Origin of the sequence: Streptomyces sp. NPDC126499 (genome assembly GCF_040302485.1) — a bacterium.
In the GTDB taxonomy this organism is placed as follows: Bacteria; Actinomycetota; Actinomycetes; order Streptomycetales; family Streptomycetaceae; genus Streptomyces.
Genome location: NZ_JBEOUO010000035.1, coordinates 1 through 45,232, shown reverse-complemented (window position 1 = coordinate 45,232; position 45,232 = coordinate 1). Strand labels below are relative to the sequence as shown.

Annotated in this window: 47 protein-coding genes and 2 pseudogenes; 26 read left to right on the top strand and 23 right to left on the bottom strand. The window is 73.9% G+C overall.

The features are described from left to right. Positions 1-147: 147 nt before the first annotated feature. Both ABTZ91_RS32725 and ABTZ91_RS32720 read right to left on the bottom strand, forming a co-directional pair. The gene (locus tag ABTZ91_RS32725) at positions 148-567 is read right to left on the bottom strand and encodes a CBS domain-containing protein (protein WP_352080863.1); all 420 of its coding nucleotides are present in this window, start codon (positions 565-567) and stop codon (positions 148-150) included. 115 nt (positions 568-682) lie between these two features. After that, positions 683-1,228 carry a type 1 glutamine amidotransferase domain-containing protein gene (locus ABTZ91_RS32720; protein WP_407078079.1) on the bottom strand — a complete coding sequence of 182 codons (546 nt, stop codon included), beginning with the start codon at positions 1,226-1,228 and terminating at the stop codon, positions 683-685. 324 nt (positions 1,229-1,552) lie between these two features. Here ABTZ91_RS32720 and ABTZ91_RS32715 point away from each other — a divergent pair, with 324 nt between their 5' ends. From ABTZ91_RS32715 to ABTZ91_RS32705, 3 genes are all read left to right on the top strand, one after another. Further along, positions 1,553-2,476: a SigB/SigF/SigG family RNA polymerase sigma factor gene (locus ABTZ91_RS32715; protein WP_352080861.1), complete on the top strand. Its 924-nt coding sequence runs from the start codon at positions 1,553-1,555 to the stop codon at positions 2,474-2,476. 350 nt (positions 2,477-2,826) lie between these two features. Continuing rightward, on the top strand, positions 2,827-3,867 hold the full coding sequence (locus tag ABTZ91_RS32710) for an LLM class F420-dependent oxidoreductase (RefSeq protein ID WP_352080860.1): 1,041 nt from the start codon (positions 2,827-2,829) through the stop codon (positions 3,865-3,867). Then, a complete protein-coding gene (locus ABTZ91_RS32705) occupies positions 3,864-5,666 on the top strand; it encodes a thiamine pyrophosphate-requiring protein (RefSeq protein WP_352080859.1) in 1,803 nt (600 codons plus the stop codon). Before ABTZ91_RS32710 ends, ABTZ91_RS32705 begins: the two co-directional genes overlap by 4 nt. A 62-nt stretch (positions 5,667-5,728) precedes the next feature. Here the strand turns inward: ABTZ91_RS32705 and ABTZ91_RS32700 are convergent, their stop codons facing one another. After that, complete coding sequence (locus ABTZ91_RS32700; RefSeq protein WP_352080858.1) at positions 5,729-6,235, bottom strand: hypothetical protein; 507 nt, start codon at positions 6,233-6,235, stop codon at positions 5,729-5,731. 334 nt (positions 6,236-6,569) lie between these two features. On the opposite strand from ABTZ91_RS32700, the gene ABTZ91_RS32695 reads away from it, so the two are divergent. Next, positions 6,570-6,893, top strand: a complete 324-nt coding sequence (locus tag ABTZ91_RS32695; RefSeq protein WP_352080857.1) for a DUF3040 domain-containing protein — start codon at positions 6,570-6,572, stop codon at positions 6,891-6,893. A 152-nt stretch (positions 6,894-7,045) separates the two neighbouring features. On the opposite strand, the gene ABTZ91_RS32690 is transcribed toward ABTZ91_RS32695, so the two are convergent. Continuing rightward, entirely contained in the window at positions 7,046-7,201 is a 156-nt protein-coding gene (locus ABTZ91_RS32690) for a hydrophobic protein (protein WP_352080856.1), read from the bottom strand. Between the two features lie 71 nt (positions 7,202-7,272). Then, complete coding sequence (locus tag ABTZ91_RS32685; protein ID WP_352080855.1) at positions 7,273-7,755, bottom strand: SRPBCC family protein; 483 nt, start codon at positions 7,753-7,755, stop codon at positions 7,273-7,275. A gap of 135 nt (positions 7,756-7,890) precedes the next feature. Between ABTZ91_RS32685 and ABTZ91_RS32680 the strand changes: the two genes are divergently transcribed. The 3 genes from ABTZ91_RS32680 (at position 7,891) to ABTZ91_RS32670 (ending at position 10,043) form a co-directional block, all read left to right on the top strand. Then, positions 7,891-8,709, top strand: a complete 819-nt coding sequence (locus ABTZ91_RS32680) for a HemK2/MTQ2 family protein methyltransferase (protein ID WP_352080854.1) — start codon at positions 7,891-7,893, stop codon at positions 8,707-8,709. Positions 8,710-8,769: 60 nt separating this feature from the next. Next, a complete protein-coding gene (locus ABTZ91_RS32675) occupies positions 8,770-9,462 on the top strand; it encodes an HAD family hydrolase (protein ID WP_352080853.1) in 693 nt (230 codons plus the stop codon). A gap of 170 nt (positions 9,463-9,632) precedes the next feature. Next, positions 9,633-10,043: a Rid family hydrolase gene (locus tag ABTZ91_RS32670; RefSeq protein WP_352080852.1), complete on the top strand. Its 411-nt coding sequence runs from the start codon at positions 9,633-9,635 to the stop codon at positions 10,041-10,043. A 161-nt stretch (positions 10,044-10,204) separates the two neighbouring features. Here the strand turns inward: ABTZ91_RS32670 and ABTZ91_RS32665 are convergent, their stop codons facing one another. From ABTZ91_RS32665 to ABTZ91_RS32655, 3 genes and pseudogenes are all read right to left on the bottom strand, one after another. Continuing rightward, complete coding sequence (locus tag ABTZ91_RS32665; protein ID WP_352080851.1) at positions 10,205-10,942, bottom strand: UdgX family uracil-DNA binding protein; 738 nt, start codon at positions 10,940-10,942, stop codon at positions 10,205-10,207. Next, positions 10,939-12,228, bottom strand: coding sequence for a cytochrome P450 (locus ABTZ91_RS32660; protein ID WP_352080850.1), 1,290 nt, complete (start codon positions 12,226-12,228; stop codon positions 10,939-10,941). The genes ABTZ91_RS32665 and ABTZ91_RS32660 overlap by 4 nt, the downstream gene beginning before the upstream one ends. A gap of 292 nt (positions 12,229-12,520) precedes the next feature. Continuing rightward, positions 12,521-12,979: pseudogene (locus tag ABTZ91_RS32655) on the bottom strand (SRPBCC family protein); the annotation flags it as partial. Between the two features lie 160 nt (positions 12,980-13,139). On the opposite strand from ABTZ91_RS32655, the gene ABTZ91_RS34210 reads away from it, so the two are divergent. From ABTZ91_RS34210 to ABTZ91_RS32630, 5 genes are all read left to right on the top strand, one after another. Then, positions 13,140-13,649 (top strand): CDGSH iron-sulfur domain-containing protein, encoded by a 510-nt coding sequence (locus ABTZ91_RS34210; protein ID WP_407078076.1) that lies wholly within the window; start codon positions 13,140-13,142, stop codon positions 13,647-13,649. 133 nt (positions 13,650-13,782) lie between these two features. Continuing rightward, the gene (locus ABTZ91_RS32645) at positions 13,783-14,904 is read left to right on the top strand and encodes an iron-containing redox enzyme family protein (protein ID WP_352080849.1); all 1,122 of its coding nucleotides are present in this window, start codon (positions 13,783-13,785) and stop codon (positions 14,902-14,904) included. Between the two features lie 69 nt (positions 14,905-14,973). Beyond that, on the top strand, positions 14,974-15,729 hold the full coding sequence (locus ABTZ91_RS32640; RefSeq protein ID WP_352080848.1) for a nucleotidyltransferase family protein: 756 nt from the start codon (positions 14,974-14,976) through the stop codon (positions 15,727-15,729). Continuing rightward, a complete protein-coding gene (locus ABTZ91_RS32635; RefSeq protein ID WP_352080847.1) occupies positions 15,722-15,994 on the top strand; it encodes a hypothetical protein in 273 nt (90 codons plus the stop codon). The genes ABTZ91_RS32640 and ABTZ91_RS32635 overlap by 8 nt, the downstream gene beginning before the upstream one ends. Continuing rightward, a complete protein-coding gene (locus tag ABTZ91_RS32630; protein WP_352080846.1) occupies positions 15,991-16,797 on the top strand; it encodes a metallophosphoesterase in 807 nt (268 codons plus the stop codon). Before ABTZ91_RS32635 ends, ABTZ91_RS32630 begins: the two co-directional genes overlap by 4 nt. Positions 16,798-16,958: 161 nt before the next feature. Here ABTZ91_RS32630 and ABTZ91_RS32625 read toward each other — a convergent pair whose 3' ends face one another. Both ABTZ91_RS32625 and ABTZ91_RS32620 read right to left on the bottom strand, forming a co-directional pair. Further along, the gene (locus ABTZ91_RS32625; protein ID WP_352080845.1) at positions 16,959-17,195 is read right to left on the bottom strand and encodes a DUF6480 family protein; all 237 of its coding nucleotides are present in this window, start codon (positions 17,193-17,195) and stop codon (positions 16,959-16,961) included. A 348-nt stretch (positions 17,196-17,543) separates the two neighbouring features. Further along, a complete protein-coding gene (locus ABTZ91_RS32620) occupies positions 17,544-17,744 on the bottom strand; it encodes a hypothetical protein (protein ID WP_352080844.1) in 201 nt (66 codons plus the stop codon). 229 nt (positions 17,745-17,973) lie between these two features. Between ABTZ91_RS32620 and ABTZ91_RS32615 the strand changes: the two genes are divergently transcribed. The 4 genes from ABTZ91_RS32615 (at position 17,974) to ABTZ91_RS32600 (ending at position 20,938) form a co-directional block, all read left to right on the top strand. Next, the gene (locus tag ABTZ91_RS32615) at positions 17,974-18,213 is read left to right on the top strand and encodes a hypothetical protein (protein WP_352080843.1); all 240 of its coding nucleotides are present in this window, start codon (positions 17,974-17,976) and stop codon (positions 18,211-18,213) included. A 240-nt stretch (positions 18,214-18,453) separates the two neighbouring features. After that, positions 18,454-18,927 (top strand): DUF5709 domain-containing protein, encoded by a 474-nt coding sequence (locus tag ABTZ91_RS32610; protein ID WP_352080842.1) that lies wholly within the window; start codon positions 18,454-18,456, stop codon positions 18,925-18,927. A gap of 156 nt (positions 18,928-19,083) precedes the next feature. Next, positions 19,084-20,232 carry a Vms1/Ankzf1 family peptidyl-tRNA hydrolase gene (locus tag ABTZ91_RS32605; protein WP_352080841.1) on the top strand — a complete coding sequence of 383 codons (1,149 nt, stop codon included), beginning with the start codon at positions 19,084-19,086 and terminating at the stop codon, positions 20,230-20,232. 424 nt (positions 20,233-20,656) lie between these two features. Continuing rightward, positions 20,657-20,938, top strand: a complete 282-nt coding sequence (locus ABTZ91_RS32600) for a hypothetical protein (protein ID WP_352080840.1) — start codon at positions 20,657-20,659, stop codon at positions 20,936-20,938. Between the two features lie 55 nt (positions 20,939-20,993). On the opposite strand, the gene ABTZ91_RS32595 is transcribed toward ABTZ91_RS32600, so the two are convergent. The 6 genes from ABTZ91_RS32595 to ABTZ91_RS32570 form a co-directional block, all read right to left on the bottom strand. Then, positions 20,994-22,331 carry an amidohydrolase family protein gene (locus ABTZ91_RS32595; protein WP_352080839.1) on the bottom strand — a complete coding sequence of 446 codons (1,338 nt, stop codon included), beginning with the start codon at positions 22,329-22,331 and terminating at the stop codon, positions 20,994-20,996. A gap of 147 nt (positions 22,332-22,478) precedes the next feature. Then, positions 22,479-23,180: a GntR family transcriptional regulator gene (locus ABTZ91_RS32590; RefSeq protein ID WP_407078078.1), complete on the bottom strand. Its 702-nt coding sequence runs from the start codon at positions 23,178-23,180 to the stop codon at positions 22,479-22,481. A gap of 79 nt (positions 23,181-23,259) precedes the next feature. After that, the gene (locus ABTZ91_RS32585) at positions 23,260-23,511 is read right to left on the bottom strand and encodes an EF-hand domain-containing protein (RefSeq protein ID WP_352080838.1); all 252 of its coding nucleotides are present in this window, start codon (positions 23,509-23,511) and stop codon (positions 23,260-23,262) included. A 196-nt stretch (positions 23,512-23,707) separates the two neighbouring features. Continuing rightward, the gene (locus ABTZ91_RS32580; RefSeq protein ID WP_407078077.1) at positions 23,708-26,536 is read right to left on the bottom strand and encodes a hypothetical protein; all 2,829 of its coding nucleotides are present in this window, start codon (positions 26,534-26,536) and stop codon (positions 23,708-23,710) included. Positions 26,537-26,762: 226 nt separating this feature from the next. After that, on the bottom strand, positions 26,763-27,317 hold the full coding sequence (locus tag ABTZ91_RS32575; RefSeq protein WP_352080836.1) for an NUDIX hydrolase: 555 nt from the start codon (positions 27,315-27,317) through the stop codon (positions 26,763-26,765). Between the two features lie 488 nt (positions 27,318-27,805). Continuing rightward, complete coding sequence (locus ABTZ91_RS32570) at positions 27,806-28,225, bottom strand: DUF2690 domain-containing protein (RefSeq protein WP_352080835.1); 420 nt, start codon at positions 28,223-28,225, stop codon at positions 27,806-27,808. A 221-nt stretch (positions 28,226-28,446) separates the two neighbouring features. Between ABTZ91_RS32570 and ABTZ91_RS32565 the strand changes: the two genes are divergently transcribed. The 3 genes from ABTZ91_RS32565 (at position 28,447) to ABTZ91_RS32555 (ending at position 31,200) form a co-directional block, all read left to right on the top strand. Further along, positions 28,447-29,703, top strand: coding sequence for a sensor histidine kinase (locus ABTZ91_RS32565; protein ID WP_352080834.1), 1,257 nt, complete (start codon positions 28,447-28,449; stop codon positions 29,701-29,703). Continuing rightward, on the top strand, positions 29,700-30,389 hold the full coding sequence (locus ABTZ91_RS32560) for a response regulator transcription factor (protein WP_352080833.1): 690 nt from the start codon (positions 29,700-29,702) through the stop codon (positions 30,387-30,389). Before ABTZ91_RS32565 ends, ABTZ91_RS32560 begins: the two co-directional genes overlap by 4 nt. 73 nt (positions 30,390-30,462) lie before the next feature. Beyond that, positions 30,463-31,200, top strand: a complete 738-nt coding sequence (locus ABTZ91_RS32555) for a hypothetical protein (RefSeq protein WP_352080832.1) — start codon at positions 30,463-30,465, stop codon at positions 31,198-31,200. Positions 31,201-31,224: 24 nt separating this feature from the next. Here the strand turns inward: ABTZ91_RS32555 and ABTZ91_RS32550 are convergent, their stop codons facing one another. Together ABTZ91_RS32550 and ABTZ91_RS32545 are read right to left on the bottom strand one after the other, a co-directional pair. Continuing rightward, the gene (locus tag ABTZ91_RS32550) at positions 31,225-32,136 is read right to left on the bottom strand and encodes an ADP-ribosylglycohydrolase family protein (RefSeq protein WP_352080831.1); all 912 of its coding nucleotides are present in this window, start codon (positions 32,134-32,136) and stop codon (positions 31,225-31,227) included. A gap of 10 nt (positions 32,137-32,146) precedes the next feature. Then, on the bottom strand, positions 32,147-33,034 hold the full coding sequence (locus ABTZ91_RS32545; protein WP_352080830.1) for an SDR family NAD(P)-dependent oxidoreductase: 888 nt from the start codon (positions 33,032-33,034) through the stop codon (positions 32,147-32,149). Positions 33,035-33,174: 140 nt separating this feature from the next. Here ABTZ91_RS32545 and ABTZ91_RS32540 point away from each other — a divergent pair, with 140 nt between their 5' ends. From ABTZ91_RS32540 to ABTZ91_RS32525, 4 genes are all read left to right on the top strand, one after another. Continuing rightward, entirely contained in the window at positions 33,175-33,735 is a 561-nt protein-coding gene (locus ABTZ91_RS32540; RefSeq protein WP_352080829.1) for a hypothetical protein, read from the top strand. A gap of 34 nt (positions 33,736-33,769) precedes the next feature. Beyond that, positions 33,770-34,363, top strand: a complete 594-nt coding sequence (locus tag ABTZ91_RS32535) for a hypothetical protein (protein WP_352080828.1) — start codon at positions 33,770-33,772, stop codon at positions 34,361-34,363. A gap of 85 nt (positions 34,364-34,448) precedes the next feature. Continuing rightward, a complete protein-coding gene (locus ABTZ91_RS32530) occupies positions 34,449-34,886 on the top strand; it encodes a hypothetical protein (RefSeq protein WP_352080827.1) in 438 nt (145 codons plus the stop codon). 119 nt (positions 34,887-35,005) lie between these two features. After that, positions 35,006-35,677, top strand: coding sequence for a DUF6766 family protein (locus ABTZ91_RS32525; RefSeq protein WP_352080864.1), 672 nt, complete (start codon positions 35,006-35,008; stop codon positions 35,675-35,677). A gap of 32 nt (positions 35,678-35,709) precedes the next feature. On the opposite strand, the gene ABTZ91_RS32520 is transcribed toward ABTZ91_RS32525, so the two are convergent. Continuing rightward, on the bottom strand, positions 35,710-36,738 hold the full coding sequence (locus tag ABTZ91_RS32520; protein WP_352080826.1) for a DNA topoisomerase IB: 1,029 nt from the start codon (positions 36,736-36,738) through the stop codon (positions 35,710-35,712). Positions 36,739-36,909: 171 nt separating this feature from the next. Here ABTZ91_RS32520 and ABTZ91_RS32515 point away from each other — a divergent pair, with 171 nt between their 5' ends. Continuing rightward, positions 36,910-37,383, top strand: a complete 474-nt coding sequence (locus ABTZ91_RS32515) for a hemerythrin domain-containing protein (RefSeq protein ID WP_352080825.1) — start codon at positions 36,910-36,912, stop codon at positions 37,381-37,383. A gap of 67 nt (positions 37,384-37,450) precedes the next feature. Here ABTZ91_RS32515 and ABTZ91_RS32510 read toward each other — a convergent pair whose 3' ends face one another. Beyond that, positions 37,451-37,987 (bottom strand): isochorismatase family cysteine hydrolase, encoded by a 537-nt coding sequence (locus ABTZ91_RS32510; RefSeq protein ID WP_352080824.1) that lies wholly within the window; start codon positions 37,985-37,987, stop codon positions 37,451-37,453. A 189-nt stretch (positions 37,988-38,176) separates the two neighbouring features. On the opposite strand from ABTZ91_RS32510, the gene ABTZ91_RS32505 reads away from it, so the two are divergent. Next, on the top strand, positions 38,177-39,142 hold the full coding sequence (locus ABTZ91_RS32505) for an LLM class F420-dependent oxidoreductase (RefSeq protein WP_352080823.1): 966 nt from the start codon (positions 38,177-38,179) through the stop codon (positions 39,140-39,142). A gap of 69 nt (positions 39,143-39,211) precedes the next feature. Here the strand turns inward: ABTZ91_RS32505 and katG are convergent, their stop codons facing one another. After that, positions 39,212-41,407 carry a catalase/peroxidase HPI gene (gene katG, locus ABTZ91_RS32500; protein ID WP_352080822.1) on the bottom strand — a complete coding sequence of 732 codons (2,196 nt, stop codon included), beginning with the start codon at positions 41,405-41,407 and terminating at the stop codon, positions 39,212-39,214. 255 nt (positions 41,408-41,662) lie between these two features. On the opposite strand from katG, the gene ABTZ91_RS32495 reads away from it, so the two are divergent. Next, positions 41,663-42,382 carry a hypothetical protein gene (locus ABTZ91_RS32495; protein ID WP_352080821.1) on the top strand — a complete coding sequence of 240 codons (720 nt, stop codon included), beginning with the start codon at positions 41,663-41,665 and terminating at the stop codon, positions 42,380-42,382. Positions 42,383-42,519: 137 nt separating this feature from the next. Here the strand turns inward: ABTZ91_RS32495 and ABTZ91_RS32490 are convergent. Beyond that, positions 42,520-44,221: pseudogene (locus ABTZ91_RS32490) on the bottom strand (DUF4139 domain-containing protein). Between the two features lie 8 nt (positions 44,222-44,229). Further along, positions 44,230-45,232 (bottom strand): DUF4139 domain-containing protein (locus ABTZ91_RS32485; RefSeq protein ID WP_352080820.1); only part of this gene is annotated, 1,003 nt, incomplete at its 5' end.

Genomic DNA, 45,232 nt, shown 5'->3' with positions numbered 1-45,232 from the left:
ATCCAGCTCCACAATTTTTTTGTCGTTTTTTTCTGCGGGTTCCCCCCCCCCCCCCCCCCCCCGGGGGTGTCGGGGCCGGGGCGCGCCGGGGCGCCCCCCCCCCCCCGCCCCGTTCCGTCCGCCGCGCCCGCCGCCGGGCGGGGGCTCTCAGGAGTCCTCGGAGACGCTCTCCACGAGGTCGCCCACCTGGGTGTCCGGGAGCGCCCGCGCGATGTCCGCCTGGGCGATGATGCCGACCAGGATGTGACCGTCGATGACGGGCACGCGGCGGATCTTGTGCTCGCTCATGACGCGGAGCACCTCGCTCGCGTCGTCGTCGACGGAGACCGTGACGATCTCGCCCTGGGCGAGATCGCCGGCCGTGCACTGCGCGGGGTCCTTCCCCTGGGCGACGACCTTCACGACGATGTCACGGTCGGTGAGCATGCCTTTCAGCCGCTCGTCGGGCCCGCAGATGGGCAGTGCGCCCACGTCGAGCTCGACCATCTTCCGGGCCGCGTCGACGACGGTCTCGCTCGCCTTCACGCAGGTCGCGTCCGCGGTCATGATGTCGCGTGCGGTGGTCATGGGTCCTGCCTGTCCTCGTGTCGTGGTGGGCGGGTGTCGGGGCGGCGCCCGGGTCATGGTCGGTTCCGGTTCCTGTTCCGGTTCCGGGAAGTGCGCCGCCGTGCGGGCCGTACCGTCATCCGGCGCGGTCCTCCAGGGCGCGGACGATCGCCGCCGAGAAGGCGTCCAGATCGCCGGGCCTGCGGGACGTGATCAACGGGTGGCCGCCGGAGGTGTCCACGACGACCTCCTGGTCGCGCCAGCTGGCCCCCGCGTTCTCGAGGTCCGAGCGGAGCGAGGGGTACGAGGTGATCTCGCGGTCCCGGACCACCCCGCTGTCCACCAGGAGCCACGGGCCGTGACAGACCGCCGCCACCGGCTTGCCCGCCTCGGCGAAGGCCGAGACCAGCCGCTGCGCCTGCTCGTCGACGCGCAGCCGGTCGGCGTTGAGCGTGCCGCCCGGCACGACGACGGCGTCGTACTCCTGCGCGGAGGCGTCCGCGAGGGTCGTGTCCGGTTCGACGACCGTCCCCGGCCGGCGGTCGGACACCACCGTCAGGACCGGCTCCTTGCGCTGCGCGGCGACCGTGACCCGGGCGCCCGCCTCGCGCAGCGCCGCCACGGGCTTGTTCAGTTCGTCCTGCTCGGTGCCGTAGTTCGTGGTGAGGACGAGCACGTTCATTCCGTCGAGCGTCACGGTCGACAACTCCTCATCTCCGGCGGCCTTCCCCCGCGCGGGGGTCTCTCCACCGCCGCTGCCCCCTCGGGCGGGCTTCATGCGCGGGTGGTGACCGGCCGGACGTCCGTCGTCGTCGGCCCCTCCGGGGGCCCGCGCAGCGGTTCGCAGCGGGAGCTCGCGCAGGCGAGCCCTCGCGCGCCTCCTGTGGAACGATTCGTGTCAAACCATCCTGAAACGGGAATCCTGTCATCAGGACGCTCGACTGACGGACCCCGCTGCGCGCCCCCGCGCGCGGCGCAGGCCCATCGCCACCGTCGAAGGAGCCTCATGTCCACCCGCACCGCCCGCACCAACCGCACCGCATCCAGCACCGGCACCACGCGGCCCGGCTCGGAGGCCGCGGCCGTACGCCGCGAGGCGCTGCGCGGCCTGCCCGAGATCGACCGGCCGTCCCAGGTCTCCACCGACGACGCCCAGACGCTCTCCGCCTCGCTGCTCACCCGGCTGCGGGAGCTGGAGGAGGGCACACCCGAGCACGCGTACGTCCGCAACACGCTGATCGAGCTGAATCTGAGCCTGGTCCGCTTCGCCGCCCGCCGTTTCCGGAACCGCCCCGAGCAGCGGGAGGACATCGTCCAGGTCGGCACGATCGGCCTGATCAAGGCGATCGACCGTTTCGACCCCACCCGGGGCATCGAGTTCTCGGCGTTCGCGCTGCCGACGGTCGTCGGCGAGATGAAACGGTTCTTCCGCGACACCAGCTGGGCCGTCCGGGTCCCCCGACGGCTCCAGGAGCTGCGTGTCGACATGGCGAAGGCCGCCGACGTGCTCGAACAGCGGCTCGGCCACCGCCCGACCCGCGCCGAGGTCGCCGCCCACCTGGACCTCCCCGAGGACCGTGTCGCCGAGGGGGAGCTCGCCGCACACGGCTACACCGCCCGCTCCCTCGACGTCACCGTCGCCGAGGACGACGCCCCGCGCGACAGCTCGCGCCGCCTCGCCACCGCCGAGCCCGCGTACGAGCTGATCGAGGACTTCGAGTCGCTCAAGCCGCTGATCGCCCGATTGGGCGAACGCGACCGGCGCATCCTGTCGCTGCGCTTCGGCGAGGACCTCACCCAGGCGGAGATCGGCGAACGGCTCGGCCTGTCCCAGATGCACATCTCCCGCCTGCTCAACCGCATCCTCGACGAGCTGAGGGCGGGCCTCCTGGAGGACGGGGACGCCCCGGACGAGACGACGGACAGCTGAGCGGACCTCGCCCCCCGGTCCCCGGGTCCGGCGGACTCCTCGGACCCGTCCGGAGTCTTGGGGCTCCCCGGGCTCCCCGGGCTTCCCGGATCCGGCGGGCTCCTCGGGCTCCCCGGGCTTCCCGGATCCGGCGGGCTCCTCGGGCTTCCCGGGCCCCGGATCCCGGCGGACTCCTCGGATCCCCCTGGGCCCGTCGCGCCGTCCGGCCTCCCCGGATCCCCCCGGGACGCCCGGATCCCCGGGCTGCCCGGCCCACCTTTCCCGGCCCCACGTTTCCCCCTCGGTCGCCCGGGCAGCCGAACCGACGGAACCCACCGGACGGAGTGACGACCCGCACCCATGGAGGTGTCATGACCGAGTTCGGCTACTTCCTGTCCTGCGAGGAGTTCGGGCCCGACGAGCTGGTCGAGCAGGCAAAGATGGCCGAGGACGCCGGCTTCCGCTCACTGTGGATCTCGGACCACTTCCACCCGTGGAACGACGAGCAGGGCCACAGTCCCTTCGTCTGGTCCGTGATCGGCGCGCTCTCCCAGAGCTGCGGACTGCCCGTCGAGACCGCCGTGACCTGCCCGACCGTACGCGTCCACCCCGCCGTGATCGCGCAGGCGGCCGCCACCTCCCAGGTCCTGCTCGACGGGCGCTTCCGGCTCGGGCTCGGCAGCGGAGAGGCGCTCAACGAGCACATCCTCGGTGACACCTGGCCCCCCGCCGACGTACGCCTGGACATGCTGGAGGAGGCCGTCGAGGTCATCCGGAAGCTGTTCACCGGCGAGAACGTCACCCATCGGGGACCGCACTACACCGTCGAGAACGCGCGCCTCTACACCCTGCCCGAGACCCCGCCGCCCATCGACATCTCCGCCTTCGGTCCCCGCGCCGCCGACCTCGCCTCCCGGATCGGCGACGGCTTCGTCACCACCCAGCCGGATGCCGACATGATCGCCCGCTTCCGGGCCCGCGGCCCGGACCGGCCCGTCTACGCGGGCACCAAGGTCTGCTGGGCCGCGTCACGCGACGAGGCGGTCCGCACGGCTCACCGCATCTGGCCGACCGAGCACCTGCCGGGCGAGCTCAACCAGATCCTCCCCACCCCCAGCCACTTCGAACAGGCCTGCGAACTGGTCACCGAGGAAACCGTCGCCGACGCCGTCGCCTGCGGCCCCGACCCGGAGGAACACGTCCGCCGCCTGCGCCCGTACGTGGAGGCCGGCTTCGACCGCGTCCACATCGGCCAGATCGGCCCCGACCAGCGCGGCTTCTTCGACTTCTACCGCAAGGAGGTCCTGCCGCTCCTCGACGGGACGAACGGCAGCGACGGCAGGCCACCGTCCGGCGGCAGTGGCGACGGCGGTACGAACCCCGGCGGACCGAACGGAGGCGACCGGTCATGACCAAGCAGACCGTCAGCGACCACCTGCTCGACCGGCTCCGCGCCTGGGGCGTCACCCATGTCTTCGGCTACCCCGGCGACGGCATCAACGGCCTGGTCTCCGCCTGGGCCCGGGCCGACGACGACCCCCGCTTCATCCAGGCCCGGCACGAGGAGATGGCCGCCTTCGAGGCCGTCGGCTACGCCAAGTTCTCCGGCCACGTCGGCGTCTGCACCGCCACCTCCGGCCCCGGCGCGGTCCACCTCCTCAACGGCCTCTACGACGCCAAGCTCGACCACGTCCCCGTCGTGGCGATCGTCGGCCAGACCGCCCGCAGCGCCATGGGCGGCTCCTACCAGCAGGAGGTCGACCTGCACAGCCTGTTCAAGGACGTGGCCTCCGCCTACCTGGAGACCGTCAACGTCCCCGAACAGCTCCCCAACGTCCTCGACCGGGCCGTCCGCACCGCGTACGCCCGTCGCGCCCCCACCGCCCTCATCATCCCGGCGGACGTCCAGGACCTGCCGTACTCCCCACCGGAACACGCCCACAAGATGGTCCCCTCCAGCCTCGACGTCAGCGGCTGGGCGCCCGTGCCGGACGACGCATCGCTCGCCCGCGCCGCCGAGGTCCTCCAGAGCGGCCGGCGCGTCGCCGTCCTCATCGGGCAGGGCGCGGCGGGCGCCGCCCACGAGGTCGAGCGGATCGCCGACGTCCTCGGCGCCGGCGTCGCGAAGGCCCTGCTCGGCAAGGACGCCCTCAGCGACGAACTGCCCTACGTGACCGGCTCCATCGGGCTGCTCGGCACCCGCCCCTCGTACGAGCTGATGCAGAACTGCGACACCCTCCTGACCGTCGGCTCCAACTTCCCCTACTCCGAGTTCCTGCCGCCGTACGGCCAGGCCCGCGCCGTCCAGATCGACATCGACCCGCACATGCTGGGCCTGCGCTATCCGTACGAGGTCAACCTGGTCGGCGACGCGGCCGCCACCCTGAGCCGGCTGCTGCCCAAGCTCGAGCGCAACGAGGACCGGAGCTGGCAGGAGACCGTGACCGACGGCGTACGCCGCTGGAAGACGGTGATGGCACGCCGTGCCGCCCTGTCCGCCGACCCGGTCAACCCCGAGTACGTCGCCCGCGCCCTGGACCCGCTGCTCCCCGACGACGCCATGCTCGCCCCGGACTCCGGCTCCGTCGCCACCTGGTACGCCCGACACCTCACCATGCGCGGCACCATGCGGGGCTCGCTCTCCGGCACCCTCGCCAGCATGGGCTGCGGCGTCCCGTACGCGATCGGCGCCAAGTTCGCCCATCCCGACCGGCCCGCGATCGCCCTCGTCGGCGACGGGGCGATGCAGATGAACGGCCTGGCCGAGCTGGTGACCGTCGCCAAGTACGCCACCGAGTGGACCGACCCCAGGCTGATCGTCGCCGTCTGGAACAACCAGGACCTCAACCAGGTCAGCTGGGAGCTGCGGGCCATGGGCGGCACCGCGCCCTTCCAGCCCTCGCAGGCCCTGCCCGACGTGCCCTACGCCGACTTCGCGCGCTCCCTCGGCATGAACGGCATCCGCGTCACCGACCCCGGCGACGTCGAGGACGCCTGGCGCCAGGCGCTCGCGGCCGACGGACCCACCGTGCTCGACTTCCGCACCGACCCCGACGTACCCCCGATCCCGCCGCACTCCACCTGGGACCAGATCGAGGCCACCCTGGCCTCCCTGGCCCACGGGGACGGCCACCGAGGCCATGTCGTCGTCCAGGGGCTCAAGGCGAAAGCCCAGGAGATGCTGCCGCGCCGGCTGGGCGGCAGCCGCTGACAGCCGACCCGGCGGCAGCCGCTGACACGGGCGGGCAGCCGACCGTCCGCCTCCGTCGCGCCTCAGGCCGCCGGGGTCTCCCCGGGCAGCACCGTCGGAGCGTCCCCGTGGAAGGCGGTCGGCGGCCGGTCCGGGGCGGGCGGGTCGCCGACCCAGCGTTTGTGTGCGGCCGGCTGGTGGATGACCCGCACCCGGTGGCGCTCCATCGCCAGCTCATGGCCCTCGCCGTCCGTGAACCGGCCCGTCACCTCGTACACCCCGCAGTGCGCCCGGCCCACCGGCAGCCGTTCCGCCGGCAGCCGCACCTCGTACGGGCCGCCGGCCCGGAAGCCGCCCAGCACCGTCCGGGTGCTGCCGAGCACCGCTCCGTCCCGGAACCGGGCGTCCTCGAAAGCCACGCCGTCGATCTCCCGGCCGAGCCGGAACGTCAGACCGACGCTCACCACCGCCCCTTCCGGCAGCGCCAGCGGCTCGGGGCCCTCGGCGGCCCCGCTCTCCTGAAGGGGCACCCGCAGGCGCCCCAGCTCCTCCGTGTACAGGGACACGTCCAGCAGTTCGAAGTCCTTCACGACGGTCACCGCCTTTCGGCACGGGATCGACGCACCACGCGGGCCGCTCCGGCGGGCGGCGGGCGGGCGGCGGGTGGGCCTGCGTCTGCCCCGTACGGGCAACGTACCCGCCGACGAGCCCCGGGGCCATCCGGCCGACCGCCACCGCCGCCCCGGTGGAGCGCCCGACCCGGCTCGCCACGGCGCATGCGGCGCGTCGTCCCGTCGGGCGACTGCCCCGGCAGCCGCGGAACACGCCTGGCGCCCGCTCCCCGCGGTGGATGCAACCGCCCGGGCCGGGTAGACGCTGCCCGAAACCAGGAGACGACCGTCGACCGGCCCGGAGGTGTCCGCCATGGACGATGTACGGCTCTCTCCGCGCGAGCAGCGCATCCTCGCCGAGATGGAGGAGACGCTCCGCCGGGACGAGACCTTCGACCGCCGGCTGCGGACGATGCGCCCGGGGCCACGCCCGCACGCTGTGCGCCGGCTGCTGCTGCCCCTGGGCGTGGCCCTGGCGTGCGCCGCGTCCGCCGTACTGATGGGACTCGCGACCACCACGGGCCGGCCGGCCTTCGTCTGGGCCTTCGCCGGTGCGTGGACCACGGCGCTGGCCGGCCTGACGGTCCTGGTGGTGCGCTGGTGCCGCCGCTGGGCGGCGTGCCAGCCGGACACGTGACCGACAGGAAGGACGTCCGAACCGAAGGCGCCCCAAACGGAAGGGCGTCCGAACGGAAGGCGCCCGAGACGGAAGGCGCCCGCCGCTCCTCTCTCCGAGGAACGGCGGGCGCGACATGGACGCGGGATGCGGTGCGAGCGGTGCCCGCGCCGTCACCACCGATACCAGCGGCCTCCCCCACTGCGCATCAGGAAGCCGAGGAGCCAGACGACGAGCAGGGCGAGGGCGATCCACCACAGCACGTCGAGGGCGAAGCCACCGCCGAAGAGCAGCAGGATCACCAGAAGGACGATGAGAAGCGGGACCATGACAGCCTCCTAGGCAACAGGTCGGGTCGATGACGTGATCATCCGGGGGCCGGGCCCGGGGTCCGGGCCCTTCAGGTCGCGGGAGGCGACTCGGACGGGCTGTCGCCGGGTTTCAGCCGCCCGCGCCAGCCGCCCGTCGCACGGTCGCGGTCCTCGATGAACTCCTTGAAGCGGTTCAGGTCCCCCTCCACGCGGCTGTCCAGGACGCCCATGGCGGTTCCGGCCTTGTCGACCATGCCCTGCGGCTCGACGTCCATGGCCAGGCTCACGCGCGTGTGCGCGTCGTCCACGCGCTCGAAGGTCACGACGCCCTTCTGCCGCACGTCGCCGCCCACGGTGCGCCAGGAGATGCGTTCGTCGGGGAGCTGGTCGACGATCTCGGTGTCGAACTCCCGGGTCACCCCGGCGACCTTGGTGCGCCAGTGGCAGTGCCGGTCGTCGAGCTGCCGAACCTCTTCGACACCGTCCATGAAGCGGGGAAACTCCTCGAACTGCGTCCACTGGTCGTAGACCTCGCGCAGCGGCGCCGTCACCTCGATCGTCTCGTGCACCATCGCGGTCATCTCCCTCGGTCGGGCGCGGTAGTGCCGGTTGTGGTACCGGTCGGCTGCGCGTGTACCCGGCAGCGCGGGACGTAATCGTCGAGCGGTACGGGGCGTGTCCCGGCGGTTGCCGGGTAACCGCGCGGGATGAAGCCGATCCAGAACGACACGGCACGCGACCGGGAACCCGGGACGGAGGCGATGGGGATGAGAGTGGTGAGGGCACCTGGTGTGTACGGACCGCAGGGCGACACGGAGCTGCTGATGGAGAGCCTCGCCCGCGAGGAGCTGCGACCGGGAGCCCGCACCCTCGACCTGTGCACCGGCACCGGCGTCCTCGCCGTCGCCGCGGCCCGCAGAGGCGCCCGGGCGACGGCCGTCGACATCTCCGGCCGCTCCGTGGTCACGGCACGGCTCAACGCACGGCTCCACCGCTGCCGGGTCAGGGTCGTCCGCGGAGACCTGACGGCACCGGTGTCGGGCGAGCGGTTCGACCTGGTGACCGTCAACCCTCCGTACGTGCCGGCCGACTCGCCCCGGCTGCCGGCCCGAGGCCGCCGGCGCGCCTGGGACGCGGGCCCCGACGGCCGGCTCCTGCTCGACCGGATCTGCCGCGAGGCCCCGGCCCTGCTGGCCCCGGAGGGGGTGCTGCTGCTCGTCCAGTCGTCCCTCAGCGACGTCGGGGCCAGCCTGGACGCGCTGGACCGGGCGGGGCTGCGGGCGCACGTGGCGGCGTGCAGCACCCAGCCGTTCGGCCCGGTCATGAGCGAACGGGCCGGCTGGTTCGAGGAGCGGGGCCTGGTCGCGCCGGGGACGCGCAGCGAGCGGCTCGTGGTGATCCGGGCGGTGCGCGAGGCGGTCCGCGAGCCGGTCCGCATGTCGGCGTCGTTGCGGGGCACCCGCTCCGTGACGCCGGACGGCAGCGGCAGCGGCGGCGGTCGGGAGGAGGAAGCGGAAGCGGCCTGACCAGGCCGGAGCGGCCCCCCGGTCCGCGGCGGAGGCCTGGAGCGGAGGAGGACGGACCCGATGACAGCTCTCGGTGGACGACCGGACCGGGGCGCCGCCCTGTTCGACCTCGACGGAACCCTGGTGGACACCAACTACCTGCACACCCTGGCCTGGTGGCAGGCGCTGCGCCAGTACGGCCACATCGTGCCGATGGCCCGCATCCACCGCGCGATCGGCATGGGCGCCGACCGGCTCCTCGACGCGGTGCTCGGCTCCGAACGCCGCCGCGACGAGGACAAGTCCCTCTCCGACGCGCACAGCACCCTCTACGCGGTCTGGTACGACGTCCTGCCCCCCTTCGACGCCGCCGCCGACCTGCTGCGCGCGGTGGCCGCGCGCGGCTGGCGGGTCGTCCTGGCCAGCTCGGCCGCCGAGGAGGAAGTGGCGGCGATCCGCAAGCGCCTCGACGCCGAGGACGTCATCACGGCGGCCACCTCCGGCGGCGACGTCGACACCACCAAACCGGCCCCCGACCTCGTCCAGGTCGCCCTCCAGTCGGTCGACGCCGAACCCGCCGACGCCGTCTTCGTCGGCGACACCATCTGGGACATCGAGGCCGCCGGCCGCGCCGGCGTGCCCTGCGTGGGTTTGCTCACAGGCGGCTGGTCCCGCCGCGAACTGGAGGACGCGGGAGCGGTAGCCGTCTACGAGGACGCGCGCACCCTCCTGCGCCACATCGACTCGAGCGTGCTCTCCCGGCCTCCGGCGTAGGTCGTGTCCCGGCTGCTCGGCTGCTCGGCTGCTCGGTGGTGTTCGGCTCGGACGAGGCCGTGAAGACCGAGGCCCGTCGGAGGAGCCGGCGGGCCAGGAAAATGTGTCGAACGCGGAGTCGACCTTTGAGAAGGTCCCGAGTGTCCTGGAACTGCTGCGAAAGGAAACTCGTGCCGCGTGCCGTCACTTTGATTCGTTCCGCCTCCCTCTCCGATGTCGCGGAGTACGCCTACGCGGCCACGGCCCCGGCCGAGTCGCGGCTGATCTTCCTGGCCGGAGCGTGTCCCCTGAACGAGGACGGCTCCACCGCGGCGATCGGGGACGTCGCGGGGCAGGCGGCCAAGGCCGTGGACAACATGCGGACCGCTCTGGCGGACTCGGGCGCGTCACTGCACGACGTCATCAGCACCCGCGTCCTCGTTGCCTCCGACCGGCGGGAGGACCTGGTGACGGCGTGGGAGGTCGTCCGTGACGCGTTCGGCGACCACGACGTGCCCAGCACCTTGATGGGCGTCACCGTGCTCGGCTATGACGGCCAGCTCGTAGAGATCGAAGCCGTCGCCGCCGTGCTGGATTCCTAGCCGACGGGCCATCCCTGCCGAGGTACCGACCGCCTCGCCCTGGTTCTAGCTCCGGTCACGCCGACCTCATCAGCCGAATCCGTCGACAGGCTCACCGGCGAGGACCCACCGAGGTGAACCGAGGTACGTCGTACGGGACCGGGTCCGGGGTGCGCGGGGCCTCACAGGGCTTCGGCGGCCGTTCGCAGGTCGGCGACCAGGCCCGCGTACATGTTCTCCCGGTCCTGGTCGCGGGCCCGGAGGACGGCCGAGGGGTGGATCGTCGCCAGCACCCGGACCCCCTCCCGTACGCTCTCGTCGAAGCCGCCCTTCGTCTCCGCTGCCGGCAAGGGCCTGGGCACGCCCCGGTCGGTGCCGACGCGGAAGGACGCGCCCAGGAGGGCGCGGCCGGCCGTGGCGCCGAGGGTGACGATCAACTCGGGGGAGACCAGGCGGAGTTCCGCCTCCAGCCAGGGACGGCAGGCAAGGGTCTCGCGCAGGCTCGGCGCCTTGTGGATGCGTCGCTTGCGGGTCTCCTCCTGGGTGAACTTGAAGTGCTTGACCGCGTTCGTGACGTACACGCCCTCCTCGTCGATCCCCGCGTCGCGCAGCGCCCGGGTGAGCAGCCGGCCCGCGGGCCCCACGAACGCGACGCCCTCGCGGTCCTCCTGGTCGCCCGGCTGCTCCCCGACCAGCATCATCCGCGCGTGCGGGTCGCCGCGCCCGAAGACGGTGCCGGTCGCGTTCCGATGGAGGGGGCAGCCCCGGCAGTCGGCGGCGGCCCGCCGGTGGGCCGGCAGTCCGCCGCGCGAGGGCAGGAAGGGCGTGGCGTCGTACGGCTCCGGGGCGTCGGCCGAGCCGTCCGCGGTGCCGGGCGCGGGCTGGTCGTCACGCGTCGCGTGCGCGCGGGTGGCGTTCATGGAAGGACCTCCTCGGGACGACGCCGGGGCCGCGTGCCCGCGCCGGCGACGAGGCGGAGGCCGTCGCGCGGCCGGGTCGGGATCCGGTGCAGCGGAATCCGCAGGTCCTGGTCGGGCACGGTGAAGTCGAGCAGGGCGAGCTCGCGGGCCAGGGCGGAGAGCACCGCGATCGTGATGTCCTCGCCCGGACAGCGGTGACCCTCGCGCGGCCCGCCGCCCTGCGGGATGAGCCCCTGGGGGTGCGGGGACGCGCCGAGGAACCGGTCGGGCACGAAGCGGAAAGGCTCGTCCCACAGGGCGGGGTCGTGGTTCTGCCCGTACACGTCGAGCAGCAGCATCGTGCCCCGCGGCACCGGCTCGCCGTCGAGGACCACGCCGTCGGGCGCGAGCGCGCCGAGGAACGGCACGAACGGGTAGAAACGGCGCACCTCGTGCGCGAAGGAGGTGGCGAGACCCGCCGGCTCGTCGTCCGCGAGCCGCCGCCGCAGCGCGGGATCCTCCCGCATGGCATGCGCGGCGAAGGTCGTGAACCAGGTGATCGCGATCGTCGGCCGCACGATGTTCAGCAGCTCGACCGCGGCCGTCGCCGCGTCCAGCGCCGAGCCGTCCGCCTCCCGGTGCGCCACGACCGCCTCGAACGGGGTACGCGGCGGGGCCGCCGCCCCCTCCCGGGCCCGCGACTCCCACGAGCCCGTCTCCCGGGCCCGTACGACCGCCGCGCGCAGCAGCGCCTCCTGCCGCGCCCGGGCCCGCCGGGCCCGCAGATGGCGCGGCCCCGGCGTCGCGAAGCCGTCGACCATGGCCACGCAGTCCCGGGCCAGCCGTTCGGCGCTCGCGGCGTCGTGACCGGGAAGTCCGGCCCAGCCGCCGACGGCACGGGCGAGGACGAGCGCGCCCTCGTCGAAGAGGGACACCTCCCGTCCGCCCAGCCGGGCGAAGGTCTCCCGGAACTCCTCGCACACCCGGGCGGTCAGCGCCGCGACGGCCTCCGGGTCGGTGAGCCAGGACAGGAACAGCGCCTTGCGGGCGCGGTGTTCCGGGCCGTCCAGGGTGTGCACGGCGCCCCGGCCGAAGAGGGTGTCGAGCACCGGCCCGGGCAGGGCGCCGCCGCGTCGCGCATGGCGCTCGTCGTAGAAGAAGGAGACGGCTTCCGGGCCGTGCAGCACGCGGACGGGACGGCCGAGGAGGCGCGTGGCCACAGCGCCGTCGCCGTCATGGCGGCGCCGTACGGCCGGCAGCCAGTCGTAGCCCTTGAGCAGCAGGGCGAGGGTGTGGTCGCCAGGCATGAACCGCCTCCTCCGCATTCCTGTCGCCGGCCTCGGCCCCGGCCGCCCTGACCTTCAAGCGCCGCCGCCGGCCGACTTCGGTCGCCTACCGCCGCAGCCGTCCGGCGGCGTCTTCGTCGGGTCAGGCGCGGGGCTCCTCGCCGGGGTCGGTCGGGAGCGGTCCGGCGTACGGGCCCGGTCGCTCGGGCTCCGTCCGGGGCATCTCGCCCATCCCGCCGGCCGTGCCCATGCCGGCGCTGGTGTCCCCACGCGGGCTCGTGCCCGTCGTGCCGCCGGTCGCGGCTCCGGTGCTGTCCTCGGGCCGGAGCCGGCCGCGCCAGGCGCCGGTGGCCTCGTCACGTTCCTCGATGAAGTGCTTGAACCGCTGCAGATCGCCCTGGACCCGGCTCTCCAGGAAGCCGAGGGCGTCACCGGCCTTCTCGACCATGCCCTGCGGCTCGACGTCCAGCGCCAGGCTCACCCGGGTGTGCGTGTCGTCGAGACGCTGGAACGTGACGACGCCCTTCTGCTTGACGTCGCCGCCGACCGTGCGCCAGGAGATCCGCTCGTCGGGCAGCTGGTCGACGATCTCCGTGTCGAACTCGCGGGCGACCCCCGCGACCTTCGTCCGCCAGTGGCAGTGACGGTCGTCGAGCTGCTGTACCTGCTCCACGCCGTCCATGAAGCGGGGGAACTCCTCGAACTGCGTCCACTGGTCGTAGACCGCGCGCAGCGGGGCCTCCACCCTGATCGTTTCCTGCACCATGCTCATGGGGTCCTCCTCGAACGGGTCCGGGTGGTCCGGGCTGGGTGGGGGGCTCGACGCCTGCGACTACCCCGGATCCCGGAGGTCACGCGTCACGGCCCCGCCCCGCATACCGGCGGCGGAACGGGGCACCCGTCCTGCACGCCGATGCGAGCGGAGGTGTGCCGTGAGCCTTTCCGACGACCGCGCGACGAACGATCGCGCCCCGACCCCCAGCGCCCCGACCCCCAGCGCCGTGACCGACGGCGCCGAGACCGACAGCGATCCGTACGACAGTGATCCGTACGCCAGCGCTCCTGACGACCCCGCCGTCGACGGAGGCGTCACGGACGGAGGAGCCATGTCCCGGCGGCCCGCCGCGGCGCGGCTCACTCCCGTCGCGGACGGCCCGCTGCTCGTCGAGGGCCCCGTGGAGATCGTCCTCGACGACGGGACGGTCCGCCGCTGCGACCGCCCCGTGATCGCGCTGTGCATGTGCCGGCGCAGTCTCCGCGCACCCTTCTGCGACACGAGCCACCGCCCCCGCCTGCGGCGCACCGCCCGGGACGGGAGCCGGCGCGACGAAGCCGGGGAGGACGGAGCCAAGGACCACGGAGTCAAGGACCACGGAGCCAAGGACCACGGAGCCGAGGAGCACGGCGCCAAGGACCACGGGCACGCCGAGCGCGCACCGTGAACGGCGGATACGGACACGCCGGACGCCACGCACGCGGACGTGACACACACGGCCACGGACACCACGGACACGTACGCCACGGCCACCGACACCACGGACACGTACGCCACGGAGACGTAGAGGATCCACTGCCATGACCACCACAGCCCCGCGCGGGACGGTCGACCGGCGACCGGTCGACGCACCAGAGGTCGACGAACGGACGGACCGGAGCACCCGGGCGGACCGGCGGCCGGACCACCGACCCGCCCTGCCACCGCCCCGTGGCGAGCTCTCCGAGGCCGTCGCCGACTTCCTGCTCGGCCGGGCCAGCACCCTCCCCGGCCCCCGCGCGACGGTGGCCGCCGATCCCTACGGCGAGGACCTCCACCTCGCCCTGCACCTCGCCTACGAACTCCACTACCGGGGCTTCGAAGGCGTGCCGGACGAGACCGAGTGGGACCCGGACCTGCTGCGGCTGCGCGCCCTGCTGGAGCGGCGGTTCGAGCACGCGCTGCGCGACCGCTGCGGCCGGTTCGGCGGCGTACGCGAGGTGTTCGACGCGCTCCTGACCGAACCGGTCGACGGGCGGGGCACGTCCCACTATCTGCTCCGGCACGGCACCCTCGACCACCTGCGGGAGTACGCCGTGCTGCGCTCGGTGTACCAGCTCAGGGAGGCCGACCCGCACCTGTGGGTGGTCCCGCGGCTCCAGGGCCGCGCCAAGGCCGCCATGATGACCATCCAGTTCGACGAGTACGGCTGCGGCCGGCCCGAGCGGATGCACGCGCGGCTCTTCGCCGACCTGATGGAGGACCTCGGCCTCGACTCCGGTTACGGCCGTTATCTGCCGCTCGTCGGCGCGCCCGCCCTCGCCACCGTGAACCTGATGTCGCTGCTGGGACTCCACCGCTCCCGCCGGGGCGCGCTCGTCGGTCACTTCGCGGCCCTGGAGGTCACCTCCTCGCCCGCCGCGTCCCGTATCGCCGCCGCCATGCGCCGCATCGGCGCCGGGGAGCCGGCGATCCGGTTCTACGACGAACACGTGGAGGCCGACGCCGTGCACGAGCAGCTGGTGCGGCGCGACGTGGTCGGCGGGCTGCTCGCCGACGAGCCGCACCTCGCCGACGACGTGACCTTCGGCGTCGAGGCCACCATCCTCCTGGAGGACGCGCTCTCCGACGCCACGACGGACGCCTGGGAGGCCGGGACCACGGCCCTGCGCACCCCGCTCGGCGACGGCAACGACGACGAAAACGGTGGTGGGGATGCTTAGCGCCGTTCGGGGTAGAGGCAGGGCTCCGGCCCCCGACGAGACGCCGGTCGTCCCCGGGAGGAGGACCCCATGAAGCTCACGGAAGGGCGTCGCGACGACGCCCACGCCCCCCTCACCCACCCGCACGAGCTGCGGACGGGCCATGGCGGGATACGGGTGGAGCGCGAGGACGACCGCGCCCGCGACCTGCCACCGGACCACACGCAGGCCATCCTGGAGGTGACCAAGGAGGTCGCCGCCGTCCTCAAGAAGTCCGGCTGCCCCTTCGCCCTGGTCGGCAGCGTCGCCGCGTACGCGCACGGAATCCCCGTGCGACTCCAGCACGACACCGACTTCGCCGTGCGCAGGGAGGACGCCGACACCGTCACCGAGCTGCTGCGCGAGCGCGGCATCCGGATCGTGGACCCGCCGGAGGACTGGCTGGTGAAGGCCCGCAGCGGGGGAGAGGAGATCGACCTGATCTTCTCGCTGGCCGGCCGCCCGGTCACCACCGAACTCCTCGGACGCGCCCTGACGCTGCCCGTCGACTCCGTCCACATGCCGGTGATCGAGCCCACCGACCTGATGACCGTCCGACTCGCGGCGCTCTCGGAGCACCACTGCGACTTCGGCGCCCTGCTGCCGGTCGCCCGCGGGCTGCGCGAACGCGTCGACTGGGCCCGGGTGCGCGCCGAGACCCAGGGACTGCCGATGGCGGAGGCCTTCCTCTACCTCCTCGAACTGCTCGACGTGATTCCCAGAGCCGACGCGACGGGACCCGGCGCGACCCGTGCCGGGGCGGGCGGCGCGGGGGCCGCGGCCGGAGGAGGGAGCGGTGATGAGTGAGCAACAGCAGCATGCCGGAGCGTACGAGGGCGAGTACCGCATCGCACGGCTGCGCGAGCGGCTCGCGGGCGACGACCTGGCCGAGCTCGGCGTGCAGATCGAGCAGCGGGGCGCCGCCGTCGTCCTGACGGGCACCGTGCCGACCACCACGCGGCGGGACGAGATCATCCGGCTCGCCCGCGACGAGCTGGCCGGCTTCACGGTGCTCGCGGACCTGGCGGTGGCCTGCGCGGACGCGCCGGAGCGATGGGAAGAGCTGCCATGAGCACTGCCACCTCGACAGCGCACGAGGTCGTCAGGGTGGCGGCGGTCGGCGACATCCACCTGAGCGAGGACTGCGAGGGCCTGCTCCGGCCCGCCTTCTCCCGCCTGGCCGACTGCGCCGACCTGCTGCTGCTCGCCGGCGACCTCACCCGGCACGGAACGGCCGAGGAGGCCGCGGTGGTCGCCGGCGAGGTACGGGACTGCGGTGTGCCGGTGGTGGCCGTGCTCGGCAACCACGACTACCACTCGGGCCAGGAGTCCGAGGTGACCCAGGTGCTCCAGGACGCCGGGGTCACCGTCCTGGAAGGGGACGCGGTGGTGCTGCCGGTGGCCGGACGCAAGGTCGGTGTCGCCGGGGCGAAGGGGTTCTGCGGGGGCTTCGTCGGCCGCAGCGCGGGCGAGTTCGGCGAACCCGAGATGAAGGCGTTCGTCCGCACGACCCGGCTGAGCGCGGAGCGGCTGACCACCGCGCTCGGGGACCTGGCGGTCGGCGACTGCGCCGTACGCATCGCGCTGACCCACTTCTCGCCCGTACCCGACACGCTGGCGGGCGAGCCGCTGGAGATCTATCCGTTTCTCGGCAGCTATCTCCTCGCCGAGGCGATCGACTCCGCGGGCGCCGATCTCGCGGTGCACGGCCACGCCCACCTGGGTACCGAGCACGGCATGACGGCCGGCGGCGTACGGGTCCGCAACGTCGCCCAGCCGGTGATCCGCCAGGCCTTCGCCCTCTACCAGCTGCCGGTCGACGGCCACCACCCGCCCGACGCCGCTCCCGGCCCCACCACCGTCGGACCGGGCTGAGCGCACCGCGGACGGCGGATCCCGGTCGCGCAAGGTCGGGGTCACGAGTGACGTAGGAGGGACGCAGGAGGGACGCAGCAAAGACGCACGAGGGGACGCCGCCCGGCCGGGGAGGCGTCCCCTCGACGCGCGGGCGCCCCGCCCTGCGGGACGCCCGCCGTTCAGCGCGTGGCCAGGACAATGCCGTACACCGCGAAGAACAGGGCGACGACGAGGACCAGGATCCACAGGATGACCATGGGACCGGCGGCCCAGCCACGGGTCGGGCGCCGGTAGGGCCCCGTTCCGGTACCCGTGCCCGCCTCCGCCGGAGGCGTCTCGCCCGGCGGCACGCCGCCGCCCGGCTCCAGGCCCGCCGAGGTGCGGGGGTCGGGGTCGGGGTTGCTCGGGGTGGTCATGACGGTCACCTCCTCGGCGGCCGGTCGGCCGCGTGCCCGGCGCCTACCCACGGGTCGCGCCCCGCATCCGGCCATCGGCCATCCGACCACGGGCCATCCGGCCATCGGCCATCCGACCACGGGCCATCGGCCATCCGACCACGGGCCATCCGGCCACCGGCCATCCGACCACGAGCCATCCGGCCACCGGCCCTCCGACGATCGACTCCGACCATGGGCCGTCCGGCCATCGGCCCTCCTGCCGTCCGGGCGGTGCCTTCGTCCGCACCGGCACGGCACGTCAAGGGGCCTCCGGCTCGAAGCCGGAGGCCCCTTGACGTCGGATGCCCGCGAGGCGCGGACCGGCGTTCAGGCGTGCGGTTCGGGCTGCTGGTCGGGAGGCGTGCCGCCGCCCTCGCCACCGCCGCGCTCGCCCTTGTCGGTGCCGTGCGGCCGGCCGCCCTTGCCCCGCGGCCCCGCCGGCTGGTTCGCCTTGAGGGCCGAGCTGTCCTGCGGTGTCCCGGCTCCTCGCCCGCTGCGCCTCTGCTCCGGTTGCTGGGGATTGGTCATCACGCTCTCCTGCCGTGTGACGGAAGGGTTCGCCGGGCGTCTCACCCGTCCCACGGATTTCATTCGTCCCGGCGGATCCGGTGTCTGTCCCGCGCCCGCCGGGGTAGTCGCGAGGAAGGCACCGCGCAGCCGGCACGCCGAGCCGGGCGTGGCGGCCCCGCAGCGGGGCGCCCCGACAGAACCGAGTCGCCCACCCCTGGCGGCGGGCGCCGACCCAGGAGAACCGCAGATGACCACACAGCGCGGCAGCAACAAGTCCGGACCACGCCTCGACGACGAACGCAAGAAGGAGGTCGAAGGCCAGGTTCGCTCCGGGCACCCGACCCGTGCGGAGGAATGGCACGACCCCGAACCTCCTGTCGACCCGCCGCCCTACGCGGGCACGGACACCGGCGGCCGGGGACGTCGCGGCGACGACGCCCCGCAGACCGGCGCGAAGGGCACGCGGTCCGACGACGCCGGATCGTGAGGCACGACGACCCCGGATCGTGAGACACGACGAGGCGGGCTCGTGAGGCACGACGACCCCGGATCGTGAGGCACGACGACCCCGGATCGTGAGGCACGACGACCCCGGATCGTGAGACACGACGACGCCGGACCGTGAGGCACGAGGACGCCGAATCGTGAGGTACGACGAGGCGGGCTCGTACAGCCCGACGGCGGACGTCTCCCACAGCACACGGAGCGACCGAGAGGAGCCCTGACGATGTCAGAGGACCCCGCGACGACAGCGGACGGGCGAGGGGACGAGGTGTACCAGCCGACCGGCTCGGACGCCTCGAACCGGCCCAGCGACCCGTACGACCCCGAGAACGCCCTGGACACCGATGCCACCGAGGCCGTGGAGGACCCCGGCTACTCGCCGCCCGACCGGCCGCGCGCCGTCACCCGGCACGGCACGACCCCGCGCGAGCAGCGCGAGGGCTCGTCCCTGGACGACCGCCTCGCCCAGGAGCGCCCGGACGTGACACAGCCCCGCGGAGACGAGCTGGGCGACCTCCCGGACGGGGAGGGCGAGCCCGTCGACGAGGAGGCCGGCGCCACCCGGGCCGGGCGTCTCGTCGGCCCCGAGCCGGCGATCCCCGGCGGGGTCGCCGCCGAAGACGTGGGGCTCGACGACGGGACGGCGTCGGCCGAGGAGGCGGCGGTCCACCGGGACACCGGCATCGACGGCCGCTGACGCCCGCGGCCGGCGGCCCGTCGTCGTACACCGAGGCGCCGGGCCGGCGGACCGGGAGGGAGGCTGTCCCATCGACTCGACGCACACGACCGACGGCCGGATCCCGCGACCGGATCCGGCCCGACAGCAACCACGAACCGATGCGAGGGGATGACGGTGAAGCTCGACTTCCTCGAACCCGTGGCCCACAAAGGACCGTGGGCGTCCGTGTACGCCACCAGCGGGCCGCCCGACGAAGCGTCCGCGGACCGTCGTGAACTCACCTGGCGCGAGTTGTGCCGGTCCCTGGAGGAGCAGGGCGCGGACGCGGCGACCACCCAGGCCGTACGGGAGGCGCTGGACCGTACGCCGCCCGACGCCGGGGCCGGTGGCCTCGCGCTCTTCGCGGCGGACGGACGGGTCGCGCTGACCCGGCGGCTCGACCGGCCGCCGGGCAGGCCCGAGGCCCACTGGGGCGAACTCCCGCGCGTGACGCCCCTCCTGGAGACCGCCGGGCAGGCTCCCGGCTGCGTCGTCGCCCTCGTCGACCGAAGCGGCGCCGACTACCACGTGTACGGTCCCGGCGCGACGGAGGACGAGGGCTCGGTGGAGGGCCGTGACTGGCCGCTGCGCCGCGCCGCGGCGGGTGACTGGTCGGCGACCCACTTCGACGCCGCGGTCGAGAACACCTGGGAGGAGAACGCGGCGCTGATCGCCGGCGAGCTCACCCGGGTCTTCCACGACTCCGACGCCGCCGTGATGGTGCTGGCCGGCGGCGGCCGCGAGTGCCACGCCGTCCACGACCACCTGCCCGACGAGCTGCGCGGGGTCACCAGGATCAGCTCGCACGGCGGCAGGGCGGCGGGCGCCGACACCGAACTCCTCATGGCCGACGTGGAAGCGGCCCGCATGGAGGTGGCCGCACAGAGCACCGAGGCGGTCCTGGACCGCTTCCGGGCCGGCCGCGGCGACGGCGACCGCCCGACGACGGCCGTCGAGGGCGTGCCCGCGGTCACCGAGGCCGCCCGGCAGCACCGGCTCGACACGCTCCTGATCAGCCCGGCCGGGCCCGACGCCAACCGGGAGATCTGGGTCGGCGACGAACCCGACCAGGTGGCGGTGCGCCGCTCCGAGGCCGAGTCGCTCGGCGCGCAGCACCCCCACGCGGAACGGGCCGACGACGCGCTCGTGCTGTGCGCCGCGGTGGCCGGCGGCGAGGCGGTCGTCGTCCCGGGCGACGGCTCGGCGGACGCCGTGCCCGCCGGCGGGATCGGCGCCCTGCTGCGCTGGCCCCGCAGCGAACAGGAGGAGAGCGCCGACCGGTGACCCACCGGTAGCAGGCCCCGCACGGCGGACCGCACGCCCTCGGAACCCGGCGAACTCCGGGCACCGAGGGCGTGCGGGTGCGATCACGGCGGGCCTCTGCCTAGCCTTGTCCGGTACGAGGGCTCCGTACGAACCCGTAGGAACCCGTACGACTTTGCACGACCCCGCACGACCCCGTACGCCCCTCTGGACGCCCTGCGTACTCGTAGGACTTCGCACAAAGGCGTACGAGTCCCCGTACGGGTCCGGGCCAGGCGCGGACGCCGTCGGCACCGCCCTCCGCGCGCCGGCCGACACGTCCCACGAAAGGACGCAAGCAGCACGCTTCTCCGCATACTGGGTGAGCCGCCCCGCCTGCCCTGCTCATCCCCACAGCACTGCCGTGCGGCCGGGGCGGCCCATCGAGCGGCGGAAGGAGATCGTCATGCTCATCAGCCACGCCTTCGAGGACGGCGTCCTGCATCTGTCGCTGCTGCGGGACCTCGACGTGACCAGCCGGGCCGCCGCTTTCCTGGAGACCGAGGCGCTGCTCTACGCGCACCGGCCGCGGCACGTCCGCATCCAGCTCCCCACGTCGGATCCGTCACCGGCCTCGCTGAGCACCCTGTCCCGGGCCCGCCGGATCTGCGAGACGCTGGGCATCCCGCTCACCGTCGTCGGACCGCTGACGACCGCCCACCGGCCGCCCCGTCCCACGGCGGCGTAGCACCCGCCCACCGGCCGACCCGCCCCACGGCGGCGTAGCAACCGTCACGGGCGCCTCAGGCCAGGAACTCGCCGTCGCGCGCGACCACCACCCCGCCGTGGACGACCATGTCCCGGCGGGGCATGTCCACGACCACCTGCGGCAGGCACTCGCCCCGTACGAGGACGAAGTCGGCCGGAGAGCCGGGCGCGAGGTCGGCGTGCGCGAGGCCCATGACGTCCGCGCCGCCGTGGGCGGCGACGTCGTAGCAGTCCGTCAGCTCCTCGTCGAGCCGGACGTCGGTGACCCAGCCGAGGATGTGGGCGCGGTGCAGCATGTCGGCGTCGCCGAACGGGCTCCAGGAGTCGCGCACCCCGTCCGAGCCGAGGCCGACGCGCACCCCGTGCTCGCGCAGCCGGGCGATCGGCAGCACCAGGGAGTCGGACGGTGCCACGGTGGTGAGGGCGATGTCCTGGGCGCCCAGGTCGGCGGCGAGGGAGCCGAGTTCGCGGTCGGAGAGGGCCGGCAAGCAGAAGACGTGGCTGACGGTGACCTGACCGGCGAGGCCCAGGGCGCGGGTGCGTTCGATGATGCCGCGCAGGGCCTTGAGGCCCTTGTCGCCGCGGTCGTGCAGATGGATGTCGACCCCGACGCCGTGCCGGTCGGCGATGCCGAAGACCAGGTCGAGCTGCTCGTCGAGGGCCTGGTCGAAGCCGATCGGGTCGATGCCGCCGATCATGTCGACGACCCCGGCGCGCGCCGCGTCCTCGAGGAGCCGCGCCGTGCCCGGGGTGCGGACGACGCCGTGCTGCGGGAAGGCCACGATCTGCACGTCGAGCGCGTGCCGCAGCCGCTCGCGCGCCTCCGCCAGTCCTTCCACACCGGCCAGGCCGTACGCCGGGGCGACGTCGGCGTGGGCCCGCATCGCGCGGGTGCCGCGGGCGACGGCGTGGGACATCAGCCCGTACGCGCGCTCCGCGACGGGGCGGCGCTGGCCGCGGAACAGCTCCACGTCCTGCTCGACGTAGTCGGCGATGCCGCTCGCCGGACGCCGGGAGACCCAGGAGCCGCCCCAGGTCGTCTTGTCGGGGTGGATGTGGGCGTCCACGAGCGAGGGCAGCGCGATCCGGCCGCCCCCGTCGACCACCTTCGCCCCGCGCGGCGCCGGCCCGTCCGCGATCCGGCCGTCGACGACCACCAGGTCCGTGGCGTGCGCCGCGCCGAACGGCCGTACGTCACGGAAGACCACCGTCCGCGTCCGTCGCTCGTTCCCCTGGCCGTCGGCCACCGGCGGTACGGCCTGGGCGGCCGCGGCCCCGGCCCCCGTGGCGGCCGTCGCCCCGGCGAGGGCGGCGGCTCCGGCGAGCATCGTCCGACGCGAGGGCGCGCCTGTGGTGGGGGAGGAGGACTGCATGGGGACTCCTTCGGCTGATGATGGGTCCCCGTTTTGTATACCAAGCTGCGTCCGACGAACAAGGGGCGCAGCCAAAGACCGGGAAAGGGTGGTTTGGTGGAGAGGTTGAGGGCGCTGCTGGTATACAAAGTGGGTGGCGAGCGAAGCCTAGGCCTCGCCGAAGAGGGTGCGCAGGGCGACCGCCCTGCTGTCCCGTACGTGCAGCAGCGTGCCGGCCGCCGCGGCCTCCTGGTCACCGGCGGCGATGTGCCGGTGCATCTCGGCGTGCTGCGCACGCATGTGCGCCGGTTCGGCGCGCAGCCCGAACAGCAGCCGCAGCTGCCAGCTCAACTGCTCCATGGTGCGGCCGAGCAGCGGATTGCCGGCCATGGCGACGATGCCCTCGTGGAAGGCGGTGTGCGCGGCCACCTCGCGCGCCCCCTCGTCCTGCGCGGCCGCCGTCTCCGCCTGCCGCAGCAGCTCTTCGAGCACGTCGAGCCCCGCCGTGTCGCCCGCCGCCACGGCCCGCGCCGCCAGCCGCGAGGCCTGCACCGCCAGCGGCTCCCACACCTCGTACAGGTGCTCCACGTCGGCACGCTCGAGCCGCCGTACGCGCACACCGCTGTGCGGGAGCAGTTCGAGCAGCCCCTCCGCCACCAGGGCGCGCAGCGCCTCCCGCACGGGCACGCGGGACATGCTCAGCTCCTCGGCGACCTCCCGCTCCACGAGCCGGGCGCCCTGCGGGTAGCGCCGGTCGACGATCCGCTGGAGCACCTCCTCGCGCGCCCGCGCGCTCAGCGACGCCGACCCGGCCGTACGCGAACCGTCCCCGCCGCCGCGCGCCGACCCGCCCGGCGCCCTGCCCGCCACCTCGTCCGACCTCTTCACGTCCCCGTCCGTCCCTCGGCGCCTGCCCGCGCCGAGGATACGTCGCCGGGGCGCCGATCCCTCACCAGCCGAAGCGGCGGTCCACCAGGGCGGCGAACTCCTCGAACGACAGCACGCGGTCACCGTTCTGGTCGGCCTGGTCGAACAGCGCCGAGGCGGCGTCGTCCCCGCCCACGCCCCACAGCGGGATCACGCCCTCGGCGGCGAGGGTGGGGCCTTTGGCCCGCAACGCCCCGATGACCTCCGCGCGCGTCAGCGTGCCGTCGTGGTCGAGATCGAGCGCGTCGAAGAGAATCCGGGCCTTGTCGCTCATCACGTGTCCTGTTCGACGAATCCTGGGCGGCCGCGGACGGGCCGACGGGTGCTGTGGGGAAGGACGCGGGAGACGGCCGCCGCGTTGCCTCCCGCGCACCCCCTTGTCCGAGAAGAGGGGCGGCGCTGCCATGAGAGGAGGGGCGGCCCGCTCGGACCGCCCCTCATCGACCGTGCAGCCGCTCGACCGTAACCGGTCAGCCCGCGTCCCGCACCGTCCCCGTCAGCTCGGGACCGGGGACCCGCTCCCACTCCGCGTCATAGCCGAACACCACCGCCCGCACCGACTCCGCCGGCTCGGCGACCCCGTCCGCGACGGTGGGAACGGTCACTTCCGTGCGCGTCTCCCCGGCCGGGACCGCGAAGGAGAGATACGCGCCGGGCTCCACCGGCCGGGACAGCGGCCGCGGCGGATCGGGCACGAACCAGAAGTGCTCCTCGACCCAGCGCCGGTCCACGTCCGCCGTCGACAGCTCCGCGCCCCCGGTCACCGGCAGGAACTCGACGCCGCCCATCACGTCCGCGTCGGCGGCCGCGGACAGCGTCACCCGCCAGGTCAGGGCCTTGCCCTCGGGCACGTCGTCCGCGACGGGCGTCACGCTCACCGTGGGCATCGGGTCGTCGTTCCGCGCGGTCACGCCGCCGCGGTGCGCGCCGACCACGGTGCCGCGCACCGCCTTGACGAAGGCGTCGTGGGTCACGTCATAGCCGTAACGGGTGTTGCCCCGCACCTCGACCGGTATCTCGAGGGCGTGCCGCCCGGGGCGGACCGTCACCACACGGGACGCGACCTCGTCGCCGCCCGGCCGGGGGACGAACAGCCTGACCTGCCCCGTGCCCTTGCCGGTCACCCGCACCGGTACCCGGTACGTACGGGTCCCCTCGTCGCCCTCGTCGACCGTCAGGCGGCCGATGTCGACCCGGGCCAGCGGCGCGGGGCGCGCCTCGGGCGTGCCGGGCCGCCAGCCCCAGGCGTCCATGAGCCACGCGCGGCCGGAACCGCTCCGTGGCGTCAGTTCGAGCGCCCGGATCCGCCGGGTGTCCAGGGCGGCGCGGACGGCCGGAGCCAGCGGCACGCGCACCTCACGGCCCCAGTAGGAGGCGGTCCGCTCGCTGCCCGGCAGTCCGTCGGCACGGACCCGCCCGAGGTGCGCGCGGCGGCCCGACGCGTCCGTCACGGCGACGTCCAGCTCGGTGCCCGCGCTGCCCGGCGGGACGATCAGCCGCAGCGCCAGTGCCTCGGAGCCCGCCAGGGAGACCGGCCGCCCCGCCCGCACGGCGACCGGGGAGCCCGGCCGCTCCCAGCGCAGCGCGACGGCGTGGCGGCCCGGCTCCGCAGACGCCTCCCAGAACGCGAAGTGCGGGGACGCGCCGCCCTCGTCGGGCGACAGGCAGGAGCGGGCGGCGTCCGGGTCGACCTGCGCGCACAGCCGGGCGCCGGTCCCCGACACCGTGACCGAGGGACCCGGCAGGAACGCCGGCGTCCGGTGCGCCCCGACGGCGTGGGTGAGGACCCGGGCCGGGCCGGCCGAGGGCGCGCGGCGGCCGGTGCCGTCGAGCAGCGGACGCACCCGGTCGTCACCCGCGACGAACAGCCGCGCGGCTGCGGCGATGTAGGTGGCGCCGGCGGCCTGCTGCTGCGTCGCGGTCAGCCGGGTCGGCGTGCCGGGGCTGCACACCGGGTCGGTGCCGTCCTCGGACGGGAAGTCGTCGATCGCGGACGCCTTCGCCTGCCCCGGCGTCCACTCGCTGTTGAAGAAGTTGTGGTTGGCGCCGACCATGTAGACCGCGCTGTGCAGGGCGGTGCCCCGGCTGACGCCTCGGGTGCCGTCGACGTAGATCTGGCCCTGGAGGTCGGAGACGTCACCGTCGCAGCCCGGCAGCAGGGTCGCGGACGGCACGTCCGGCGCCGGGTTCTGGCCGAAGATCGTCGGGCCGATCAGGACGTTGCCGCGGATCTTCCACCGGACCGGGCCGCGGTGGCCGTCCTGGTCCGCGGGCGGGGCGTACAGACTGTCGAGCGCGGCCCGGTTGACGCCCTCGCCGCCCCGGGAGTGGCCGACGAGCAGCACGCGCGAGAGGTCGGCGGGCGCCACCGCGCGTACGGCGGCCGGGGCGCCCTTGCGGTGGGCCGCCCACTCCGCCCAGCGCGCCAGATGCAGCCGGACCAGGGAGGAGCGGGCCTGCGCACCGCCGTCCTCGGCCCGGAAGTCCTGCCCGTTGATGCCGTTGGCGGCGATGGAGAGCGTCACATAGCCCTGCGAGGCGAGGAGCCGCTGGGCGCGCTGATAGCCCTGGTGGCTGGGGAGCGGCCGCATGCCGGACGGGCAGGGCCAGGCGCCGTTGACGTCCTCGGTGCCCGGCGTGTAGCAGGTGGCGTGGCGGCCGTGCAGGAAGAGCGCCACGGGCCGCTTCCCGGGCGCGTCGGCAGGGCCGACCACGGCGGCGCGCATCTCGACGGGCTCGGGGAAGCCGGGCAGCCGGACCGACCTCAGCGCGTACTCGCCGCCGACGGTGCGGTAGGGGCCGCGCACCCCGGGGTCCACGGCGTTCACCGGCGGCGGGGCCTGCCCGGTGCCGGGTCGCGCCGGCGGTGCCGCAGGCGCGGTCGGTATGAGCGGCCGGGCCTTGCCCGAGCGGTTCGGGCCGGTCCCGTCCAGCTCGCGGCCACCGGCCGTCACCCGCAGCCGCTCGCCCTCGTCGAGGCGGATGTCGCCGAGCGCCAGCCGGAAGGAGCGGCCGTCCGGCCGGGGCACCGGATACCCGAGGAGCCGCCCGCCGGCCCGGAACTCGACCCGGGCGTCCCCCATGGGCACCGGCTCGTCCGGCGTCCACACCAGCTGCCGGCCCGCGCCGCTCCCGGTGACCCGCCAGCCCTCCGGCAGCCGCGGGTCCCCGTACCGGCTGCCCGGGGACGCGGCCGTCGGATCCCCCGGCGACGGCTGCGCGAACGCCGGTGCGGGCGACGCGGTCGCCAGCGCGAGTAACGCCACGGCGGTGGTCATGCCGCGTGTGACACGTATCAAAGCGGTCATCCTCACGATCGTTCTCGTCGAGGCGCCGGGAGCCGTCGGGAAACCCGATGGCGGGTCTCCTGGGTCCCGGGCGCCTCTCTCGCCCCGTGAGGACGGTGAGAAGACCGCCCGGGTTGCCTGAGAGCACGTCAGGAGCGGGGCGGTGAGAGGGCGGTGCGGCTGCCGCCGTCGGTGCAGGGCGCGGTGACGGGTCGTGGGGAGGGGCGTGGTGGCGGGGTTACGCCTCCCAGTCCCAGGTGTCGAAGTACGCGGCCGTGCCGCTGCGACGGGCCTCCATGACCGCGGCGAGCCGGTCGAAGTCCCGCGCCGGCATGAGGTCTCGCCACTCCTCCAGCGGCAGGGCCCGCACCTCGTCGTGCTCCTCCGGGGCGAGGGTGATGGCGGCGATCCGGCGGTCGCTGAGCCGGCCGCCGTCGAACACGTACCCCGCCGTCGCGAACGGCCAGGCGGCTCCCGGCAGTCCGAACACCGCGGCCAGCAGCCGCGGCGGCCCGGTCACCACGATCCCGGTCTCCTCCTTGGTCTCCCGGACGGCCGTCTCCCACGGCCGCTCCCCGCTCTCGGCCGTGCCGCCCGCCCACTGCCAGGGGTGCTCCGGGCTGTAGACGGACCGCAGTTGGAGGGGTCGGTCGCGTTCGTCGGTGAAGAAGACACAGCCGAAGAGGGTCGCCTTCGGCAGCGTCGCCGCGTACTCCTCCGGAGGCAGCCACGTCCGGCTCGTGCCGGGCCGCAGGGGCGGGGTGGGGCGGGGGACGGGCTGGGAAGCGGACACGGCGCTCACCTCTCCTGGGTCGACGGCTCGTCCGGGTGTCACGGAGCCCAACGACGGCGCTCCGCGTGTCGAACACACGTGTTTCGGACGAGACGTGAACCCGGGGAGAAAGCGAATGCCTGTTCGCGCGGTGCGCCTCGGTGAACCGAGCCATGACGCGGACCCGTGCGGGGCGGCCCCCTCGCCCTGGTCCGGCCCTGGCCGGAACCCACCCCGCACGGCTCTCCCGGCCGTGGCCGAAACTGCCCCGCGCGGCCCTCCCGGCCCTGGCCGAAAAAGGCTTTCCGCCGGTGCGCCGACGGCGGCGGACCTGAGGGTCCGCACGGGCGGGATGCGGCGGCGAGGCCGGTCACCGACGGGAGACCTCGCCGCCACGCCCCGGGCCGGCGCCGGTTCCGCTCGTTCCCCCGTTTCCCCCGTGAGCGAGCGGGACCGGCGCCGGGTCTGCACGGTGTGCGGCCCGGGACGGGCCGCACACCGGTGGCGGATCAGTACCAGCCGGTGCAGCGGATGTTGCCCGTGGAGTCGTTCCACGCGCAGGCCCGCATCACGTAACCGGCGTCGTTGTACGCCGGGGTGTGGGTGTCCGAGCCGTACTGGACGGTGGTCATGCCCAGCGGGCCCGTCCAGGACGCCCCGCCGTTGCTGGAGCGGTCCACCCACACCTTGTCGCCCGGGTCGGCGGCCGTGATACGGCCCCAGGCACAGCGGCTGGAGGTGCTGTAGCGCAGCTCGATGCGGATGCCGTCGACGCTCGCCGTCCTCGGGGTGGTCGCGTTGCTGGTGCTGCACGCCATCGCCGACGCGGTCGACACGGTGCTCGCCTGCGCGGCCGTGGCGGTGCCGCCGAAGCCGAGCAGCAGCGCCGCCGTGGACACGAGGACGCCGGTCCGCCTGCTGATCTTCATGTGTTCTTCCCCCTGGGTGTTCGGTGTGCTCGGTCTGTTCTTCGTGCGCGTTCCGCATGGTCGTGGTGCGGCGTCGCCCCCGTACGATCCCGCGGGCACCGCCCCCGGGTCGTCCACCGCAGAGTTGACCCACGGGGTAAACCTCTGCGGTAGTGCCCGCCGATCCGCGCTGCCCCCGCGGGAGGACGACCGCCCGCCGGACCCGGCCGTACCATCGTCCGATGCGTGCGAGGGCCCGTTGGGCGGGGTGGTTGTGCGAGACGGATCCCCGGCTCGTCGACGCCACGGTGGCCGTGGGCCTGGTGGCGGCGACGGCGGCGGCCGGCCACCAGTACCACCCGGCGCCCTGGCCGCCGTTCGACACCGGCGCCTATCTGCTCACCGCGCTCGCCGGCCTCCCCCTGGCCCTGCGCAGGGTCGCCCCCGTCGCCGTCCTGGTCGTGACCTGCCTGGCGTTCGCCGGGTACGTGGCCGCCGGGTACCAGCCCTCGCTGAACTTCTGGTTCCCCGCGATCGCCCTGTACGGCGTCGCCGCCCAGCGCCCGCCCCGGACGACCGCCGCGGCCGCCGTGCTCACCGCCGCCGTCGTCCTCCACAGCGGCCTCACCGTCCCCGAGCTCGGCGTCCTCGTCTCCGTCGTCCAGGCCGTGGCCGTCCCCGCCGTCGTGTGGGCGTTCGGCAACAGCACCCGCCGGATCAGCCGACGCAACCGGCAACTGGCCGTACTGAGCGCCCAGTTGCGCCAGGCGCAGGAGGAGAGGGCCAGACGCGCCGTCGCCGAGGAGCAGCGGCGCATCGCCCGCGAGCTCCATGACGTCGTCGCCCACCACATGTCGGTGATCAACGTCCAGGCGGGCATGGCCGGTTACGTCTTCGACTCCGCGCCCGACACCGCCCGCGCCGCCCTCGGCACCATCACGGAGACCAGCCAGGAAGGGCTGCGGGAACTGCGCCGGATCCTCACCCTCCTCCGCTCCGAGGCCGACGGAACCCCCGACGGCCACGCCGGCGTGGACGCCGACGGTGAGCCCGGCAGCCGGTACGCGCCCATGCCCGGACTGGCCCGGCTGCCGGACGTCGCCGAGCGGGTCAGGGCGGCCGGCGTCCCCGTCGACCTGCGGACCACCGGCCCGGCCCGCCCCCTCGCGCCGGGCACGGAGCTGTGCGCCTACCGGGTCGTGCAGGAGGCGCTCACCAACGTCATCAAGCACGCCCGGCCCGCTCGGGCCACGGTCCTCGTCGAATTCCGGCCGAGCGAACTGGTCGTCACCGTCACCGACGACGGCCGGCCCGACCAGCCGGATCCGGCCAAGCTCGGCCCCCCGTCGGGCCACGGCTTGATCGGAATGCGCGAACGCGCCAGGCTCTACGGCGGAACAGTGGACGCCGGCCCTCGGGCCGAAGGGGGATTCCGCGTGTGCCTCAGACTTCCCGTGACCGAGGACGACGACCAGCGGGGCAGTCGGCCACCGGCATGATCAGCGTGCTCGTCGTGGACGACCAGGACCTCATACGGGCCGGCCTCGTCGCCCTGCTGCGGGCCGCTCCCGGCATCGACGTCGTCGGCGAGGCCGCCGACGGAGAAGCCGCGGTCACCGAGGCGGCCCGGCTCCGGCCCGACGTCGTCCTCATGGACATCCGCATGCCCGGCATGGACGGCACCGCGGCCACCGAACGGATCCTGGCCCGCGCCGAGGACCCCGCACCCCGGATCCTCGTCCTCACCACGTTCGACCTCGACGAGTACGTGTACGCCGCGCTGCGGGCCGGCGCCGCCGGATTCCTCCTGAAGGACACCGGCCCCCAGCGGCTCATCGAGGCGGTGACCGCCGTCGCGCGCGGCGACATGCTCTTCGCGCCGAGCGTCACCCGCCGCCTCATCGAGGCCTACGTCAGCCAGGCCGACGGCCCGGCCCGGCCCACCGGCCCCCCGGAGCCCGCCGCCGACCTCGACGTCCTCACCGCCCGCGAGTGCGAGGTCCTGCGGCTGACCGCCCGGGGCCTGTCCAACACGGAGATCGCGGAACAGCTCTACATCGGCGAGGCGACCGTCAAGACCCACCTGAACCGCACCATGACCAAACTGAACGTGGACAGCCGCGCCCAGGCCGTCGTGGTCGCGTACGAGACGGGTCTCGTGGTCCCGGGAAGTCCGGCGGTGTGACGGCGGATCTCCCGGTGCTGCCCAGCGCGAGGCGCCACACCCCCCCCGTCACCACGACCGCGGAGATCATGCCATGACCGTTCAGCAACGCCTCACCTACCAGGCGTTCGTCGACCTCGCCACCGCTGACCCGGATGTCGTCGGACTCGTCCTCAAGGGGTCCCGGGCCCACGAGGGAATGACCACCGAGCACTCCGACCACGACCTGTACGTCGTCCTCGCCGATGACGCGAAGACGGACCTCACCCGGTTTGCGGGGCACCGCACCCCGGAGCTCGATCTCGTTCTCGTCTCCCTGGACGAGTTCCGTGCCGCTGGACTGCCCGGCTTCGAGCGCTACGCCCTCGCCCGCGCCCGGGTCGTGCTCGACCGCCTTGACGGAGCCATCGCCGGGATCCTGGCCGGCAAAGCACGGCTCGACGCCGACGAGGCGTTCCGGCTGGCGGGCGAATGGCTCGACGCCTACGCCAATTCCCTCTACCGCTCAGTCAAGAACGCCCGTGACGGACACGCCCTCGGGGCTCACCTGGACGCCGCCGACAGCATCCGGTTCCTGCTGGAGTTCCTCTTCGCGCTGGACCGCCGTCCCCGCCCCTACAACAAGTACCTGGAATGGGAACTCGCCCGGCATCCGCTCCCCGGCTGGGACACCGGCACGCTGCTCGGTACGGTGGCCCACATCTCGAGCACAGGCGACGTCGTCGCCCAGCGTAGGCTTTTCGGCCGGGTCGAGGCACTGGCCCGGCAGGCCGGGCATGGTGCGGTGTTGGACGCCTGGGGCGAGGACCTGGAGCTGATGCGACCGGTGTAGGAGACGGGCGGTCCCTGGAGCTCGTCACTCGGGCACGAGCGCGGGGAGCGGTTCGCGGGCGGCGTGCCAGGTGGCCGGGAGGGCGCCGACGCCTGTGCGGGCGGCGATCACTCCGCCCGCGATGGCACAGGTGGTGTCGATGTCGCCGCGGCCGGCGACCGTGAGCCACAGGCCCTCGTGGAGGTCGTCGAGGTGTCCCGCCGCGCACCACAGGGCGTAGGGGACGGTGTCGGGCCCGGACATCGTGTAGCCCGAGCCCAGGACCGCCGCCGCGTGCCTGACCGAGGTGTGCGGGGGCATCCGGGCCGCGATCCGTACCCCCGACCGGACGTCGCCGTCGGGGAGCCGTTCGGCGACGGCCCGGAGGAACTCCGGCCGCGCCGGGGCGGGGCCGCCGCGGCTGCGGGTCGACAGCGCCGCGGCGACGGCGACGGCCACCGCCGCGGTGACGGCCTCCGGGTGGTGGTGCGAGACGGCGGCCTGGCGGGCGGCCTGCTCGGCGACCGCGTCGAGGTCGGCGGCGTGCCAGGCGCCGAGCGGGGCGACACGCATGGCCGCGCCGTTGCCCCACGAGCCCTGCCCCCCGAACTGCCCGGTGACCACCTCCCGCCACGGCTCGCCCGCGCCGATCCGGCGCAGCACGTCGTGCATCGACGCCCCGTACCCGCGGTGCGTGTCGTCGGCGTAGGCCGCCGCGAAGCGGCGGGCGAGGCGGTCCTGGTCGACCGTGCCGTCACCCTCCGCCATTTCCCGTACGAGAACCAGGGCCTGGGCGGTGTCGTCACTCCACCGCCACAGCGGCTCCGGGGGCGGCGTGCGCGCCGCCAGGGCCGCCGGACCCTCCCGGCGCAGGATGCCGAACCAGCGGTCACCGAAGGCGTCGCCGAAGGCGAGCCCGTTCAGCGAGTCCAGGACAGCGGCCGGTACCTTGATCATCGAAGCAGTATCACCGCGCGCGGCGGTCCGGGCACCCCGTTTTCACCACGGGAGCCGCCGCTCGGCCCGCCGCCCCGTACTCCAGGCCGATCAGACGGTGCGTCAGCGCCATCAGGCGCTGCCGGGCGCCGGCGTCGTACGCCTGCTCGTGGGCCCGCGCCTCGGTGAACCGGTCGAAGTAGCGGCCCGTGACCGTGGCCGTCTCCGGGTCGAGGAGCAGGCGCACGGTGGGGCGGACGCCCTCCTGGGTGCCGACGGCGGGGGTGAGGCCGTACGCGCGGACGCCGGGCGTGTCCATGAGATGGGCGGGGTGGAGGGCGTTCACCGTCACGCCGGTGCCCCGCAGCTCGGCGGCCAGCTCGAAGGTCGCCATGATCATGGCCAGCTTGCTGCGGCAGTAGGCCCGCAGGCCCTCGTAGTCCCGCTCCAGCATCACGTCGTCGAAGTCGATGGCCTCCTGGCCGATCGAGGCGACGTTGACGACCCGGGCCGGGGCGGAGGCCCTGAGCAGCGGCAGCAGGGCGCGGGTGAGCGCGTAGGGCGCCACGTGGTTGACCGCGAAGCGCAGTTCGTGGCCCTGCCGACTGAGCTCGCGGACCAGCGGCCGCTCGCCGCCGCCCGCCACGGCGTTGTGGATCAGCCCGTCGAGGTGCGGTTCGGCCGCCCGGATCCGGGCGGCCATGGCGTGCACCTGGTCCAGGTCGGACAGGTCGGCGAGGTACGTACGGATCGTGGTGCCCGGGCCTGAGGCGGCCCGCGCCTCGGCCGCGACGGCCGCCAGCCGGTCGGGGTCACGGCCGTGCAGGAGGAGGGTGCCGCCGCGCGGCGCCAGGTCGAGCGCGAGGGCGCGGCCCATGCCCTGGGTGACGCCGGTGATCAAAGTGGTGCGCTGGGTCATGGCGGCCACCCTGACAGCGTCCGAGGGCCACGGGGAGGGCGTACCGCACCTGGTGTCAGCACCACCGGTTTCCGCCTGTTTCAGGGTCGCGGCGCTGGGCAGCCGCCGTGGATACGGAAGAGACCGAGGGAGCGAGGCCGATGTCGACAGGAACGATTCTGGCCATCGTCATACCCGTCGCCGTGGTGATCGTGCTGATCGCGCTCGCCTTCGTCCTGGACCGCAGGCGCCGGAGCCGGCTGCGCGAGCGGTTCGGGCCCGAGTACGACCGCACGGTCGAGGACGCCGGAAGCAGGAGGGCCGCCGAGCAGGAGCTCGGGGCCCGCGAGAAGCGCCACGACGAGCTGGACATCAAACCGCTGTCGAGCGGGGCGCGGGAGCGTTATGCCGAGCAGTGGCGTGACGTGCAGGAGGAGTTCGTGGACCGGCCCGAGGGCGCGGTGCACGACGCGGACCGGCTCGTGACCTCGCTCATGCGCGAGCGCGGTTACCCCACGGAGGGGTTCGAGCAGCAGATCCGGGACCTCTCCGTCGAGCACGGCCGCACCCTGGAGCACTACCGGGCGGCGCACGAGGTCAACACCCTCAGCTCCTCGCGGCAGGCCACCACCGAGCAGCTCCGAGGGGCGATGGTGCACTACCGGGCCCTCTTCGACGAACTCCTCTCCGACGGCGACGCGGCCGGCCCCGGCCGCACCTGACGCATTCCGACGCATCCGACGCGGAGGGAACGACATGCGTGAGCACGACATACCGGACCGGGCCGGCAACGGCTCGGACGGACCACCCGTCTACCCGGGAGAAAGCACCGACACCCCGACGGGTACGACCCCCGGCAGCCCCGGCACCGGCAGCGGAACCGCGACCGGCACGGAGGCCTTCGCCGGCGCGGACCCGTACGGCGGCACCGAAACGTACGCCGACACCGAGACCGGCGGCGAGACCACCGGCACCACCGGCACCGGAATGGAGACCGACACCACCACCGACACGGACACCACCACCGCCACCGCACCCGAAACGGACACCGCCGCCGGCACCGGCACCGCGCGGGACGAGGGCCCGCAGCTCCTCGACCCCTCCGACGACGAGGAGTTCCGCGCCCGCTGGAGCGACATCCAGAGCCAGTTCGTCGACGATCCCCGAGGGGCCGTGCACGCGGCCGACAGCCTGGTCGCCGACGTGATGCGGAAGCTCGCCGAGACCTTCGCCGACCACAAGCGGAACCTGGAGGGGCAGTGGAGCGAGGGCGAGGACGTCGACACGGAAGGACTGCGGACGGCCCTGCGCCAGTACCGCTCGTTCTTCAACCGGCTCCTCACTCGCTGACGCGGGCCACCCGTTCGGGCGACCTCCGCACCCGTTCGGCCGTGAGCGCCGCCCCTGTCTGCGGACCCACCGGCATCGTGGGGGCGTGGCGACGAACCGGAACCCGGCCGTGCCGGGCACCCCGCTGGGCGTGGTGCTCGGCACCCTGCTGACCGCCGCACTCCTCGCGGGGTGCGGCGCCTCCGCGCCCCGCGAGGACGCGGCGACGCGCGCGGGCGTGGAGTTCTCGCGCGCGCTGGCCTCCCGCGACTACCGGGCGGCATGCGCGCTGCTCGCCCCCGAAAGCAGGGAAGCGCTCACCGAGGACGGCAAGGCCGCGTGCGTCACCGCGCTGCGGGACGCCGGCGTGCCGTCCGGCGGCGCCGGTCTCGACGTGCAGGTCTACGGCCGCCAGGCCCTGCTCCGCATGGAGCGGGACACGCTCTTCCTGTCCCTCTTCGAACGCGGCTGGCGGGTCACCGCGGCCGGCTGCGTACCGCAGGCCGAGGACGAGCCGTACCGCTGTTCGGTGAAGGGAGACTAGAGGATGAAGACCGTCTTCGTGGGCTGCGTCCTGCTGATCGTGGGAGGCCTGGCCTACTTCACCGTCATCGGGGCGATGCACCGGTGAGCGCCGAGGACGACGGCCCCCGCTCCGGGCGGATGGGTTTCTGGCGCTCGAACAGCCTCTCCCTCACCTTCGGAGCGGCCTTCCTGATCGTCCTCGCCGCCCAGGCCGTCGCGGGGCGCGCCGAGTTCAACGAGCAGCTCGCCGTCGAGGGACTCCAGCAGGTCGGCTTCGGCGACTACCTCATGTCCTCGGACTTCGCGGTCGACGTCACCGAGAACTGGCAGTCGGAGTTCCTCCAGTTCTTCCTCTACATCTTCGGGACCGTCCACCTCGTCCAGCGCGGCTCGCCGGAGTCCAAGCCGCTGGACCGGATCGGCACCGAGAGCGAGCGGGACCAGCGCATGGGGGACCACGCCCGGCACGACTCGCCGCGCTGGGCCGGCACGAAGGACTGGCGCCAGGGCCTCTTCTCGCGTTCCCTCGGCCTGACCATGGCCGCCTTCTTCCTGCTGTCCTGGCTGGCCCAGTCCGTGTCGGGTCTGTCGGCGTACAACGACCAGCGGCTGCGCCAGCTGCAGGATCCCCTCGGCTGGGGCGCGTACCTCGGCTCCGCCGACTTCTGGAACCGCTCGCTGCAGAACTGGCAGTCCGAACTCCTCGCCGTGGCCGCCATGGCCATCCTCTCCGTCTACCTGCGCCAGCGCGGTTCACCGGAGTCCAAGCCGGTGGGATCCCCGCACTCCGCCACGGGAGTCGAGGGCTGACCCGGCCGGCGCGGTGACGGCGGGGGAGCGCGTCACGGCGTCGGCCGCTCCTCGTCCAGGAGGTCGAGGACGGCCCGCTCGACCGCCCCGTGGGTGGCCGGACGGCCGTCGGCGCCGTCCTCGCCCAGCCGGCCGAGCGCCGGGGCGACCGTCTCGCCGTCGGCGTACCGCTCGATCACCCGCGGGGCGATGTACGAGGTCCGGCAGACGGCCGGCGTGTTGCCCAGGTAGTCGGCGACCTCGCCCACCGCCCGCCGCACCGCCCTGCGGCGCGCGGTGAGCGAGTCCCGGCCCGCCTGCTCGGAGACGGCGAGCGCCACGGCGGCCAGCACCGTGGCGTGCCAGGTCCGGAAGTCCTTGGCGCTGATGTCCACCCCGGACCGGTCCCGCAGATAGGCGTTGAGCTCGTCGGCGTGCACGTCGTGCCAGGCCCGGCCCTGCCAGTACGCGAAGAGCCGGTCACCGCCGCCACGGCGGCGCAGCAGCGCGCGCACCACCCGCAGCACGGAGTCGTCGGCCACGTCGAAGGTGAAGCGGTGGCCCGCCTTGCCCGTGAAGTCGAAGAGGACGCGGCCGCGCGTCACGCGGGCGTGCTCGCGCCGCAGGGTGGTCAGTCCGTACGAGTCGTTGTCCCGCTGGTAGCGGTCGCCGCCGACCCGCAGGAAGCCCAGGTCGAGCAGCCGGGCCGCGCAGGCGAGGACCCGTTCCCGGCACAGGCCGCGCCCGGCGAGGTCCTTCTCGACGGCCTCCCGGAGCCGGGGCAGCGCGGCGGCCGCCTCACGGACGTGGGCGTGTTTGGCGCGCTCCCGCCGGGCCCGGAACTCCTCGTGGTACAGGTACTGCCGGCGGCCCGCGGCGTCCGTTCCCACCGCCTGCAGATGGCCGTTCGGCCAGGGGCAGATCCACACGTCCCGCCAGGCCGGCGGGATGACCAGGGCCCTGACCCGGTCCCGGTCGGCGGGCGACAGGGCCCGGCCCTCCTCGTCGACGTAACGGAATCCCCGGCCGTGGCGGATCCTCCGCCAGCCGGGCCGCTCCGGGTCGCTCGTCCGCAGCCGCACGTCTGGACGGTTGCCCGCGAACGGCCCGGCCACACACGACGACGGCCGAGGCGGGCGGTACGCGACGTCCGGTGGCGGCGGGTGGTTCGTCGCCCGCCGTCCGGGGCATCCGCAGTGGCGGACCGCCCGGCCACCCGGCGGGGCGGCGGCCCGGACACGAGGAGGACCCCCATGGACGGCATCGTGCTGCTCCGCGAGGACCACAAGACGGTGGAGAAGCTGTTCAAGGAGTTCGAGCGGGCGGCCGACGACGCGCACGGCCGCAAGCGGGAGATCGCCGACGAGGTCATCCGCGAGCTGACCGCCCATGCCTGGATCGAGGAGCGGGTCTTCTACCCGGCGGCCCGCGAGGCCGTGCCCGACACCACCGACCACGTCCTGGAGAGCGTCGAGGAGCACCACGCCGTCCTGTGGATGCTCTCCGAACTCGTCGACTTCGACCCCGAGGACGAGCGCTTCGACGCCAAGATGACGGTGCTCATGGAGAACGTACGGCACCACGTCGAGGAGGAGGAGAAGGACTGGTTCCCCGAGGTCCGCAAGGCGATGGGGCGCAAGCAGCTCCTCGCGCTCGGCGAGCGCATGGAGGAGGAACGCACGTCCGCCCCGGACGACCCGCTCAAGGTGCCCAGCGCCGACGAGTAGTCCCGGCGCCCGCCCGCCCGCCTCGCGCCCCTCCCCGCCGCCCGCCCGGCGCCGGACGCACCGCACGTCACCAGGCGACGTCGGCGGCGCGGACGACCCGGCCGCCCATGTTCACCTCCACCATCCGCAGGGCCGCCTCCGCCAGGTCCTGGTGGATGTGGGCCACCGCGTCCCGGGGCACGACCACGCCGAGGTGCCGGATGTGCGCGTCCAGCGCGGAGTACAGCACGCACTGCTCGGTCACCTGGCCGGTGAGGACGAGCTCGTCGACCTCCAGACTGCGCAGGAGATACGCGAGCGGCGTCTCGTAGAAGATCGAATGGCGTGCCTTCACGACGAAGAGGGAGTCCTCGTCGGGCCGTACGGGATCGACCAGCTCGGGATGCTTGCCGGACAGCGCCATGTCGAGGATCTGTCCGTGGTGCGAGCGCCACCGGCCGAAGTTGTCGTTCGCGTAGACGACGGGCACGTCCGCGGCCCGCGCACGGGCCAGCAGGTCGACGATCGCCGGCAGTGCCTCGGACACCGACGGGACGAGCAGCTCCGCGTCCTCGTGCCCGTAGTCGTTGAGCATGTCGATCACGACGAGCGCGCTCTTCGCCAAGGCGTCTCCGGATTCCGCGTCTCCGCTGTCGGGTGCGGCGCCCGCTCCGGGCGCACGACTCCAAGCCCTATCGCCCTGCGGCCGGCCCCGCAACTCGCGCGCGTCCGAACGGAGGGCGGTACGGGCCCTGCCGCGGGTGCCGCCCGATCGGCCGTTTACGGACCCCCTTACCCGGCAAGCCGCCAGGGCATGACGCAGATCGGCTACACGATGATGACCGAACAGGCGGGCCCCCGGGAGCTGGTCGAGCACGTGGTCGAGGCCGAGCGGGCGGGCTTCGACTTCTCCGTGATCTCGGACCACTCCTTCCCCTGGCTGGAGTCGCAGGGCCACGCACCGTACGCGTGGAGCGTGCTCGGGGCGGCCGCCCAGGCCACCTCGCGCATCCCCTTGATGAGCTACGTGACCTGCCCGACCTTCCGCTACCACCCCGCCGTCATCGCCCAGAAGGCGGCGACCGTCCAGCTGCTCTCCGAGGGCCGCTTCCGCCTCGGCCTCGGCTCGGGCGAGAACCTCAACGAGCACATCATCGGCGAGGGCTGGCCCTCCTCCCGCGTCCGCCTGGAGATGCTGGAGGAGGCCGTCGAGATCATCCGCGCGCTGTTCGACGGCGGGTACGTGTCCCACCAGGGGCTGCACTACCAGGTCGAGAACGCCCGGCTCTGGGACCTCCCCGACGCGCCGCCACCCCTCGGGATCGCCGTCTCGGGCCCGCTCTCCTGCGCCCTCGCGGGCCGGCACGCGGATCTCCTCGTCGCCACCGAACCCAAGCGGGAGCTCGTCGAGGCGTTCGACCGGCAGGGCGGCGCGGGCAAGCCCCGGGTCGGACAGCTGCCCTTGTGTTACGACACCGACCGCGAGGCGGCGGTGGCCCGCGCCCACGAGCAGTTCCGCTGGTCCGTGGGCGGCTGGCGGCTCAACTCCGAACTGCCGCTGCCGGTCGCCTTCGAGCAGGCGACGGAGCACGTGCGGCCGAAGGACGTGGCGGAGCAGATCCCCTGCGGGGACGACGTCGACGCGGTCGTGGAGGCGGTCCGCCCGTATGTCGAGGCGGGCTTCACCGAGGTCGCGCTCGTCCAGATCGGCGGGGACCACCAGCTGCCGTTCCTGCAGTGGGCCGAGAGCAAGCTGCTGCCCGCGCTGCGCGCCCTCTGACCCCGGGCTGATCACAAGGCAACCCCCCCGCACCGGGTGCCGCCCGGTGCGGGGTGGACGGGCCCGGTGTCAGCCGGCCCGGCGCAGGTCGAAGCGGTCCAGGTTCATCACCTTGTCCCACGCCGCCACGAAGTCGCGGACGAACTTCTCGTCCGCGTCCGCCGCCGCGTACACCTCCGCGAGCGCCCGCAGCTGCGCGTGCGAACCGAAGACGAGGTCGACGGCGGTCGCCGTCCACCGCACCTCGCCGGTGGCACGGTCCCGGCCCTCGAAGACGTTCTCCTGCGACTCCGACGCCTTCCACTCGGTGCCCATGTCCAGGAGCCGGACGAAGAAGTCGGTGGTCAGCGCCTCCGGCCGGTCGGTGAACAGGCCGTGCTTCGACCCCTTGAAGCCGGTGTTCAGCGCCCGCATGCCGCCGATCAGCACCGTCATCTCCGGGGCGGTCAGCGTCAGCATGTTGGCGCGGTCGAGGAGCAGCGTCTCCGGCGACAGCTTCTCGCCCGCCCGCAGGTAGTTGCGGAAGCCGTCCGCCTTGGGTTCGAGCACCGCGAACGAGTCCACGTCCGTCTGCTCCTGCGAGGCGTCCGTACGGCCCGGCGCGAACGGCACCGTGATGTCGTGACCGGCGTTCCTCGCGGCCCGTTCGACGGCCGCGCAGCCGCCGAGGACGATCAGGTCGGCGAGCGAGATCCTCGCCGCGCCGCCCGAGCCGTTGAAGTCCTCGCGGATCCGGTCGAGGGTCTCGAGCGTCTGCCGGATCTCGGGCAGGTCGTTGACCTCCCAGTCCTTCTGCGGCGCCAGCCGGATCCGCGCCCCGTTGGCCCCGCCGCGCTTGTCCGTGCCGCGGAAGCTCGCCGCCGCCGCCCAGGCGGTGGTGACCAGCTGCGGGACGGAAAGACCGGAGTCGAGGATCCGGGCCTTCAGCGTGGCGATGTCGTCGGCGCCGACCAGCGGGTGGTCGACCGGGGGAACGGGGTCCTGCCACAGCTGAGGCTCGGGGATCCACGGGCCGAGATAGCGCGACAGCGGACCCATGTCCCGGTGCAGCAGCTTGTACCAGGCCTTGGCGAACGCGTCCGCGAGCTGGTCCGGGTTCTCGTGGAAGCGCTTCGCGATGGGCGCGTAGACCGGGTCCGCCTTCAGGGCGAGATCGGTGGTCAGCATCATCGGGGCGTGCCGCTTCGACGGGTCGTGCGCGTCGGGCACGGTGTCCTGGGCCGCGGGATCGGTGGGCTTCCACTGGTGCGCGCCGGCGGGGCTGCGCGTCAGCTCCCACTCGTACCGGAACAGGTTGTCCAGATAGCCGTTGTCCCACCTCGTCGGCGCCGTGGTCCACGCGCCTTCGAGCCCGCTGGTGAGCGTGTGGGGGCCCTTGCCGCTGCCGTACGTGTTGCGCCAGCCCATGCCCTGCTGCTCGATGGGCGCGGCCTCCGGCTCCGGCCCGATGTACTGCGGGTCGACCGCGCCGTGGCACTTGCCGAACGTGTGCCCGCCGACGATGAGGGCCACCGTCTCCTCGTCGTTCATCGCCATCCGCCCGAACGTCTCGCGGATGTCCCGGGCGGCGGCCAGCGGGTCCGGATTGCCGTTGGGGCCCTCCGGGTTGACGTAGATCAGTCCCATCTGTACGGCGGCGAAGGGGCCGGTGAGCTCCCGGTCGCCGCTGTAGCGCTCGTCCCCGAGCCAGGTGTCCTCGGGACCCCAGAAGATCTCCTCGGGCTCCCAGATGTCCTCGCGTCCGAAACCGAAGCCGAAGGTCTTGAACCCCATGGATTCCATGGCGCAGTTGCCGGCGAAGACCAGCAGATCGGCCCAGGAGATCTTCCGCCCGTACTTCTGCTTGACCGGCCAGAGCAGCCGGCGCGCCTTGTCGAGGCTCGCGTTGTCCGGCCAGCTGTTGAGCGGGGCGAACCGCTGGGCGCCGCTGCCGCCACCGCCCCGGCCGTCGGCGATGCGGTACGTCCCCGCGGCATGCCAGCTCATCCGGATGAACAGCGGCCCGTAGTGGCCGTAGTCGGCGGGCCACCAGTCCTGGGAGTCCGTCATCACCGCGAAGACGTCCCGCTTCAGCGCCTCGACGTCGAGGCTCGCGAACTCCTTCGCGTAGTCGAACTCCCCGCCCATCGGATCGGACAGGGGCGAATGCTGGTGGAGCACCTGCAGGTCCAGCTGATTCGGCCACCAGTCCTGGTTCCGCTGGGGCCGCTTCTCCGTGGGGGTCGGGGAGGGAATCGCCGGGTTTTCGCTTTCGCTGCCGGACACGTCGCTCCTTCTTCCGCTCGATCGTGACTGTTTCGGCGTCCGTATAGTCGCGCACGGCGGACCGCGCCGCCGTGAGAACACGCAGAGCCCCTACCCGGCGATATGAATAGGAAAAGCCGACTTAAGAGGGTGTCCCACGCAGTGAGTCAGCAAGCCTCTCGATCACGAGTGATGGCTGCCCTGACGTGAGCGGCTGCGGCTGATCACGCCAGGAAATGAGTAGGCGGCTGCGTGACATCAGCCGATCATGTGAGCATGACCGATCAGCTGACGATCAGCACCTTGACTTTGCGGCACAGGATCCCGGACGACTGGGCGGCGGACCCCTGGGCCGAGGTGCGGCCTCTGATCGACGGCGTGGACGTCCTGAAAGAAGTCCACCCGGAAGGGCTTGCGGCCAGCTGTCGGCACTGGACAGGCCCGGCCGAGAACTGGCCGCTGGCGATCACGCGGGAACCGCGCAGGATCATGATCACCGAACCGACCTGCACCGCCGGCTGCTGCGGCGCCCTGTATGTCACCATGCGCCGCGAGGGCGATCGGGTGATCTGGGACGCCTGGGAGAACACCAGCGACATCACCGCCCTGCCCGCGGACATCACCTTCGACGCCGCCCAGTACGAAGCCGAACTCGCGCGGGCTGCGGCGGACCGCAGCTGGGAAGAACCGGTGGACACTGTTGCCCGGCTACTCGAGCAGACCCTTGCGGCCAGCGGCTGGTTCGAACAGTGGGGCTGCGTCCTCACGGGCGTCTGGCCACGACGCGAGGAGCCCGGCGCCCCCGAGGAACTCACCAGTCCCGAGGGGGTCGATGTCGAGTTCGACCACGTCGAGGCACCGGGAGGGCGCGCGTCTTCCTACGCGTACGAATTCTTCATCACCCACGATCAGCCCCTGGACGAGCAGGTACGGCAACTCGCGGCCCGCGTTCTGGCAGACGATCCGCGGAAGACTGCTGAACTTCAAGGAGGCTGAGGGCCAGGTGCAAGAACGCACGAGCTGAGAGTGGTCGCGTCCTTGACGGGTCCGCCCTGCGTCAAGGCAGCTTCGCCTCCGATCTCGTCGCGCCCCTTTCCGCGTCGGCCGGTGGCGTATCCCGGCCGGTGGCCGGCTCACAGGCCGGTGACCTTCGCCTTCGCCGACAGCTCGTAGACCAGGGTGACCGTGCGCCGCCCGCCCGGCGGCAGGGTGACCTCCCAGTGGGCGATGCCCTCGGCGTCCACGGCGTCCGGCGCCGGGGAGCAGACCTCCCGGCGCACCCGCACCTCGACCGCCGACACCTCCGACACGGGAATCCGCTCCCGCAGCACGACCACCCGGTCGCCGCGCTCCCCGGGCGCGGAGAACCGCGACAGGTGCAGCCGCACCGTACGGGTGACCACGGTCCGCTGGCCGATCCCCGAGGTGTCGCGGGACTCCTCCGCGTACCGCACCACCCGGCAGTCGTCCGTAGCGCCGAAGGCCAGCTCGGCGGCGGCGCCGGGAGGGGTGAACTCCAGCGCGGTACGGCCGGTGAAGCCGCTGCCGAGCACCAGGTCCACCGGCCCGGCGAGCAGGGCGTGCCCCGACCGGTTGTCGAACCGCACCCTCCGCGTCACCAGCGGCGACAGCTCGGGCGCACAGGCGTACTCGCTGCTCGCGGCCGTGGTGAACGCCGACAGCGGCACCCGGTGGGCACGGCCGTCCCCGCGGACGGACACCGGCGTCGGGGCGGTCAGCACCCGGACCTCGCCCCCGTCGTCCACCCCCGGCAGACCGAGCACGGGGGCCGGACCCAGGCTGCCGATCTCCTCCTCGCGCAGCTCCACGTCGACGGTGCGGCGCTCGGCCGCCGAGCGGTCCACGAGCGTCAGCCGGTCCTCGACCAGCCGGGGCGGGTCACCGGCCCGCGAGGACCGGGCCGTGGACAGCGTCAGCCGGACATCGGACCAGTCCTCCCCGGTGGTCCCAGACCACGGCGTCGGTCTCCAGCGTCAGGGCGTCCCCGTCGAGCACGGCCCGGTAGGCCGGCCGCCACAGCGCGCACGGGGTGAGGTGGGTCAGCCGCAGGGTGGCCGGGCCCGCGACCGCCGCCGCCACGGTCACCTCGACGTGCCCGACCAGCTCGGCGGGCTCCTCCTCGGCCAGCTCCAGGGCCCGCCGGGTCTCCCCGAGCTCGACGCCGACGGCGCCGAGCCGCGCCTCGACGGCGCGCAGCTCCTCGCCGTACGTGTCCCGCTCGCCGTCCACCCGGTCCAGTTCGCGGGCCCACCGCTGCCCTTCGAACTCCCCGGCGCCGGCGCCCTCGCCGATCTCCCGCAGGAGATCCGCGGCGAGCCCGCCGAGCAGGTCGAGGCGGGTACGCAACCGGTCCCGGCGCTGTTCGAGGGCACGCCGCTCCTCTTCGAGGGCGTGCGCGTGCCGGCGCAGGGCGGAGTCGTCGTCGGCGGGCGGCCGCGGCCCGCGCGGCGCCCAGTCGCGGACGATCCGTACGTCGAGCACGTCGAGCACGTCGAGTACGTGGGGTGCGTCGGGTGCGTCGACGCTGTCGCGGGCGTCGAGCGCGCCGGGGCCGCCGCCCGGACGCCCGGCGGTCAGTTCGGCGTGGAGGGTGCGGTCGACGGCGAGCGCGCTGACCGGCCCGAGACGCAGCCGCTGGACACCGGCGGCGAGGTCGAGCACGGCGGTGCGCTCGACCTGGGCGCGGTCCTCCAGACAGGTGACGGCGGTGACGGGCAGCGGAATCGGCGGCGCGGCGGACGGGTGAGGGTGCCCGGCGGCGCGAGGCGCGGGCGGGTGCACCGGGGGCACGGGCGGGGTGGTGGGCGTGGGCATGGTGGGTGTCAGCTCCTGCGGTTGCCGCCGACCAGGGCCTTGCCGGCCGGGATACGGATCTCGTAGCCGCCGCTCAGGACGGCGGTGCCGCCGGCGGGCAGCTCCACCCGCCAGACGCGGGTGCCCGGGGCGTGCCGCTCCGGTCCCGTGCCCTCCTCGGGCACCGACCAGTCCGCCCGCTCCTCGATCCGGACGTCCCCCTCGGAGGTGACCGGCACCCGCTCCCTGACCTCGACGGTGACCGGCCCCGCGAGCCGGTTGGCCAGCTCCACGTGGACGCGGTGGTCGAGCACCGTGGTGGTGCTGCGCAGCCCCGAGGTCGACTCGACGAGGTGCGTACGACGGGTCACCCGGACGCCCTCGGCCGGTCCGAGCCCCACCCGGCGGACGCCACCCGGCGCGAGCGTGGGGAGCGCGGCCGTCAGCAGGAACTCGTCGTCGACGACCACCTCCACCGGCCCGGCGAGCAGGGCCTGGTCGGTGGCGTTGGACAGCACCAGCGTGGCGTAGACGGTCTGCTCCACGGACGGCACGCACAGGTACTCGGTGCGCAGACCGACCGGGATCTCGCCCACGGTCACGGTGTGCCAGGTGCCGTCCGACGGGATGTCGGCGCGCGCGGCGGCGTCGAAGCGGTGGTCGAAGGAACCCGCCGACTCACGCGGCCGCACGGCGTGCCCGGGCAGCGGAAGCCCGGCCACCGCCTCGGCGCGCCTTCGGTACTCGGCGGCCACCGGGTCGAACGGGGCCTCGGGGAACAGCAGTCCCCGGCGGCCGCCCGGCTCGTCGGGTCCGCTCAGGACCAGCGCGGCGTAGTCCAGCTCCGCGCCGCTCGGCCGCGGCGGGCCGGTCACGGGCGGCGGGGGCGGCGGGGCGGAAGCGGCGCCGGGAGCCGAGGGTGCGGCCCGACGGGCCCGGGGAGCCATGGCGGCGGGGGCGCCGGTGGAGGCTCCGCGGAAGACCTCCGGAGGACCGCCGTAGGCGCCGCCGTACCCGCTGCCCGGGGCGGGC

Excerpts from the sequence above, each read along its gene's own strand:
- ABTZ91_RS32725 (WP_352080863.1), bottom strand. The coding sequence starts at position 567 with ATGACCACCGCACGCGACATCATGACCGCGGACGCGACCTGCGTGAAG.
- ABTZ91_RS32720 (WP_407078079.1), bottom strand. The coding sequence starts at position 1,228 with ATGAACGTGCTCGTCCTCACCACGAACTACGGCACCGAGCAGGACGAA.
- ABTZ91_RS32715 (WP_352080861.1), top strand. The coding sequence starts at position 1,553 with ATGTCCACCCGCACCGCCCGCACCAACCGCACCGCATCCAGCACCGGC.
- ABTZ91_RS32710 (WP_352080860.1), top strand. The coding sequence starts at position 2,827 with ATGACCGAGTTCGGCTACTTCCTGTCCTGCGAGGAGTTCGGGCCCGAC.
- ABTZ91_RS32705 (WP_352080859.1), top strand. The coding sequence starts at position 3,864 with ATGACCAAGCAGACCGTCAGCGACCACCTGCTCGACCGGCTCCGCGCC.
- ABTZ91_RS32695 (WP_352080857.1), top strand. The coding sequence starts at position 6,570 with ATGGACGATGTACGGCTCTCTCCGCGCGAGCAGCGCATCCTCGCCGAG.
- ABTZ91_RS32690 (WP_352080856.1), bottom strand. The coding sequence starts at position 7,201 with ATGGTCCCGCTTCTCATCGTCCTTCTGGTGATCCTGCTGCTCTTCGGC.
- ABTZ91_RS32685 (WP_352080855.1), bottom strand. The coding sequence starts at position 7,755 with ATGGTGCACGAGACGATCGAGGTGACGGCGCCGCTGCGCGAGGTCTAC.
- ABTZ91_RS32680 (WP_352080854.1), top strand. The coding sequence starts at position 7,891 with ATGAAGCCGATCCAGAACGACACGGCACGCGACCGGGAACCCGGGACG.
- ABTZ91_RS32675 (WP_352080853.1), top strand. The coding sequence starts at position 8,770 with ATGACAGCTCTCGGTGGACGACCGGACCGGGGCGCCGCCCTGTTCGAC.
- ABTZ91_RS32665 (WP_352080851.1), bottom strand. The coding sequence starts at position 10,942 with ATGAACGCCACCCGCGCGCACGCGACGCGTGACGACCAGCCCGCGCCC.
- ABTZ91_RS32660 (WP_352080850.1), bottom strand. The coding sequence starts at position 12,228 with ATGCCTGGCGACCACACCCTCGCCCTGCTGCTCAAGGGCTACGACTGG.
- ABTZ91_RS32645 (WP_352080849.1), top strand. The coding sequence starts at position 13,783 with ATGACCACCACAGCCCCGCGCGGGACGGTCGACCGGCGACCGGTCGAC.
- ABTZ91_RS32640 (WP_352080848.1), top strand. The coding sequence starts at position 14,974 with ATGAAGCTCACGGAAGGGCGTCGCGACGACGCCCACGCCCCCCTCACC.
- ABTZ91_RS32635 (WP_352080847.1), top strand. The coding sequence starts at position 15,722 with ATGAGTGAGCAACAGCAGCATGCCGGAGCGTACGAGGGCGAGTACCGC.
- ABTZ91_RS32630 (WP_352080846.1), top strand. The coding sequence starts at position 15,991 with ATGAGCACTGCCACCTCGACAGCGCACGAGGTCGTCAGGGTGGCGGCG.
- ABTZ91_RS32625 (WP_352080845.1), bottom strand. The coding sequence starts at position 17,195 with ATGACCACCCCGAGCAACCCCGACCCCGACCCCCGCACCTCGGCGGGC.
- ABTZ91_RS32620 (WP_352080844.1), bottom strand. The coding sequence starts at position 17,744 with ATGACCAATCCCCAGCAACCGGAGCAGAGGCGCAGCGGGCGAGGAGCC.
- ABTZ91_RS32615 (WP_352080843.1), top strand. The coding sequence starts at position 17,974 with ATGACCACACAGCGCGGCAGCAACAAGTCCGGACCACGCCTCGACGAC.
- ABTZ91_RS32610 (WP_352080842.1), top strand. The coding sequence starts at position 18,454 with ATGTCAGAGGACCCCGCGACGACAGCGGACGGGCGAGGGGACGAGGTG.
- ABTZ91_RS32600 (WP_352080840.1), top strand. The coding sequence starts at position 20,657 with ATGCTCATCAGCCACGCCTTCGAGGACGGCGTCCTGCATCTGTCGCTG.
- ABTZ91_RS32595 (WP_352080839.1), bottom strand. The coding sequence starts at position 22,331 with ATGCAGTCCTCCTCCCCCACCACAGGCGCGCCCTCGCGTCGGACGATG.
- ABTZ91_RS32585 (WP_352080838.1), bottom strand. The coding sequence starts at position 23,511 with ATGAGCGACAAGGCCCGGATTCTCTTCGACGCGCTCGATCTCGACCAC.
- ABTZ91_RS32570 (WP_352080835.1), bottom strand. The coding sequence starts at position 28,225 with ATGAAGATCAGCAGGCGGACCGGCGTCCTCGTGTCCACGGCGGCGCTG.
- ABTZ91_RS32565 (WP_352080834.1), top strand. The coding sequence starts at position 28,447 with ATGCGTGCGAGGGCCCGTTGGGCGGGGTGGTTGTGCGAGACGGATCCC.
- ABTZ91_RS32560 (WP_352080833.1), top strand. The coding sequence starts at position 29,700 with ATGATCAGCGTGCTCGTCGTGGACGACCAGGACCTCATACGGGCCGGC.
- ABTZ91_RS32555 (WP_352080832.1), top strand. The coding sequence starts at position 30,463 with ATGACCGTTCAGCAACGCCTCACCTACCAGGCGTTCGTCGACCTCGCC.
- ABTZ91_RS32550 (WP_352080831.1), bottom strand. The coding sequence starts at position 32,136 with ATGATCAAGGTACCGGCCGCTGTCCTGGACTCGCTGAACGGGCTCGCC.
- ABTZ91_RS32545 (WP_352080830.1), bottom strand. The coding sequence starts at position 33,034 with ATGACCCAGCGCACCACTTTGATCACCGGCGTCACCCAGGGCATGGGC.
- ABTZ91_RS32540 (WP_352080829.1), top strand. The coding sequence starts at position 33,175 with ATGTCGACAGGAACGATTCTGGCCATCGTCATACCCGTCGCCGTGGTG.
- ABTZ91_RS32535 (WP_352080828.1), top strand. The coding sequence starts at position 33,770 with ATGCGTGAGCACGACATACCGGACCGGGCCGGCAACGGCTCGGACGGA.
- ABTZ91_RS32525 (WP_352080864.1), top strand. The coding sequence starts at position 35,006 with ATGGGTTTCTGGCGCTCGAACAGCCTCTCCCTCACCTTCGGAGCGGCC.
- ABTZ91_RS32515 (WP_352080825.1), top strand. The coding sequence starts at position 36,910 with ATGGACGGCATCGTGCTGCTCCGCGAGGACCACAAGACGGTGGAGAAG.
- ABTZ91_RS32505 (WP_352080823.1), top strand. The coding sequence starts at position 38,177 with ATGACGCAGATCGGCTACACGATGATGACCGAACAGGCGGGCCCCCGG.
- ABTZ91_RS32495 (WP_352080821.1), top strand. The coding sequence starts at position 41,663 with ATGACCGATCAGCTGACGATCAGCACCTTGACTTTGCGGCACAGGATC.